43 protein-coding genes are annotated in these 57,671 nt (G+C 41.5%); 20 read left to right on the top strand and 23 right to left on the bottom strand.

The genetic code is table 11. From position 1 onward, the window contains the following. The first annotated feature begins 95 nt into the window (after positions 1-95). A complete protein-coding gene (locus AAC000_RS20975; RefSeq protein ID WP_339725602.1) occupies positions 96-845 on the top strand; it encodes an SDR family oxidoreductase in 750 nt (249 codons plus the stop codon). Positions 846-927: 82 nt separating this feature from the next. After that, positions 928-1,791: a bile acid:sodium symporter family protein gene (locus AAC000_RS20980; protein ID WP_339725604.1), complete on the top strand. Its 864-nt coding sequence runs from the start codon at positions 928-930 to the stop codon at positions 1,789-1,791. 30 nt (positions 1,792-1,821) lie between these two features. On the opposite strand, the gene AAC000_RS20985 is transcribed toward AAC000_RS20980, so the two are convergent. The 3 genes from AAC000_RS20985 to AAC000_RS20995 all read right to left on the bottom strand — a co-directional run bounded on the left by AAC000_RS20985 (position 1,822) and on the right by AAC000_RS20995 (position 3,798). Beyond that, positions 1,822-2,184, bottom strand: coding sequence for a nuclear transport factor 2 family protein (locus tag AAC000_RS20985; RefSeq protein ID WP_339725605.1), 363 nt, complete (start codon positions 2,182-2,184; stop codon positions 1,822-1,824). 47 nt (positions 2,185-2,231) lie between these two features. Next, positions 2,232-2,612 (bottom strand): VOC family protein, encoded by a 381-nt coding sequence (locus tag AAC000_RS20990; RefSeq protein ID WP_339725606.1) that lies wholly within the window; start codon positions 2,610-2,612, stop codon positions 2,232-2,234. Positions 2,613-2,787: 175 nt separating this feature from the next. Continuing rightward, positions 2,788-3,798, bottom strand: a complete 1,011-nt coding sequence (locus AAC000_RS20995; RefSeq protein ID WP_339725608.1) for an alpha/beta hydrolase — start codon at positions 3,796-3,798, stop codon at positions 2,788-2,790. A gap of 326 nt (positions 3,799-4,124) precedes the next feature. Here AAC000_RS20995 and AAC000_RS21000 point away from each other — a divergent pair, with 326 nt between their 5' ends. The 3 genes from AAC000_RS21000 to AAC000_RS21010 all read left to right on the top strand — a co-directional run bounded on the left by AAC000_RS21000 (position 4,125) and on the right by AAC000_RS21010 (position 6,922). Continuing rightward, positions 4,125-5,042, top strand: coding sequence for an endonuclease/exonuclease/phosphatase family protein (locus AAC000_RS21000; protein ID WP_339725609.1), 918 nt, complete (start codon positions 4,125-4,127; stop codon positions 5,040-5,042). A gap of 165 nt (positions 5,043-5,207) precedes the next feature. Beyond that, positions 5,208-6,101, top strand: coding sequence for an alpha/beta hydrolase (locus AAC000_RS21005; protein ID WP_339725610.1), 894 nt, complete (start codon positions 5,208-5,210; stop codon positions 6,099-6,101). 293 nt (positions 6,102-6,394) lie between these two features. Beyond that, positions 6,395-6,922, top strand: coding sequence for a hypothetical protein (locus AAC000_RS21010; protein ID WP_339725612.1), 528 nt, complete (start codon positions 6,395-6,397; stop codon positions 6,920-6,922). Positions 6,923-7,180: 258 nt separating this feature from the next. On the opposite strand, the gene AAC000_RS21015 is transcribed toward AAC000_RS21010, so the two are convergent. Further along, a complete protein-coding gene (locus AAC000_RS21015; protein WP_339725614.1) occupies positions 7,181-7,603 on the bottom strand; it encodes a hypothetical protein in 423 nt (140 codons plus the stop codon). A 284-nt stretch (positions 7,604-7,887) separates the two neighbouring features. Between AAC000_RS21015 and AAC000_RS21020 the strand changes: the two genes are divergently transcribed. Both AAC000_RS21020 and AAC000_RS21025 read left to right on the top strand, forming a co-directional pair. Beyond that, a complete protein-coding gene (locus AAC000_RS21020; protein WP_339725616.1) occupies positions 7,888-9,066 on the top strand; it encodes a benzoate/H(+) symporter BenE family transporter in 1,179 nt (392 codons plus the stop codon). A gap of 3 nt (positions 9,067-9,069) precedes the next feature. Further along, positions 9,070-9,717 carry a GntR family transcriptional regulator gene (locus tag AAC000_RS21025; RefSeq protein WP_339725617.1) on the top strand — a complete coding sequence of 216 codons (648 nt, stop codon included), beginning with the start codon at positions 9,070-9,072 and terminating at the stop codon, positions 9,715-9,717. 38 nt (positions 9,718-9,755) lie between these two features. Here the strand turns inward: AAC000_RS21025 and AAC000_RS21030 are convergent, their stop codons facing one another. Next, positions 9,756-10,616 carry a DMT family transporter gene (locus AAC000_RS21030; RefSeq protein ID WP_339725618.1) on the bottom strand — a complete coding sequence of 287 codons (861 nt, stop codon included), beginning with the start codon at positions 10,614-10,616 and terminating at the stop codon, positions 9,756-9,758. 125 nt (positions 10,617-10,741) lie between these two features. Then, on the bottom strand, positions 10,742-11,173 hold the full coding sequence (locus AAC000_RS21035; RefSeq protein ID WP_339725620.1) for a DUF4437 domain-containing protein: 432 nt from the start codon (positions 11,171-11,173) through the stop codon (positions 10,742-10,744). A 141-nt stretch (positions 11,174-11,314) separates the two neighbouring features. Here AAC000_RS21035 and AAC000_RS21040 point away from each other — a divergent pair, with 141 nt between their 5' ends. After that, positions 11,315-12,247 (top strand): AraC family transcriptional regulator, encoded by a 933-nt coding sequence (locus tag AAC000_RS21040; RefSeq protein ID WP_339725673.1) that lies wholly within the window; start codon positions 11,315-11,317, stop codon positions 12,245-12,247. Positions 12,248-12,256: 9 nt separating this feature from the next. Here the strand turns inward: AAC000_RS21040 and AAC000_RS21045 are convergent, their stop codons facing one another. Both AAC000_RS21045 and betT read right to left on the bottom strand, forming a co-directional pair. Next, positions 12,257-13,468 carry an aminotransferase class V-fold PLP-dependent enzyme gene (locus AAC000_RS21045; protein ID WP_339725621.1) on the bottom strand — a complete coding sequence of 404 codons (1,212 nt, stop codon included), beginning with the start codon at positions 13,466-13,468 and terminating at the stop codon, positions 12,257-12,259. Between the two features lie 120 nt (positions 13,469-13,588). Beyond that, positions 13,589-15,556: a choline BCCT transporter BetT gene (gene betT, locus AAC000_RS21050; protein WP_339725622.1), complete on the bottom strand. Its 1,968-nt coding sequence runs from the start codon at positions 15,554-15,556 to the stop codon at positions 13,589-13,591. Between the two features lie 273 nt (positions 15,557-15,829). Between betT and AAC000_RS21055 the strand changes: the two genes are divergently transcribed. From AAC000_RS21055 to AAC000_RS21085, 7 genes are all read left to right on the top strand, one after another. Continuing rightward, entirely contained in the window at positions 15,830-18,475 is a 2,646-nt protein-coding gene (locus tag AAC000_RS21055) for a TonB-dependent receptor (RefSeq protein ID WP_339725624.1), read from the top strand. Between the two features lie 135 nt (positions 18,476-18,610). Beyond that, positions 18,611-20,584 carry a sulfotransferase gene (locus AAC000_RS21060; protein WP_339725626.1) on the top strand — a complete coding sequence of 658 codons (1,974 nt, stop codon included), beginning with the start codon at positions 18,611-18,613 and terminating at the stop codon, positions 20,582-20,584. A gap of 110 nt (positions 20,585-20,694) precedes the next feature. After that, positions 20,695-20,886, top strand: coding sequence for a DUF3185 family protein (locus tag AAC000_RS21065; protein ID WP_339725628.1), 192 nt, complete (start codon positions 20,695-20,697; stop codon positions 20,884-20,886). 100 nt (positions 20,887-20,986) lie between these two features. Then, complete coding sequence (locus AAC000_RS21070) at positions 20,987-23,818, top strand: pitrilysin family protein (protein WP_339725630.1); 2,832 nt, start codon at positions 20,987-20,989, stop codon at positions 23,816-23,818. A 391-nt stretch (positions 23,819-24,209) separates the two neighbouring features. Continuing rightward, a complete protein-coding gene (locus AAC000_RS21075; protein WP_339725632.1) occupies positions 24,210-24,512 on the top strand; it encodes a hypothetical protein in 303 nt (100 codons plus the stop codon). A gap of 171 nt (positions 24,513-24,683) precedes the next feature. After that, complete coding sequence (locus AAC000_RS21080) at positions 24,684-26,678, top strand: methyl-accepting chemotaxis protein (RefSeq protein WP_339725634.1); 1,995 nt, start codon at positions 24,684-24,686, stop codon at positions 26,676-26,678. A 152-nt stretch (positions 26,679-26,830) separates the two neighbouring features. After that, a complete protein-coding gene (locus AAC000_RS21085) occupies positions 26,831-27,100 on the top strand; it encodes a hypothetical protein (protein ID WP_339725636.1) in 270 nt (89 codons plus the stop codon). 895 nt (positions 27,101-27,995) lie between these two features. Here the strand turns inward: AAC000_RS21085 and AAC000_RS21090 are convergent. The 3 genes from AAC000_RS21090 to lysC form a co-directional block, all read right to left on the bottom strand. Next, positions 27,996-29,897 carry a CocE/NonD family hydrolase gene (locus AAC000_RS21090; RefSeq protein ID WP_339725638.1) on the bottom strand — a complete coding sequence of 634 codons (1,902 nt, stop codon included), beginning with the start codon at positions 29,895-29,897 and terminating at the stop codon, positions 27,996-27,998. Between the two features lie 296 nt (positions 29,898-30,193). Continuing rightward, a complete protein-coding gene (locus AAC000_RS21095) occupies positions 30,194-31,897 on the bottom strand; it encodes a BNR-4 repeat-containing protein (protein WP_339725639.1) in 1,704 nt (567 codons plus the stop codon). 546 nt (positions 31,898-32,443) lie between these two features. After that, positions 32,444-33,805 (bottom strand): lysine-sensitive aspartokinase 3, encoded by a 1,362-nt coding sequence (gene lysC / locus AAC000_RS21100; protein WP_339725640.1) that lies wholly within the window; start codon positions 33,803-33,805, stop codon positions 32,444-32,446. A 221-nt stretch (positions 33,806-34,026) separates the two neighbouring features. Here lysC and AAC000_RS21105 point away from each other — a divergent pair, with 221 nt between their 5' ends. Beyond that, positions 34,027-35,559, top strand: a complete 1,533-nt coding sequence (locus AAC000_RS21105; protein WP_339725642.1) for an amidase — start codon at positions 34,027-34,029, stop codon at positions 35,557-35,559. Here the strand turns inward: AAC000_RS21105 and AAC000_RS21110 are convergent. From AAC000_RS21110 to AAC000_RS21130, 5 genes are all read right to left on the bottom strand, one after another. Beyond that, positions 35,554-36,009, bottom strand: coding sequence for a DUF192 domain-containing protein (locus AAC000_RS21110; RefSeq protein ID WP_339725644.1), 456 nt, complete (start codon positions 36,007-36,009; stop codon positions 35,554-35,556). The two genes, AAC000_RS21105 and AAC000_RS21110, sit on opposite strands and share 6 nt — an antisense overlap. Before the next feature lie 35 nt (positions 36,010-36,044). Beyond that, positions 36,045-36,278 (bottom strand): hypothetical protein, encoded by a 234-nt coding sequence (locus AAC000_RS21115; protein ID WP_339725645.1) that lies wholly within the window; start codon positions 36,276-36,278, stop codon positions 36,045-36,047. Positions 36,279-36,408: 130 nt separating this feature from the next. Then, positions 36,409-39,021 carry a bifunctional aconitate hydratase 2/2-methylisocitrate dehydratase gene (gene acnB / locus AAC000_RS21120; protein WP_339725647.1) on the bottom strand — a complete coding sequence of 871 codons (2,613 nt, stop codon included), beginning with the start codon at positions 39,019-39,021 and terminating at the stop codon, positions 36,409-36,411. Positions 39,022-39,279: 258 nt separating this feature from the next. Continuing rightward, entirely contained in the window at positions 39,280-42,087 is a 2,808-nt protein-coding gene (locus AAC000_RS21125) for a bifunctional aconitate hydratase 2/2-methylisocitrate dehydratase (RefSeq protein ID WP_339725649.1), read from the bottom strand. A gap of 368 nt (positions 42,088-42,455) precedes the next feature. Further along, positions 42,456-43,574, bottom strand: coding sequence for a PQQ-dependent sugar dehydrogenase (locus tag AAC000_RS21130; protein WP_339725651.1), 1,119 nt, complete (start codon positions 43,572-43,574; stop codon positions 42,456-42,458). A gap of 128 nt (positions 43,575-43,702) precedes the next feature. On the opposite strand from AAC000_RS21130, the gene AAC000_RS21135 reads away from it, so the two are divergent. After that, complete coding sequence (locus AAC000_RS21135; RefSeq protein ID WP_339725653.1) at positions 43,703-44,167, top strand: hypothetical protein; 465 nt, start codon at positions 43,703-43,705, stop codon at positions 44,165-44,167. A gap of 40 nt (positions 44,168-44,207) precedes the next feature. Here the strand turns inward: AAC000_RS21135 and AAC000_RS21140 are convergent, their stop codons facing one another. The 3 genes from AAC000_RS21140 to AAC000_RS21150 all read right to left on the bottom strand — a co-directional run bounded on the left by AAC000_RS21140 (position 44,208) and on the right by AAC000_RS21150 (position 48,447). Continuing rightward, positions 44,208-45,887 (bottom strand): DUF3466 family protein, encoded by a 1,680-nt coding sequence (locus AAC000_RS21140; protein WP_339725655.1) that lies wholly within the window; start codon positions 45,885-45,887, stop codon positions 44,208-44,210. A 186-nt stretch (positions 45,888-46,073) separates the two neighbouring features. Next, positions 46,074-47,585, bottom strand: coding sequence for a DUF4397 domain-containing protein (locus AAC000_RS21145; RefSeq protein WP_339725657.1), 1,512 nt, complete (start codon positions 47,583-47,585; stop codon positions 46,074-46,076). Positions 47,586-47,964: 379 nt separating this feature from the next. Beyond that, positions 47,965-48,447 carry a DUF2165 family protein gene (locus AAC000_RS21150; protein WP_339725659.1) on the bottom strand — a complete coding sequence of 161 codons (483 nt, stop codon included), beginning with the start codon at positions 48,445-48,447 and terminating at the stop codon, positions 47,965-47,967. A gap of 218 nt (positions 48,448-48,665) precedes the next feature. On the opposite strand from AAC000_RS21150, the gene AAC000_RS21155 reads away from it, so the two are divergent. Continuing rightward, complete coding sequence (locus AAC000_RS21155) at positions 48,666-49,058, top strand: phasin family protein (RefSeq protein ID WP_339725661.1); 393 nt, start codon at positions 48,666-48,668, stop codon at positions 49,056-49,058. A gap of 324 nt (positions 49,059-49,382) precedes the next feature. Further along, the gene (gene pckA, locus AAC000_RS21160) at positions 49,383-51,032 is read left to right on the top strand and encodes a phosphoenolpyruvate carboxykinase (ATP) (protein ID WP_339725663.1); all 1,650 of its coding nucleotides are present in this window, start codon (positions 49,383-49,385) and stop codon (positions 51,030-51,032) included. A 5-nt stretch (positions 51,033-51,037) separates the two neighbouring features. Here pckA and AAC000_RS21165 read toward each other — a convergent pair whose 3' ends face one another. From AAC000_RS21165 to AAC000_RS21180, 4 genes are all read right to left on the bottom strand, one after another. Continuing rightward, positions 51,038-51,526 (bottom strand): RNase H family protein, encoded by a 489-nt coding sequence (locus tag AAC000_RS21165; RefSeq protein WP_339725665.1) that lies wholly within the window; start codon positions 51,524-51,526, stop codon positions 51,038-51,040. 269 nt (positions 51,527-51,795) lie between these two features. After that, positions 51,796-52,545 carry an ABC transporter substrate-binding protein gene (locus AAC000_RS21170; RefSeq protein ID WP_339725666.1) on the bottom strand — a complete coding sequence of 250 codons (750 nt, stop codon included), beginning with the start codon at positions 52,543-52,545 and terminating at the stop codon, positions 51,796-51,798. A 217-nt stretch (positions 52,546-52,762) separates the two neighbouring features. After that, the gene (locus AAC000_RS21175; protein WP_339725667.1) at positions 52,763-53,794 is read right to left on the bottom strand and encodes a ChaN family lipoprotein; all 1,032 of its coding nucleotides are present in this window, start codon (positions 53,792-53,794) and stop codon (positions 52,763-52,765) included. Between the two features lie 113 nt (positions 53,795-53,907). After that, the gene (locus AAC000_RS21180; protein WP_339725668.1) at positions 53,908-56,205 is read right to left on the bottom strand and encodes a YgiQ family radical SAM protein; all 2,298 of its coding nucleotides are present in this window, start codon (positions 56,203-56,205) and stop codon (positions 53,908-53,910) included. A 1,095-nt stretch (positions 56,206-57,300) separates the two neighbouring features. Here AAC000_RS21180 and AAC000_RS21185 point away from each other — a divergent pair. Then, positions 57,301-57,507: a helix-turn-helix transcriptional regulator gene (locus tag AAC000_RS21185; RefSeq protein ID WP_339725669.1), complete on the top strand. Its 207-nt coding sequence runs from the start codon at positions 57,301-57,303 to the stop codon at positions 57,505-57,507. Positions 57,508-57,671: the final 164 nt, after the last annotated feature.

A 57,671-nucleotide genomic window follows, 5' to 3' on the forward strand; every position in this document is an offset into this window, starting at 1 on the left:
CTTTTGGCTTTTGGCTTTTGGCTTTTGGCTTTTGGCTTTTGGCTTTTGGCTTTTAAGAAGCTAGTTAATCAAACAATACTTAGAGAACGGACAATATGACCAGACAAAATATTTTAATTACCGGTGCCAGTTCTGGCTTAGGTAAAGGAATGGCCATCGAGTTTGCCAAAATGGGCAGAAACCTAGCTTTATGCGCCAGAAGAATGGAAAACCTAGAAGAACTTAAACAAGAATTATTGAGCATTAACCCTGATATCAAAGTGTTTATTCGCGCTTTAGATGTCAACGACCATGACCAAGTATTTACAGTGGTCAAAGCCTTTGCAGAAGACTTAGGTGGTCTAGATCGGGTAATAGTGAATGCCGGCATGGGCAAAGGCGCCTCGATAGGCACTGGGTATTTTCATGCCAATAAACAAACCGCTGTGACCAACTTTGTTTCCGCTTTAGCCCAGTGCGAAGCCGCCATGGAAATATTCCGTAGCCAAAACGCCGGCCATTTAGTGACTATATCTTCTGTTAGTGCCGTGCGTGGCGCCCGCAGAGCGATGACAGTGTATGCAGCCACTAAAGCTGCGTTAAGTTCACTTACAGAGGGTATTCGCATCGATGTGCTCAACACGCCGATTAAAGTCACCACTATCCATCCGGGATTTATTCGTACTGAGATCAACGCAAAAGTAAAAGCGGTACCCTTTATTGTGGACTTAGAAACAGGCTGCAAAGCTATAGTCAAAGATATCGAAAAAGAAGTCGCCAATAGTTTTGTACCCAAATGGCCTTGGGCATTGTTTAGGTACCTAGCCCGTATCGCACCATTAAGTCAGTTAGCCAAAATGAGTTAAGCAAAACGATAGCTACGAGTTGCGAGCTTCTAGCCACGAGCTAAAAGCTAAAAAATGTAGTGAAATAAGGAACAAAACCCAGATGACGGATTCGTTTTTAACTCAAATCATCATGCCGCTAGTGTTAGCTCTTATCATGTTTGGTATGGGTTTAAGTCTTACCAAACAAGACTTTCTAGAGCTAGGAAAAGAGCCTAAACCTGTGGCTGTAGGGTTATTTGGGCAGCTGCTTCTATTACCACTTCTGGCCTATGGCATCGCTATTTTCTTTGATTTATCAGAACATTTAGCGGTAGGCATTATGATACTTGCGGCATGCCCTGGTGGCACTAGCTCCAATATTCTCAGTCAATTGGCCAGAGCAAATCTAGCGCTGTCGGTCAGTTTAACGGCCGTCACTACCTTAGTATGTGTTGTCACTACCCCACTTATCATTCAGTTTGCTATCGAGCAATTTAACGATACTGCCACTACAGCGTTTTCTCTGTTAAGTACCACGTTAGGGCTTATTTTTATCACCTTAATTCCTGTACTAATAGGGATCATGGTCAGGCACAAATTTGCGACCTTAGCGATGCGCAGTGAAGCATTTTTTAGGCACCTTTCCAGCGCTTTTTTAGTACTAATGATAGTTGCTATCACCTACCAAGAACGAGAAAATTTGCTTGATTCTTTTGTATTGGTATCTGAAGCGGCTTTCTCACTGAATATTTTAGCAATCGCGACTGGAGTGTTGCTAGGGATAATATTTAAACTGGTTAAGCGTGACGCAGTGACACTAGGTATAGAGGTGGGGGTGCAAAATAGCTCTATGGCCATACTGATCGCCATCAGCTTTTTAGATCGCCCCGATTACGCCATTGCGGCTGGCGTGTATGGCCTAGCGATGTATTTAGGTGCGGGATTATTAATTATTGGTTCTAAACGATTTCCAAAGTGGAAGTAATGATTTTTAATTTAATTGCCTGGCAAACCTTTACCCAATAATATGACTGGAACAACCCGCAATGACTTTCCCTTGTGGGTTGAATTCAAAGGTTTCAATTACCATTGTTCGAGCAATGCTTTCATAAAACACACTCACCGATGTCACACTACAAAACACATTCAACAATTTAAACTCTAAGGGCGGCTCAGAACTCAGTGCCTTTTGCCAATAGGGGCGCACGTTTTCTTTACCCACTAAGGTCCCTGATTTAACTCCCATTCGTTGCACAATATAAGGTGAAGTCATCGAGAAGTTATCATCATACAAGGCGAACACTTTATCGATGTCACCTGAATTAAAAGCACTAATCCAATCAGATGCAAAATTGACAGCCCATTGTTGGTTTATCATTTAATATTTGCCCTCATTAGGATTAGTGCATGTTGTGATCGTTTAAATTATCCGACCCGTTTCATGGCACAGATTTTATTGCCAGCAGGATCACGAAGATAGGCTAAATATAACTTCATTGTTCCACCATCACGGACACCTGGAGGATCTTCACAAGCTGTACCACCGTTAGCTAAACCAGCCGCATGCCATGCAAGGCCTTGCTCTTCGTTTTCAATAGCAAACCCCAAAGTACTGCCATTACCGTGACTGGCAGGCTCACCATTAATTGGCACACTTAATCCAAACACTCCAGTTTTAGTGAAATAGAAACACCGACCTTTTGGATCAATGCTACCTTCTTCATAGCCCAAAGCACCTAAAATGGCATCGTAAAACTTCTTTGATGCTTGTATGTCATTAGCACCTAACATTACGTGACTAAACATTTAACGCTCCTTAATTTCAATTGATAATTCACTTACCAGCAGTGTACTCATTATTTCCAAAAAGAAGAATTATTCATTGTTATGAACTGTTGTAAGTTTTATGAAGTGAAGTGTGTATTTAGATTGGATAACTATGCATTTCTGCGAGTCATTATGGAATTGTGACTCAACCCTTTTAAATAGTATTTTTACACTCTGACATCTTCAGATTTTGTTTCGTCGCGACAAAATCCTCTATTTTTCTATTCACCACCTTAGCTTGATCCACACTGATAAAGTGACCACTGCCTTGAATGATTTCAGCTTGTATACAAGGTATAATTTTAATGGCGCGGTCGACACTATCCTGACCATTAAATAGGTCATTGTCGCCCGCCAGAAATAACACTGGCATGGTGAGTGTGGACAATTGCTCATCGTTGAAAGGTTGCATATCCATTAACAATGGTGAAGTGTCTGCGGTTGAGATGGTTCTAAAAAACTGATCAATATACATTTGCTGGATGCCGTCTACATTGCTAGACAGGGTGGCTAAATTATTACGTAAACCTTCACGTTGTGGATTAAACGCGTATATCAAGTTGGAAATAATATCTACGCTAGGATCTAGCCAAGTTAGAGTTTGTGCGGGACTTAACAGAATCAGTTTGTTAATTTTTTCCGGTTTGGCCAATGCTAGATTGGTGGCTATCCAGCCGCCTTGTGATGCACCCACAAGGTTTATTTTTTCAAGTTTAAGAGCGTCAAAAACTTCAAAATACCAAGATATAACAAATTCAAGTGAATCTGTATCATGATTTGGTTTTGATTTTCCCGGCCCTAAAATATCATCTATGGCATAAACCCTGTGGCTTGCGGATAACGCCTTAACATTGGGATACCACATGGTGGAGTCAGCGTTCATACCGTGCAGTAATACAAGTGTTTCACCATCGGCAGGCCCAGAAACAATAATATGGGTGGTGCCATTGGAAGTGGGCAGCTTTAATTCACGATAGGGTGTCTCCCATAAAGTGAGCACACGACTATAGAGTTCGTCTTGACTAAGACTTTCGGGCGCACGCTTTATTAGGTCATGGTATTCTGAACTTTTATCTGGCAGGCCATAAACTTTAGTAAGGTCGTCATTAAAGCGACCTCGCTCGCAAGCTGTCAGTAAAGATGCAACAACAATCAATAGTGACATGCAAATTCTCAAGACGGAGTACCTCTTTATTGGTTTTTTTATTGTGATAGCTAAGCGGGAGTTAGAGCATAAACACTATCTGTGACCTAAGCAATTAACAACAACGTTACTCAGTCGCCATTTATGAAACAAAACTGGCTATGCAAATAGCTTGTGGCAAATTTGAGAAGGGGGTTGTAGAGGCTGGTATCTCTCAGAGACTCATTACAGTATCCGTTCGGTTAATTTATCTATTTTATTAAGTCAGGTCTCTGATAATCTACTGGCTGTTATCAAAACACCTATATTACAATCCGCCGAATCTGTTCATTACAAGAGAATACTTCATGAGTAAATCCTATTACATGCTTTTGGTCACTTTGGTTTGCGCACTACTTGGGTGCCAAATTGCGGACCAAGACAAACAACTCGCGAGCCCAGACAGGCTTGAGATTAATGCCATGACCTTTAATATTCGTAATGGCCTTGCCCAAGACGGTGAAAATCATTGGGAAAAGCGCAGTCATCTAGTGACAGAGACTATTATTGCCAACAATCCAGATGTCATTGGCGTACAAGAAGCGTTTCGTTTCCAATTAGATGTGCTCAATAATGCGCTACCTCACTATGCAGAGGTAGGAGTGGGCCGCGCTGGCGGCATTAATGATGAATATTCAGCTATTGTTTACCGTACAGATCGCTTTATTCTTGATAAAAACGCCTTTGGTACCTTTTGGTTATCCGATACTCCGGATGTACCTTCTAAGCACTGGGGTAACGATATTCTGAGGATCTGCACATGGGCGAGGTTGATCGATAAAGCCACAGGGCAAGCATTTTATATTTACAACACCCATCTAGATCATCAATCACAATTATCAAGAGAAAAAAGTGTGCGATTGATCACTCAGGTCATTCAATCACGTTCCCATCAAGACCCTTTTATATTGATGGGAGATTTTAATGCTGGTGAAGACAATGAGGCCATTGAGTATCTTTTAGGTAAAACTAAAGATGCCGATTCATCACCACTGCCAATGTTAGACAGCTACCGAATTGTTCATCCGAACGCGGCGCGTGTTGGTACATTTAATGGTTTTGTGGGTGACCAAACGGGGGCGAAAATCGACTATATTTTTGTTGCACCTGATGTGGATATTAGTGACGCAGATATAGTCACAAATCACACCAATGGCCGTTATGCATCAGACCATTTTGCAGTGACTGCTCGCATACAATTTTTGTCGACTAAGTTCAATCCTTAATGAGCGAACTTAAGTGAAAAACACACAATCAATCAGCGATTTTGCTGCGACAAACCAACCCAAATTATTGACCTTCATTAAAATCCTGGAGAAAAGCGTATCAACACCACAAATAAATTAGCCGCTGCAGGCTCCAGTAGTTTTCAATTTACTGGCGTTGATACTGTGCAGTTACATTGTTATCAATGGCTGCCTGCTGGAGACATCAAGGCAGTGATTCAAATCGCCCATGGCATGGCCGAACATGGCGCTAGGTATGCGCGCTTAGCAGCTTGTTTAAACGCCCAAGGGTTAGCCGTCTATGCTAATGATCATCGGGGCCATGGAAAATCCATACAACACGGGCAGGCACTTGGACATATGGCTGACGAAGATGCCTGGAACAAGGCGGTTGATGATCTGGATAAGCTCAACACCGAGATCCGTAGTCGCCATCCTAATACACCTATTATTCTGCTTGGTCATTCTATGGGTTCCTTCCTAACGCAATCTTATCTAAGTAAATATGGCGAAAACATCGCCGCCGTGGCCTTATCAGCCAGTAATGGCCCACCGGGAGTCCTTGGTAAAATAGCGCAATTGATTATACGATTCGAAAAATTAAGGTTCGGCAAACAGGGGCACAGCGCGCTTATGTCAGCCATGACCTTTAAAGCGTTTAACAAGGCATTTAAACCAAACCGCACTGAGTTTGACTGGTTAAGCCGCGATAATGCTGAAGTGGATAACTATGTTGCGGATCCTCTGTGTGGATTTGAATGTTCGGTTGCCAGTTGGCAAGGTATGTTAGATGCATTAACCAGCATCGCCTCGGATCAAACGCTTGCTGTTATGGATAAAAGCAAAGCCATTTATGTCATTAGCGGCACTGACGATCCCGTTGGTGAAAAAAGTAAAGGGGTGAAGCGCTTACTCGCGGCCTACAAAAAACACAATTTCATAAATGTTACCCATAAATTTTACACCGAAGCGCGGCATGAACTTTTTAACGAGACCAATCGTGATGAGGTCACTAATGATTTTATCGCCTGGGTAGAAGCGACTTTATTACTCGAATAAATAAACAAAATAGGACTTCTATTTCTTCACTCGTTATAGTTGAAGCGCTTGCCCCTAATCATGTATTAGCCAACACTAAGGTTATCGCTATTTTATTTATAACCCTTTGATTATGCTGCCCTTAATATGGAATTTTGAGGCAACAACAAAGCTTAATAACCTCAAGTTGGATTAGGCTGTAGTTATGGAATTGCGGTTTTTCGCTAATATTTGCCTCTATTCTTGGTTTTTTTCGAAGATTTCGATTTCGAAGGCTAGAATAACAAGTATCTTTTCTCGATCAGGAAAATTTAATGCAAGCCCTGTTGAGCCTTTTACTAGGGTGTGTACTGACCTATGCGGTCCTGGAATTGGGTTATTCACCGCCCACCATTTTGGATTTACCCAATAAGGTAAAAGCCATCCCTGAACAATTAATTGCCTCAAGTTTTATTGAAGACCCTAAGGCAGACCTAAAACAAAAACAAACCGCTATTGCCATTATGATCAAAAATAGCAGTCAATATTTTATAGAAATTGATAATGCCTCAAATAACCAGTTTACCCATGCTGCTATAAATAAAATTACCGATCACAAGCTCCTATTGATCAAAAGCTACACCCTAGAATTTGCAAACTTGTTGGAGAAGAACACTTACCCTAGTTTAAGAAAACATTTAATTGAGCGTTATAAAACCACATCGGTGACCGAGCTAAAAATACAGATAATGAAACACAAGATTGCAGAGGATCCATTTGTGTATGCAGAATTGAAAAGGCGTTATCCTGGGAGAACTGACGAACAAATTGTTAGACGCCTTCTAAACTTGGCGGGGGAGTAATTACTCGTTGTAATTAAATTATCTAACAGGACATTGTAAGAGGATAAGACAAAAGACTTTACAGAGATGATTACAAGTCACTATGGGAATTCTTTGTCATAATTTCACCAGTATTGAATACTGGAAAAACAAAGAGCAAGAGCCAAGCCCTATGTAAAATTTATGCTCTATACAAAAAACATCACTGCCAACCAGCCAACATAATTGACGCCCGTAAACAAGATGGTTGATAGTTAGGTGTTAGCGCTGATGTGAAGGTTAAACCTTTGCTTGCAGCCATTTTTCATATGAAAAAGTAAAACCATTGTTAACTAACCACTGCTCAGCTTCTTCAAGACTTTGGGTATAAAACTGATGTTCTGCATTGTAACTAGATACATCGCCAATAATACTTTTTTGCATCTCAAAACGGCATAAAGTGACTTCATGTGTTTGGTTATTGGCCGCACACCAATCATATATTTCCTGAAAGCCTTCAAAAGCTTCAAAGGTTGGCATGATCCAATTGCGAATATCAACAACTGCTGCCCATGGTTGATGTTTAATAGCATCAACCAGTTCTTGGGTATCTTTTAGCACTTTTTTAACTGTACTTGTTGACCACACACTACTCATCTCTACGCACAATACATTACCAACTAAATGTAGTTGATATAGCTCCTGTTTTGTATTTGTGGACACGTTATTGAATTCCTAGTTTTCTTGAGACAGCCCATTAATAATATAAAGTTAAAAGACCAAACTGCCATAACAATATTAAAACAATGCCACATCAGCAATAACTTTGATAGCGTCTAAACACTTATCCTTGAAAAGCCGAGTCGTTTTCAACCTTAATGTTGGTCGTTAAGTTACAAGCCTTAACGTAATAAACCAAAGACAACTTTGTTGTCAGACTATTCAAACTTCAATTGTCACTAAATTCGTGCTAAATTTTGTATACATTTATAAATATGAATACAAAAATGAGATTTAACACTTTTACTTCTGACATTAGCTTCTCAGCCATCAGTGCCGGTTTTATAGCGGTTTTAGTGGGTTATGCTAGCGCTTGGGTGATAGTGTACCAAGCCGCTATTGCCGCTGGGGCGAGTCAAGAGATGATCGACTCTTGGATTTGGGCTTTGGGTCTCAGCATGGGCTTAGGTTGCTTAGGTTTATCACTATATTATCAACGCCCCATTATCATTGCTTGGTCTACGCCTGGGGCTGCCTTGTTGGCCACAACTCTCAGTGGCAATAGTATTGGCGAAGCCATAGGTATTTTTGTATTTGTTGCGGTCTTAACCTTGTTAACCGGGATATCTGGTTGGTTCGATGCGTTAACCAGACGTATCCCTTTGCCTTTAGCGTCGGCAATGTTGGCAGGCATATTAGTCCAGTTTGGCTTAAGTATTTTTACGTCCTTGCAAAGCGACCCGTTAATGGTGGGGATCATGTTAGTGACTTTTTTATTCGCCAAAAGATGGCTACCACGTTACTCAACAGTAGCGGTATTGATAGCAGGGTTTATATGCGCCTACTCCTTTAACCTAATCAACTTAGAGCAAGTTAAATGGTCCCTCGCTATACCCGTCTGGACCTGGCCAGAATTCAATTTGAGTTTATTAATAGGTGTAGGATTACCCCTATTTGTCGTCACCATGACATCACAAAATGTGCCGGGAATAGCAATTTTACGATCTGCTGGTCATAACCAAGCACCAGTGTCTCCGATACTAAGTTGGACAGGCGGATTAAACTTAGTGTTCGCGCCTTTTGGTGCCTTTACTCTAAACTTGGCGGCTATCACCGCAGCCATATGTGCCAGCGAAGAAGCCCATCCAGATCCAGACAAACGTTATATTGCTGGTGTATTCGCTGGGGTCTTTAATATATTGGCAGGTATTTGTGGTGCCGCTGTGGTGAGCTTATTTGCTGCTTTCCCTGCCGCCATGATTGCTGCATTAGCAGGCTTAGCCTTGTTAGGCATTATTAGCGCCAGTTTACAATCGACCTTCGAGCAACCCGATTATCGCGATGCCGCCTTGATTACTTTTTTAGTTACTGCCTCTGGGGTATCCTTTTTTAATATCGCGTCGGCATTTTGGGGCATTACTATTGGGCTTGGTACACTTGCCATTGGCCGCTATGGGAGAACCTAATAGATGACAGATAAACAACCCGCTGAAGCTCTTTATCAACAATTAAAACAAGATATTCGTGATAACAAGTTACCTATAGCATGCCCTTTAAAGCAAGAGCAACTTGCAGCTGACTATGGGGTCAGTCGTATTCCTATTCGGGATGTATTACAGCGCCTAAAAAATGAAGGGTGGCTAACACAATGTGGTAAGCGTGGTGTAATGGTGCACCCATTAAGCGCAACCGAAGCAGAAGATTTATACTTAATGCGAATGTATTTAGAGCCACTTATCCTGAGTCATGCTATACCAAAACTCAATCACCAAATTTTGGGAAAGGCCACCGACATTCTAGAACGACTCGACCAACCAAAGTTAAGCATAGCGCAACATGGCGAGTTAAATTGGCAATTCCATGCCTGCCTTTATGAAGCGGCAAAAAGACCTACCTTGTTCAACAATATTGCCAACCTACATCAACTTTGTTCACGCTACATTGGCTTTCATTCAGTTGAGTTAAATTATGAAAAAACCAGCCAACAACAACATTATCAATTATTAGAAGCCATAAAAGCCAAACAAGTCTCAGAAGCAAAATCTATTTTACAACAACATATTAAAGCCGCTGGACAAGTCATGGTGAAGTATCTCAAACACTCCAAAGAACTATGATCCATAGGGGCAGCAACATATTTAACTTTGCCTTATAATCACTGCCGAACTTGCTGATTTGGCCATAATGCCAGTGCCACTCCTAGCAAAATAACCATAGCAATTAAGCTAAATCGGATACTGGGGATTTCTGCCGCAAATATGCCACCGCCAACTGCTGCCAAAACGGGTACCGACAACTGTACAACCCCACCTTGTGTAGCGGTTAATCCTCGCAATGCAATATACCAGATAGCATAGCCTCCCCCTGAAGTCACAGCCCCTGACATAATTGCCAGCCAAACCCCATTACTGCTTAGTTGTGGTGTAGGTCCAACAAAAAACGTAACACTAAGAACCAGTAAAACCAGTGGCAAGGTACCGATAAAGTTATAAGCTGTACGTTTAATGGGATCGAGACTGGAGTGACGGCCTCGCAATGAATAAACGCCCCAACAAATACCAGACAAACACATAAGCGCTGCCTCTAAGGAAGGAGGCGCGGACGCGCCGGGTAACAGCAATGCAATAAATCCCACTAAAGCAACAGTGATGCCTAGCCATTGAATAGTTGAAGGCCTTTCCCCACTTATCACGCCATAACCTAACATCGTAAATTGAACTGCGCTAAAGAGTATTAAGGCCCCGAGTCCCGTAGGTAAAAATAAATACGCCAATGAAAACGCTAAGGCATAACCAAACAAACTAATAATCGAGATAAGATCCCAACTGATTGACTCTTTTTCTGACGTTTTAAAATACACAAGCAACCCCAAAAACATCGCGGCCGAAACCAGACGAATATGGGTAAAACTAAGGGCATCTATACTCCCATCTAACAGGCCTAAGCGAGTTAATACCGAGTTTGCTGCAAACGCAATCATTGCGATGATAGTTAAAATAAGTGTATTCAATGACATGAGGTAACCCTTGTTATCTGGCGTGTCTTTATTGCTATAGGGAAAAGAGTACTGATAAATGGCCCACTAATAGTTAACGCAGAGTTAAATATTAGCGGGCCATTTATTAAATTAATCAGTTAGCGTTAGTGCTCGGTCTCTAAAAAATCAAAACCTTCGTTAGAATACATTAAGAACTCACAGGGCGTAGCTGAAACACAGGCTGTCACATGCTTTTCGCCCGCTTTCACTGCCCAATAAGATCCCGGTATCATAACCGGAGGATCCGTTTCCCCTCTAAATGGGTTAGTCATTTCCCCTTTTAATACAACAGCTCGATAACTATGGGTGTGAGTATGTTCAGGTGTGGCAAAGTGTGCAGGAAAACTCCCGAAAGTACCATGTGGTCCTGTTTCTCGACTACCATACGCATCTGCAAACGAAACCGGCCCCATCATAGGTATGAAGGTTTTATCTTCTTCTTTAAGTACTTTGGACAAAGTATCATCTTTGGCATAAGCCCCTACTGCCCCCACAACAAGGGTGGCAACCAATATGGCTTTATAGATTAATTTCATTTTTTCTCCTAGGTTATTGCGACAATTCGCCTTGAAGTGCAATTTACTTGAGTGGTTATTTGAATGTAAGTATTGAAAGTCCATTAAAATAGACTCATAGTCCTAAACTATAAAATAACTACGTACTGGTGATTTATTAACATCTCAGATCCATTAAGCGATATTCTTGATTTGCTGGGTGTGCAAAGTTCGGTCTATTTTCAAAAAGACTTTTGCGCCCCTTGGGGAATGCGAGTTGAGAACACAGGTTTTGCGCAGTTTCATATTATTGTGCGCGGTATTGCCACTGTGAGTTACGAAGACAAATTACACCACCTGAGTACTGGGGATGTGATCCTTTTCCCTAAAGGTGCAGCGCATACTATATGTGATGCAACAGAAAGTTCGGTGAAGTCGGGACAAGAAGTGCTCTTAGCCCATGAACGCGGCGAAGAGTTATTTGCATCTTCAGGACGAGCGACGCGAATGATATGCGGACACTTTGATTATGATTTTGGCTATAAACATCCATTGATCCAAGAGTTACCGGATATAATCGTCATTCGTGCGGAACGTTTGCCTGATACCTATAATTTAATGGGTCTTCTCAACATTCTTATTGCCGAATCAATCCAACCTAGACCGGGCAGTAACGTACTTATACGGAAACTTTCCGATGCCTTATTAGTCTCTATTTTTAGGGCTTATTTCGAGTTAAATAAAGATCAGCTAGGCTTTCATAATGGTTTACGTGACGCCCGAATAGCCCGTGCGGTATCTTATATCCACCAGCAAGATTGGTCTGATTTGGGTCTCGAACGACTCGCAAGCTTGGCTGGCATGTCACGCTCTGCTTTGGCACATAGTTTCAAGAAAATGCTCGGGTATTCTCCAGGTGAATACGCCACGCGCTGGCGACTATTAAAAGCCGCAGCCATTTTACGGGATTCAGACACCCGTATAGAAACCTTAGCCATGGACAGTGATTATACTTCTTCTACCGCGTTTTCCAGGGCATTCAAAGCAATGTTTGACTTAACGCCTAGCCAATATCGCAATGCCTTTCAAAAAACAGTAGAAAACCAAAGAAATTAATCCTTAGCGCTACAGTTGGTCTACTAATTTATACTTATCCAAAGTACTTTCGAGTGCAGCCATGCCGGCTGGTAAATCAAGGTTTTGACCTAATAAATTAAAACTGGCACCAAAGGCATGTAAAGTGCGAAACAAGTTATGGGTGCGACATTGTTCCCCCATTTGTCCAATACGTACAATGTTGGCACCAAAAGAACCGGATATTTCGACTTTGTAACGTTTAGACATAGTGCTGAGTAATTGTTTACCGTCTATCCCATCAGGTACTTTTATGCCCACAACAGAATTTAGTCTAGCTTCAGGTTTAACGTGTAGCGTCAGCCCCATAGCTTCAATTCCTGCTTGCAAAGCCTGTGAACTGCACAAGTGACGTTCAAACCTTACATTTAACGTTTCAGTACAAACCAATCTTAAGGCTTCATGAATCGCTAATATCCCAGAAACAGGTGCGGTGTAATGATAAGACTTTTTATACCAGAATTGGTCGGCTAACTTAGCGTCTAAACACCAATGGCGTAGCTGATCAGAACGCGACTGAATATGTTCCCAAGCTTTACTTGAAAAACCAATTAACGACACACCGGGAATACAAGACAAACCTTTTTGTCCGCCTGTTATTACTGCATCAATACCCCATTCGTCCATATCAAATTTCATGGTACTTAAGGTACACACAGCATCAACAATCACTAGACAGTTATGGGCTTTTGCAGCGGCTGCGATAGCAGCCAACTCGTTGTTACACACAGTACTAGAGGTTTCACCTTGCACTATGGTTAATACTTGTGGTTTATGTTGTGCAATATACTCAGCCACTACAGCAGGATCTGCGCTTTGACCTTCTTCTACCATTAAACGTACAACATTTGCTTCAACACGCTCAGCCATTTCGGCTAATCGATTACTAAAAAAGCCATTGCAAACACTCAGCACTTTACTGCCTGGTATCACTAGATTCGCCACGGCCATTTCCATTGCCGCAGAGCCAGGACCTGCAACCCCTAAAATATGCCCAGTTTCGGTTTGAAACACATACCGTGACATTAACTTAACTTGTTCAATAATCTGCGCCATGGTATCGCCCAAATGATTGATAACGATACCGTTGGCAGCTGCCACTCTAGCAGGAATAGGAACAGGCCCCGCTCCCATCATCAACAATGGTTCTTCGGGTAAAATACTGTCTAACGACAAAATACCTTGGGGCGACTTGATACGCACGATTATTCCTTATTTTGGTTTAACTCATATGCCCTGAGTATACGGAAAACCAACAAGGATCCGACGTTTTTTCTGGCACAGAGTCTGCCAATATCTGCTAATAAATACCCAAAGCGAATATCAACGCAACAGATGCAAAAAATGTAGATGTTTATGGTATTGATCAATCACATCATTAATCACGGCTTGTTTCGACCACCCCATAATATCGTAATCTTGACCGCCTTCAGCCAAATGCACTTCTGCTCGATAATAGGTATGATCGTCGGCACTTTCTTGAGACTCTTCGTTATCCGGTGAAAAACTAGGCTGCAGGTATTTTTCGCACTTAATACCATAAGAAAAAGAATATTCACTGCCGTGCTGCACACTCAAGCTCAACATATTTTCTGCGCTAACAATCTCTGACTCAATCTGATTATTAGCCAATTCTTTACTGACACTCTCTAGGGCTCTTCGCACTGTGTCATCAATAAATTGAGTGACCGCGGTTTTGTTGGGAAATTGTATTATTGCCGAAAGCCGCTGTTCCCATCCGCTATCTGTTGTAGGTGGATGTGGGTGCAAGTTCATGGCCAAACTGGCTTTTTTGTGGGTTTCTATACGTAATGCCTTTATCAACCCTATCAACGATAGTAATAAAATGATGGCAAAAGGCAAAGCCGTGGCAATAGTCATAGTTTGTAACGCATTTAGTCCCCCAGCAGTCAGCAAGATTGCAGATACCAGCCCTACTCCAACGGCCCAATATATACGTTGCCAAACCGGTGTGTCGTTTTTACCATGAGAGCATAGCATATCGACCACCATTGCCCCTGAGTCGCATGACGTCACAAAAAACACCACTACCATCAAAGTTGCGATAAAACTTAACAGCTGTTGAAATGGAAAATTCTCTAAAAACACGAAGAGCGCCACTGGTGCATTGGTACTGACCATATCGCCTAGTTTATCCACACCCTGAGTATAAATAAGATCAATTGCTGAGTTACCAAATACTGTCATCCAGAATAAGGTAAAAGCGGTAGGGATCACTAACACCCCCATCACAAATTCTCGAATTGTGCGTCCGCGTGAAATACGCGCGATAAAAAGCCCCACAAAAGGAGCCCATGCTAACCACCAGCCCCAGTAAAAAATGGTCCAGCCGCCAATCCAATCGGTTTTGTCATAGGCAAATAAGTTAAAAGTATTTCGCACAATATCAGACAAATAGGCGCCAGTATTTTGCACATAGGCCGTGAGCAAAAACACAGTGGGGCCTAAAATTAAGATGAAGAGCAGTAAGGCAATAGCCAAAATCATATTCAACTCTGATAAGCGTCGTATACCTTTATCTAATCCAGTCGCAACCGACACAATAGCGACGGCGATAATGCCAATCATCAGATAAATTTGCACAGGTACAGACTCTTCTAGATCAAATAAATAATTCAATCCTGAGTTAATCTGTGCGGCGCCCAACCCCAACGATGTCGCAATCCCAAACACTGTACTAACCACAGCAAGAATATCCACAGTGTGCCCCGCCCATCCATAAATACGATCGCCAATCATGGGGTATAAAGCAGAACGTAAAGTAAGCGGCAAATTGAGCCTAAAACTGAAGTAGGCCAAGATTAATCCAACTACTGCATAGATTGCCCAGGCATGTAATCCCCAGTGAAAAAAGGTCATTTTCATGGCTTCACGCACAGCTTCGGTTGTGCCTTGGGTCGCCGTTGGAGGTGATAAAAAGTGCATGACAGGTTCGGCAACACCAAAAAACATTAACCCAATTCCCATCCCTGCTGCAAACAACATTGATAGCCAAGTAGGCAAAGAAAAATCAGGTTTACAGTGATCTGGACCTAGGCGTATTTCACCAAAACTAGAAAATCCGACATAGAGCACGGTAAGAAGAATGATAGCCACCGACACCACGTAAAACCAACTGCCATTTTCGATAATAGTGCTTTGGAGCTCAGTAAAAAACACATCGGCCATTTGTGGCGCAATCAACGCAAAGATAACTAAAGCTAAAATTGAAAGTGAAGAAAGATAAAAAACGGGACGATTGAGATGTTGATCTATTCGAGTTAGCGCCACTTAAGTAAGCCTGTAAATCTAATTATTAAGTCGCAATATAACCTATCCATTAGCTATTTTAAACTAGGCTTATAATTAGAATGCAATGCATTTATTCACTCCTGAATAAAGTCTTCGCTGGGAATCCCCTTAGAAAATGGCGCTAGAATCTGGTATAGTCGCAGTTGCCACGTCAATAAAAAATTTGTATTGAAACTAAATATTGTAAACATTGGAATAGGAGTCACTCTTATTCCTGGGCAATGTTTACAAAAGCCAAAAGGTTCTTATCACATGAACAGAACAAAAATAAGTTGCGCAATAGTCACAGCACTCGCTTTAAATCCAGCGATAGCACAAGAAAAAAAAGCAAAAGCACAAATAGAAACTATTCAAGTTACCGCTACGAAAAGAACTGAATCAATACAGGATGTACCTGTATCTGTTTCAGCATTAAACGGCGAAGCATTGGAAAATTTGGGTGTAGAAAGCTTTAACGATTATGTAGAGTTTCTTCCAAACGTTGTTTTCCAGGGCACTGGCCCCGGTCAAAATGAGATTTATATCCGAGGTGCAGCCACCACACAAACGAATATTTCTGTCTCTTCAGTACAGGCATTACAACCCTCAGTAGCGTTTTATCTCGACGAACAACCCGTTTCCATGCAAGGCAGAAACTTAGACGTTTACGCTGCCGATATGCAACGCATCGAAGTACTGCCTGGTCCACAAGGCACACTTTTCGGCGCAAGTTCACAATCAGGTACAGTGCGCATGATCAGTAAAAAACCTGATCACACCGGTTTTTCCGGTGGCATGGATGTGAATATAGGTAGTACAAAAGGCGGCGAAATGAGTAATTCCGTCGAAGCTTTTATGAACTTTACGCCTACCGATGAGTTAGCCATACGCGTAGTTGCTTACAATGACAAGCAAGGTGGATGGATTGACAATATCCTCAACAAGCCTGGTGAAGGTGGTTATATAGGCAGTGCCGTTGTAATTGATAGAATATCAGGTGGCGTGTTAAGCGACCCACAAAATACGCCTATAATTTCACCTGAAAATGGCACTTTAGTAGAAGATGATACTAACGATGCAGTTTATGCAGGTGTGAGAGTCGGTATGTCCTATTTAATCAATAATGATTGGTCATTGTTGCTGCAACACACCGCGCAGTCGCTAGAAACCGAAGGGGTATTTTCTTACGATCCTAACCTTGAAGGTGAAAGTTCTGTTAACCGTTTTATTCCTGAAGATAATGATGATGAATTCGGACTCACCACTTGGACTTTGAAAGGTCGTTTAGACAAGCTTGATATTGTTTACACAGGTGGTTATTTAGACCGTGAAATCAGCTCTACTATCGATTACACGGGTTATACCAACGGCGGTTTGTTCTCAGCCTATTATGTATGCCAATACGGTTCATCGGTTGCAGCAGAAGATGAGCGCTGCTTAGACCCCACTAAATATTATAAAGAACAAACAGATACGTCGCGTATTACGCACGAGTTGCGTTTTAATACAGATGTAGATAATGCTTGGCGCGTGACTGCTGGTATCTTCTATGACGATCAAGAACTGGGAACCGTAGGTCAATTCAATATTGCCAATACAGATAAGTTCCCTGATCTTGCTAGAACACTTCCAGGTAGTGAAGGTATTAATTCTGACGGCGGACCTTTCGAGTCTGGCATTAGTTTTGTTAACGATGTAACTCACACCATCGAACAAGTTGCAGTATTTGGTCAGATTGAATACGATCTTACAGATAAGCTAACCGCTACTTTGGGCGCACGCTGGTATCAAATTGATGACATTTTTAAAGGCTCAACAACCAGTACTGATGTGAGTCGTAGAATTCGCGCATTTGGTACTCAAGACCCTGCAGAATTAGACTTAGCAACAGGTGGTGATGGCCCAGGGGTACTTCAAGCAGCCATTGAAAGTGGCCAATTGGATGTAAGCTTATTAGACGATAGCGGTACGTTAACCGTTGACGATACTATTTTTAAAGCTTCGTTAGACTATAAATTGAACGACGACATACTGTTGTTTACCACCTATTCAGAAGGATTTAGACCGCCAGTTACCAACCGTCAAGGTGGTGACCTTGCGAGTAATCAAAGTGGTGCGTTTGAAGGTTTTAGGATCCCTGTTTATTCTACTACCGATAGTCTGGATAATTTTGAGTTAGGCATGAAAGGTGACTTTTTAGATGGAATTGTACGGATAAATGCGACTGCTTTTTATTCTGAAATTACCGACTTACAAACTTCACGTTATGACCCCACCAACATCAGCTTCTTAGTATTCACTGATAACGTGGGTGACGCAGAAATTAAAGGTGTAGATGCGGATATTACATGGCTAGCAACAGATAACTTAGTTATCAACGCGGCCTTTAGTGTACTCGATACCGAATTAACCCGTGTTAATGCTGAACTTGCTGGTATTGCTCCAGGTGTGGGTGCACAACTACCTTACTCTGCTGAGTTCTCGGGGAATATTCGCGCCCGCTATTATTTCGAACTTGATAATGGTTACGATGGTTATGTGAATGCATCGGTTAGCTATACAGGTGAACGTTTAGCTGGCATGTCTATGGATGCCTATGTAACTGAAGACGCAACACGATTGATATACGGTACAGGCTCTGGTTTACCGATTCAGAATGAAGCTGCCACTTATGATGGCACCTCATTTACAGACTCGAATGGCGATGTTTTCCAAGGCGGACGCTACATTCAAGAAAGTTATGCCATTGCCAATCTATCTGTTGGTATCACTAAAAATGACTGGAAAGCCGAGTTTTATATAGATAACCTCACTGACGAAAGTGCGGTACTTTATATAGATACACAGCAATTTACGCCCAAAGTGGTTACTAACCGTCCTCGTACAATAGGAATGAGACTGTCTTACGATTTCTATTAGGATAGTGCGTTAGGGTGAATTGCCCTACTAATAAAGGCAAGCTTTTAGCTTGCCTTTATTTTTTATCTAGTAAAAAATCCCCTAGGCAATTTATGCCAACATTACTCAAAAAATAAAATCATATGGAGATAACACGTGGTAACAAACGTCAGTACACATGACATCAAGATTGACGACATCAAACGTGCACTTCAATCAGGCAATACTGACAACGCCCTATCACTTTCACGGCAAGCACTAAATGAAATTGATGATGGGCAAGAAAAAGTAGAAGTATTGTATTTTTTAGCCGTTACTTTACGTACAAAAGGTTTAATAAAAGAAGCAGCAGACACTCTTAAACAACTCATAGCTACCGACCCAAATCACGCCCGTGCTCACCAAGAAAATGGCTATTTATTTTTAAGTGCAGGCAATAAACCTAATGCAGCAACCGCGTTTTCTAGAGCGACTCGGCTTAACCCCGCATTATTATCTAGCTGGCAGAAACTCGCCCCTCTATACGCTGAATTGAATCATAACGAAGGCGAAAAATTAGCGAATCAACGGATCAACTATCTCACGCAATTACCCGCGGAAATTCGTGGAGCTCGAGACCTCATGTATGAAGGGAAATTGGCTGTAGCTGACAAAGTATGTCGGCGTTTTTTGCAAACACACAAACATCATGATGAAGCCATGCTGCTTTTAGCTGAAATTGGCATCAAATTAAAACTCTATCATGAAGCCGAATTCTTATTGGATAGCTGCGTCGCAATATATCCTCACCACGAAGCTGCACGAGCAGAACTTGTGCAACTATTATCTAAATTGGGCAAGTTTGACCAAGCCAAATTACAAGCTGAATTTTTACTAGACGAACATCCCAATAATCACCAATATCTTGCGGCAAAAGCCAGCGCTATGGTGGGCTTGGGTGAAGTTGAGCAAGCTATTAGTCTTTACCAAAAGATCTTAGAAGATCGTAACGATTTACCAGGCATTCAATTACTTCTTGGCCATGCTTATAAAGCAAATGGGCAAATTGCCCTAGCAGTTGCAGCTTATCAACTCGCCTACAAAATACGCCCTGACTTCGGTGATGCCTATTGGAGTTTAGCCAACACTAAAACCTATAGATTTACCGATAACGAACTCGCCCAGATGCAGGCACAACTTGAAACGGTCGAAATTGACATAGACGATAAAGTTCATCTCGAATTTGCTTTGGCTAAAGCCTATGAAGATCGTCAACAATTCGACAGCGCATTTAACTATTATAAAAATGGCAATGCCTTAAAAAATCAAAATAATCATTACTCAAACGCTAAGTTAAGCGAACAAATGCAGGCACAAAAATCGGTCTTCACCGCAGATTATTTTAAAAGGCACCAAGATGTTGGCGATCACAGCCCAGATCCCATTTTTATAGTGGGCCTGCCTAGAGCAGGTTCTACCTTGTTAGAACAAATATTAGCCTCACATTCACAAGTGGATGGCACCATGGAGTTGCACAATGTACTAGGCTTGGCGGCAAGGTTAAGAGGCAGTAAAAGCGGCTACCCAAAGGTTGTGACTGAATTAGACAACGAATACTTTGCTCGTTTTGGACAACAATTTATTGCAGATACCCGATGTTACCGCCAAGGTGCCCCATTTTTCATAGACAAAATGCCCAATAACTTTATGCATATTGGTTTAATTAAGTCCATATTGCCCAAAGCCAAAATAATTGATGCTAGACGAGATCCTATCGCCTGTTGTTTCAGTGGTTACAAGCAGTTATTTGCCGAGGGACAAGAATTTTCTTACGACTTTGACAATCTCATCCATTATTACCAATCTTATCAGTCCTTAATGACACACTGGGATAACGTATTACCTGGCTTTGTATTAAAAGTGCAACATGAAGACGTAATTGATGATCTAGAGACCCAAGTCAGACGCCTATTAGATTTTTGTCAGTTACCCTTCGAAGCATCCTGTTTGCAGTTTTACAAAACGAAACGCACCATTAAAACCCCAAGTTCAGAACAGGTTCGTCAACCAATAAACGCTAGCGCGCGAGAGCAATGGAAACATTTTGAGGCTCACCTAAAGCCTTTGATTAAAGCTTTTGACAGCGTATAAAGTGACTTAGTAGCTCACCAGCAGATCTTATTCGATTAACTGAGCATTTTGTGGCAATCTAAATTGCAAACACTAATAGAGTGTTTAATGCTCAAACTCTAAGGATAAATATGAATAACAAACTTCTCGGCATTGTACTTATTGTTGTTGGTATGGCTTTAGCTTTGTGGGGTTACAACGTATTTGACTCCGCAGGCGCTCAGTTCAGTCGAGCACTCAATGGCGATACACCAATTGAAGCTTGGTTAGGTATGGTCGGTGGTGTAATTTGTATCGCAGTGGGTTTAGGAAAAATACGCTAACAATAACGCCATAGGCAGTGCCCCGAACTCACTTTTAGTCTTTCCTTAAATATGCAATTATCTAAACGGTGATTTGCCCCCAATTAAATAACGGTTCCAAATGAAAAAAGCAATCTCCTATCTAGTTCTTTTGGCTAGTACTTTCACTATAGTTAACAACATATCGGCTCAAGAAGACCACAATAAACCGAATTTTCAGGTCAATTATCAGAAGTTTGTTTTAGATAATGGTTTACAAGTGATCATGCATATTGACCACTCTGATCCCGTGGTGGCTGTCAACTTAACTGCACACGTAGGATCAGCCCGTGAAACGGAGGGGCGCACTGGTTTTGCGCACATGTTTGAACATTTACTGTTTCTAGAATCAGAGAACCTAGGAAAAGGTGGCTTAGATAAACTGTCTGCAAAGATTGGTGGTTCTGGGGCTAACGGTTCTACCTCAAGAGATAAAACCAATTATTTACAAACTGTGCCCAAAGATGCCTTAGAAAAGATGCTTTGGGCTGAAGCGGATAAACTGGGCTGGTTTATCAATACAGTCACAGAACCCGTTTTGGAAAAAGAAAAACAGGTTGTTAAAAACGAAAAACGCCAAAGCAGTGATAACGCCCCTTATGGTCACAACTGGCTTGTGATCGATCAAAACCTCTATCCCCAAGACCACCCTTATCATTGGCAAGTGATTGGGTCGCTGGCAGATCTGCAAGCTGCGACCTTAGATGACGTTAAACAGTTTTTTAAGCGTTGGTACGTACCAAATAACGTCACTTTGACCTTAGCCGGTGATTTTGATCCAGTACAAGCAAAAAAATGGGTTGAAAAATATTTTGCTGAAATTAAAGCAGGCGACAAAATCACCCCACTAAAAAAACGTGCCGCTAAGCTTAAACAAACTAAAAAGTTATACCATGAAGATAACTTTGCCAATCAGCCACAACTGACCAGAGTCTACCCCACTGTTGAGCAATTTCACCCTGACTCTTATGCCCTTAATGTATTGTTTGCCTATTTGTCAGAAGGTAAATCAGCGCCCCTTTATAAAGTATTAGTAGAAGGTAAAAAACTGGTACCAAGACCTGCTATCTACCATCAAACCAGTGAATTGTCAGGCCAAGGCTTTGTGTTTGCCAGAGCTTATGCAGACAAAGATTTAGATGAAGTTAATGCAGGCATAGATCAAGCCTTTGCGCTTTTTGAAAAGGACGGTATTTCAGAGCAAGATCTTAAACGTATTTTAGCCAGCCAAGAGACAGATTTTTACAACCAACTTTCTAGTGTATTGGGTAAGGGTGCACAACTGGCTTATTACAATATTTATACTGGCGATCCGGGTTACGCAAGCAAAGAAATCGAAGCCATCTTAAGCGTTACTCGCCAAGACGTAAAACGGGTTTACAACCAATACATTAAAAACAAGCATTATGTGCTCACCAGTTTTGTGCCTAAAGGCCAAGTGGCATTAGCAGTTGAAGGCTCACGCCAAGCAAACGTCACCGAAGAGCAAGTCGTACAAGGCGCCGAAAAACAAGTCGATCCTAAAGTCGCTGCTAGCTATGTAAAAACCCCTTCAAGCTTTGATCGCTCTAAAGAGCCAGATTATGGCGCACCAGCCGAGGCTGTGGTACCTAACATATGGCAAGCTCAGCTTGGTGCCATGCAAGTGTTAGGTATTGAAATAAATGAAGTGCCCTTAGTGGATATGGAAATTGTGTTAGACGGCGGCCAACTACTAGAGTCTGTTGATAAAGTGGGGGTTAGCAATATACTGGCGCAAATGCTCACCAGCGGCACCCTAGATAAAACCCCTGCAGAATTAGAAAATGCGATTAAGTTACTTGGTGCATCCATAAATGTCGAAGCAAACCAAGAAGATATACGAGTAAGAGTGAATACTCTGGCTAAAAATTTCGAACAAACCATGGCCTTAGTGAAAGAAATAATGCTAACGCCCCGTTGGGATAAACACGAATTTAGCTTGATTAAACAACAAACTATTGCGCAAATGCAGCAGCAACAAGCCAATCCTAGAGATATTGCAGAAGATCACTTTAAACAGCTTATCTACGGTAAAAAACATATTCGCGCTCACAATATCTTAGGTACCGCTGAATCAGTGGCGTCCATCAACCTAGATGATGTAAAAGCTTTTTATCAGCAAAATATGGCACTAAATCAGGCCCGTGTACATGTGGTGGGGGCAATAGATAAAAAGCCTGTGCTAGCCGCCTTGTCGCAGCTAAAAACGAAGCAGTCTGTCACTGTCGACTCCCCTAAATTAGCCTCGGTGACTAAGCCGCAACAAGCCAAGGTTTATTTCTTTGACGTGCCTAATGCCAAACAAACAGTGGTAAACATTGGCTACCCTGCCCTTGCAGCAACAGACCCAGATTATTATCCGGCGACTATTATGAATTACATTTTAGGCGGTGGTAGCTTTGCATCTCAGCTAACCCAAGAACTACGGGAAGGCAAAGGGTATACCTATGGAATTTATTCTAGCTTTTCAGGCAGCCAAGACCCGGGGCCATTTAGAATTTTTACCCAAGTGCGCACTAACGTAACCTTAGAGTCGGCCCAGTTGATCAAACAGATCCTTGAAGACTACGCTGATAAGTATTCACCAGAAGATTTAGCCAATAGCCAAAGCTTTTTAATTAAAAGCAATGCCAGAGCTTTTGAAACCGCAAGGGCAAAATTGGCCTTATTAGACAACATAAGCAAATACAACTGGCCAGTTGATTATGTGAAGCAGCGCGAACAAATAGTCAACAAGATCACAGTTGAAGAAGTCAAAAGCTTAGCTAAAAAATATCTAGATACTAATAAAATGATCTGGTTATTTGTCGGCGATGCCAAGACCCAATTACCGCGTATGGCCGAGTTAGGCTTTGGTGAGCCAATTTTATTAAATCCCTCTACAGATAAGTAAGCTGAAGCCCCACTTTTTAGCAGTTATCGAGTGATGAGGCGCGCGCTTCATCACTCCCATTACCCCCATTACCCTGTCTCCATTTAATGCCTCTCACCGAAAGCTTGACTTTTAGTTGGCCGACTTTCTACACTGACTTTTTAATAAAATTACCCCGGCAATAACCTATATATTAGTAATGAGTAACCTTCTGGTTATGTTTGCTGTTAGGTGGTTAATCGCTGATGAGTTAAACCAAACTGTGTTAACTATGGGTGTAATTCAATAAATTATTACTCATCGACTTTTTATTGTCAGCGCAAATCACCGCTAATTGTGACCCGAATTTGCAAAAGATTAGCGAACAAAGACTTAAAAATAACGCCGCAGTTTTTGCCGGTGAAATACCTAAATGGAGCTTTATCAAGACAACGGTGGCGTCACTTGGGATCGTGAAACCATGATTTCCAATACTCAAAAATTTGCCTGTGGAAAATTCACTAGTAATCTAATTAACCAGTCATTTAACGCATTTTCAATTAAGGACTATGGAGCGATTACCGAGGGTGTGCACCTTTTCTGTCAAAGTGAAACTCAACAATGTGAGGGTAAAGCAAAGTTCGTTATGGTCTGGCGTAACACAAATAATAACTGGAGCATTACTAGATTCCTAAGTTATGGGCACGGTGAAAATAACCAAATTACCAATAATTAAGTCAGATCCTTTTTATTCACTAAATGCTAAATTAATTTACATCCAGACCATAAAATGGCAGGCGCTAAAATTTTAGCGCCAGATTAAATCTAAAAAGTAGCCTTTACACTCGCTATTAAAGATCGTTATTCTAACTGCATAATAATAAAAAAAGAACAAGGTTAATTGTCTATGTGGTTTCAACGATCTTTACGTGCCCGCTTGTTATTGGGTGTGATTGGCAGTCTTGCCGTGTTGTTTGGTCTTTATGGTTTGTGGCAAGTAAATGAGGTAAAACGCGACACGCAAGCGCGAGTAGATCGGGATATCACCGCCTTAGTACAACTCGAAGCGGCCGGCATAAAAGGATTTTTTGAAGCCAAAGGGCAGATCATTCATAGCGTATTTGCGAATCCTTTGGTGCTTGACTGGTTTGCCGATTATGACGATCGTGGCAGTAAGATCAGTCAAAATTCAGATTATCAAGACCTTACCAGATACTTTAAATACTTCTCTGATCAAGACCCCGCCATTAAAAGTGTATTTTTTGGTTCAGCCAATACCTTTGAATATTTCGATTTAGAAGGACGTTATGATGGCGATCCTAATTATTACACTAACAAACGCCCGTGGTGGGCAGAAGCTATAGGCAAAGACCGTTTGTATGTGACTAATCCAGCGGTAGACGCTAATGATGGCTCTATTTCAGCAACAGTCAAAACAACCGTAAACCATAACGGTGAGTTTATTGGGATAGGTGGGATGGACATCCTGATTACCACCCTTGGAGAGCTGCTAGGTACCATAAAGTATCAAAATGTTGGCCATGCTTTTTTGGTCACAGATGAAGGCGTGTTGGTGTATTTTCCCGGTTTTAATGAAGCCTTTCCGCCAGGCAGTGATATTCAGCAGGTAGAGCGTCATTTTAAAAACAGTGAAGGTTTTGTTCAGTTAAAAACCGAATTAAGTAATCATGCCCAAGGAAATACCCAAGTCACCTGGAAAGGTGAGTCCTATCAGTTGATTTTCCAAGAAGTGGCCAGTGAATACCCTAGCATGAATTGGAAACTTGGCTTTATGCTACCTCAAAGCATTGCCGATACCCCCGTCACTCACGCAATGTGGATGACAGGTGTAACGCTTTTATTAATGCTTATCGCCATGGCCGTTGTAGTGGTCTTGATTTTTGCACCTGTCATGAAACCCATACATTTTATGCTTAGTGCCATGAAGGATATTTCTCATGGTGAAGGTGATCTAACCAAACGTATTGAAGTAAACCGTGAGGATGAAATTGGCCAATTGGCAGCTGAATTTAACGGTATTATGCAAAAAATTCAAACCTTAGTGCGCAATACGGTTGAGATTACCCAAGAAGTGTCTCAAGCAGCTAAAGACGTGTTTATTGCCACTGAAGACACCCGCAGCGTAGTAAACAAAGAAAGGCAGCAAGTCGAATCTGTGGCTAAAGCCAGTCAAGAAATGGCCGACACTAGCCAAGACGTGGCCAAAAGCACCACAGATGCCATGAACATGGCAGACGAAGCGAAAACCAGTATGGACCTAGGCAGCCAGGTTTTACATTCTGCGGTCATCAATATAGGCGAGTTATCTAAGCAAATAGATGACGCAGCCGAAGTTGTTATGAAGTTAGAGGGCGAAACGGACAAAATTGGCCAAGTATTAGACGTGATCAGCAATATTGCAGATCAAACTAACTTATTGGCCTTAAACGCCGCCATTGAGGCCGCACGAGCCGGTGAACAGGGCCGTGGTTTTGCAGTGGTAGCAGATGAAGTGCGCACGCTGGCCAGCCGTACGTCTGAATCGACCCAACATATTCTAGACATTATCACTACCTTACAAAGCACTGCCCGACAGGCAAATGACTCTATGCAGGCCAGCAACCTCAAAGCAGACGAAGGTGAGGCGCAAGTGCAAAAACTCGAAGTGGTACTAACCGATGCCACTAACCATATTCACGAAATACAAGGTCGCATGCACGGCATCGCTGCAGCCAATAGTCAGCAAGCGACTATAGCTTCAGAGGTAGCTCAAAACGTACTTATGGTCAACAAGTTAGCCGACGAGTCAGTAGCAGATATTAAACAGGTAGAGACCAGCATTACCCAGTTGCAAACACTGTCTGAATCACTAGCAGAGGTATTACGCCACTTTAAAATCTAATGAGTAGTAGAAATAAAAAGGGTTAGATCCTTTTTATTTGGAAAACAACGACATAATCACTATGTTTTCCCATCCATTGAAATAAAAGGTAAACCTAAGTGACCTATTTAAGGGTAATTCATCTTTTTTTGTGTAACCACCTAGGAGGCCGTATGTGTAGTTCGCCCAAGTCCACTGGTAATGTGCGCAGAAGACGAGTCAAAGGTGTGTTTGAATCTATGGATCCTACTACTCGCACCAGTTTTGTTGCTAAAGCAAACCCAGCGCAAGAAAGACGTAGTGAAGTAAAAAACTCTGTTGCTAATACTTATCGTAAGAATGCAGCTAAAATGCTCGCGAAGAAAAAACTAAGTGACAAGAAGCCTCCCCAGAAAGAAGGTTTATTTTTAAGTTTTTTGCATAGCTTAGGCTTTGCTGTATAAGCCAAAACTTATGCCGTTGATAATACCTGAAACTTTCTCAAACAGGTCTAGCCCTGAACTGTCAGGGCGATAAGCGGTTATAGATTTTGGCTATGACTTATGGCAAGTTCACTGAGATAGCGGTCGTTGCTCTAGGCTTTAATAGCAAAGCACGCTTCGCGCCATCATCCATGATGGTTTTTCACACAGAATCCCTTCTGTGCGACTTACTTTTTTTCTGCAGGCAAAAAAAGTAAGCAAAAAAGCCCGCTCGTAGGCTATGTTCTTCATCCAGTTATTAGGCAAATTTAGCAGGTCGTTTTCGACCGTTCCCGACGAGCGAAAACTCAATTTGCTCCCGGCAAATTGCCCTACTAAATTCACCTAATAACTGGCGAACATAAATACGAGGGGAAAGACAAAAGCATCGGCTATCGCCGACAAAGCTTTGGTGGCTCCGCTACTGGTTTCCGCCTCTAAAGTTTCAGCACAAAATGGCTTATTTTAGGGGCAAATGCATGTGGACGCCACGCGGGACGCCATTAGAGCGAAATCCGTAGAGAACGTTATTTCGCGACAACGCGGTTGGCGCCCATAAATTAAGCCATTTTTTGCGGTTAAGAACTTTAAGTAGCGGCGGCATTTTTTGGTTACTTATTTTTTGCTGTTGAAAAAAAGTAACTGGCTCGAAGGGATTCGAGACAAAAACATCAGGGATGATGGCGCGAAGCGTGCTTTTGATTTTAAGCCAAGAGCAACGACTGCTTCCTGCTATTCAGAGACAGCCATATTAACTATCTGCAATGTCGGCTAATGGCTGTTAGTTCAACAGTCGTCTCATCATATAACTTCCCCTAAAAACAAAAAACGCCCAGTTAGGCGTTAATTGTTGTTCTTTTATCAATAATCACTAAGTTTATTGGTCAATCACTTTAAAGCTTATTGAACTTGGGTATTCTTCACTGTGATACACCTTGTGTTGCGCCTTCACGTAATCTTCTTCTGTAGCGTTAAAGATATTGTCGACGTACTTTTGTGGGTTCATGTCCATAAAAGGGAACATGCTGCTTTGTACCTGAATTTGTAACTTATGCCCTCGTTTGATGGTATGTAAAACATCATACAATTCAAATTTAACCAAGGTAGGTTTATTAGGTTCAAAGGGCTCAGGCGTACTCATGCTGTTTCTGAAGCGTCCACGAATGATGCCCCAGCGCACTAATTCGTGACGGTTGCCGGTTTTTTTGTCAACTTTGTTGGAGGTTTCATCCATGCCAGGAAATACATCCACTAATTTCACTACAAAATCACCTGCACTTTGGTCAGTAGAGACCCATAAATTAATATCAATAGCGCCAGCTATGGTTTGGTCTTCGGTAGCCACGTCGCCATTAAAAACCAACACATCAGTGCGACGGGCAGTAAAGCGTTGATCTTCTGCCATGTAAGGGCGATCCCAACCACGGCTTACTTTATCTGAGTGAGGAACAGGTTTATTTGGATCGCTTATATAATCGCTTGAACCACCATTAGACTCTTTGCTCTCAAGCAGCTTTTCGTTCGCACCCATATAGAGCACCACATCTTTGCCTTGTTTGGGAGGCCAGGTATCGAACTCTCTCCAGCGATTAGCACCCGTTTCGAACATAGTCGCTTGAGCCAAAGATTCAGCTTTAGTGTCTTTGTCCTTCTTAGCGTCTTTTAGGTTTTGTTTAAAAAAGGGTAATAGAATACGTTCTTGGAACCATTCACTGGTATTAAAACCAAATTCTGCTTCACCCATCTTGCTACCGTCTTTGGCATTCCATTGACCGTGATACCAAGGTCCCATTATGAGGTGGACGTTATCCTTTTTATTCGCTTTTGACATGCTTTGATAGGTGGCCAAAGGTCCATAAAGATCTTCGGTGTCATACCAACCACCTACGACTAAGGTAGCCGGTTTTACATTATCAAGATGGGGTAACACATTACGCGCTTGCCAATATTCATCATAATTTGGATGCTCAGTTAATTCGTTCCAAAACGGTCGCTCACCTTTGAAATAGTTTTTATTAACGTTACTTAATGGACCTAAATTTCGGAAAAACTCATAACCATCTGGAGTGATTGAATCCATTCCTTTTGGCCAATAAGCAAACTGCCCTTCGCGCTGTTTGTCGAAAGTGTCGAAGAAAATAAAGGCCATTGGTGTAGAAAATGCGCCATTGCGATGAAAATCATCATAAAACCAGTTGGCAATAGGAGCTTGAGGTGAAATCGCTTTAAGCGCTTTATGGCTATTGATAGCCGCAACAGAAGTGTAATAACCCGGATAAGAGGTACCCCACATGCCTACTTTACCATTGTTATTCGGCACATTTTTTACTAGCCAGTCGATAGTATCGTAAGTGTCGGTGGCATCATCCGTGGCATTACCACCTCTGTCATGTGCGTCTTGTGGACGCATATTGACGTACTCACCTTCAGACATAAATTTGCCGCGCACATCTTGAAAAACAAAGATAAAGCCTTCTTTTTCGAAAATTTCACTTGGCCCCAATTTAGTTTTATATTTATCGACACCATAAGGTGCAACACGGTAGGGAGTGCGTTGCATCATCATTGGGTATTGAGTTGCTTTGTCGTAGGGAATATAAACCGAAGTGAACAATTTCACTCCATCACGCATAGGAATTTGGTATTCATATTTAGCGTAATGAGACCGAATATACTCGGCTCTTTTGTCTGTTTCTTTGGTGTCTGCAGCTTGCGCGAATGGAGTCAGCATAACGCAGCAAAATAAGACGATGAACCCTGATAAGGTTTTCTTATTCATTAAATTATCCTTAATGATTGAGTAGAGGTACTTTTGCCCAACTGTGAATACTACTATGGTGAGTGTTAGGATTTTAAGAGAAATGCGACGAAGTTCAGCATATTAACGCTCAGCTGTAAGTGAGTTATGTTAAAAGTTTTTGAGGGGGGGTAACGCACTAAAAGCATCTGTGATGCTTTTAGTGCGTCAGAATAAAGGGACAGCCTGAAAGCTTATTCAACTGTGCTTTATGTAAAAGCACTTAATGGGCCTTCGCTGTCACCATTTTATTACTTTGAGTGCTTAGGAGTGGTTGTCTACTCAAGCATAATTTTATCAATGGATATTTTAAAACCTGAGCTACTTGGATTTTGTCCAGTCACCGTAAATCGCAGTAATTTATCACCGGCAGTGGTTACATTAATAGTGCCTAATGTAGCTATTGGCCAGTTTACCCCAGCATCATATTGGTCAACCGCCACGGCAAAATCCGTCCCTTCATAACGCGTTTGTGCAATACCGCGAATACTATGAGTTTTGTAACTGTATTTCACTGTATAGGTACCTACTTCAACATTGGGCAAAGTCAATTCCACCCAGTCATTTACTCCATTATCTTGCAACATGAGATACTCGCCTTCACTGGCACTGCCATCAGAGATAACACTCACAGTAGCTGTATTTGTCCAATACAAATCCTCTGCTTCATAAGTCGTAGGAATGACAGGTACAGGAATATCGGTTAGATCGTTTTCGACAAATAAAGCATACAACTTGCCAGAACTGGCACTAATGGAGGTGGGGGCGGTCGCATAAACCACGTCTTCATCACTGTTCTTCACCTTAACATTTACCCGTTCAATAGCTTTGTCGCTAGACAAGGTGTAGGTATTCCAGTCGCCACCGCCTATTTTTTCAGCTACATGCAACTGTTTATCGTTACTGACAAAATAAGCTCTTACGCGATCACCAACAATAGTATGTCCTAAGGCAGCAATAGTATCTTGAATATTGTATAAATTGGTCTTATCTACCCAATTGGTGCCGTTCCAACGAATACGAAAAACTTCATAATCCCGGCCACCACTACTAGCATCATCAGTGCGAAAACGATACACCACACTGGGACGACCTGTACTTCCAAGAGCTAACTTGGCTGACTGAATTCCCTTGCCCACATCCGCTGAAGTGAACGACTCTCCGATCTCTAATCCCTGATAAAATATATTAGGCGTGGACAAGTTTACTGGTGCAGACACAGTGCTGCCATTGGCAGTTTTGAACAAGCCCGTATCGGGTTCATACTTTAAATAACTTCCGTAATGTCTATCTGCTCTAGGATGACCATAGGACCATTCCCAGATAATGTGCACATCACCATTATTATCGACTACTACATCATCAGGATAAACACGCGTGTTGGTTTGACTGGCAAAAGTCCCCAAACGAGTCCAAACATTTGTATTGTTGTTCCAATGAAATAGTTGCCCTTTGCCAATATCCGATCCATTGGTATCCCTTACAATTAAATAAATATCACCATTGGGTGCTGTAGTGGCTACCGGATAAGTGTAAATACCAGTGCTGTTTACAATGTCAGACCGTTTCAGTAAATCACTGACATCCGTTGCACTAGAAGAGCGAAAATATCGCCACCCATCATTATGATGATCGGCAAATACATGAATATCACCATCGCCATCAACCGCGATTGTAGGTTGATCATGGCCGTTGTCATCACTGTGTTCCCAAATGCTACCGTCGGCATTTTTTAAGAATCCGGACACCCAAGTCCCCGTTGATGAACGTTTGGCTACCTTTACCTTATGTTTACTACCTATTGACCCCACTGAATTATATGCGAAGTACGCTTCATCTCCATATAATGCCAAAGGAACCCACCAACCGGCCTGATTACTAGAATCAACGTCAGCCACTTCCTCAAGCACAACACCCGCACTCACGTAGTTAACAACAAAAAAAGGAATACAAAAACTAATTAAAGCTGATTTTAAACTCATTACATGCCCCTAAATGTATCTTTATGTGAAACAAGATTAAATTTAAACATTATTTTAACAATTCAGCAACATTAAATAGGGGAATTCGTCACCTTCGTAAACTATCTTTCAAACTGCAATACATTTGATGGAACCACTTAAATTTGATTGTTATTTCACATTAAAAATATGAACCCCCTTAAATTAAGATAAATTCAAAGACCCAAAGAATATCTAAAATAGATACAGAGTTAAGAGGAACACAAGTTGTACAGGCTCTTTCCACCGCCCAAATCATTTTATAAGTAGCTGGTGTTATCACAGAGTTAAAGAAAGACTGGAAAAATAAAAGTGAAGAAATCCAGTTTTAAGGGGGGAAGTTAATCACACGCCTTCAAAGCGACAAGTTACCATTATCTTTACTAAGCCCACTTGACCAGTCGGCTCATGTGTTAACTTCACTATTGAATATGTAAGGATTAGGGAAAAAGTTTTTGAGGGGGATTAACGCACTAAAAGCATCTGTGATGCTTTTAGTGCGTCAGAATAAAGGGACAGCCTGAAAGCTTATTCAAACAGTGCTTTATGTAAGGCACATACTACATCTTTGCTGTCACTATCATTGACCAACAGTGAAAGGTTATGGGGATTCGCTCCGTAACAAATCATGCGTAGGTTGTAATTAGCTACGGCCGCGAAGATTTTACTAGAAACCCCTGCGGCACTGTGCATATTGTTACCTACTATAGTCACCAGATCGTAGTTCTCTTCCACTAACACATCACAAAACTGACTGAGTTCTTCGATGGTTTCTTGATTCAATCGCTCAAGCACTGAGTTAGCGGGGTTATCAAGGGTAAAAGACACCGAAATTTCCGAGGTCGTAATTAGGTCGACACTGAGTTTGTGTTCGGCAATGATAGTAAACACTTTTTGCAAAAAACCTTGCGCATACATCATCTTAGGAGTTTTAACTGTCACCATTACCTGTTCTTTACGACGTGTAATAGCACGGTATGAAGGTTCAGTGACACAATCACGTACTATCCAAGTACCGCCCTTTTCAGGCTCTTTGCTTGAACCAACAAACACTTTGATATCTTGCCTAAGTGCAGGCTCCATAGTGGCAGGATGTAATACCTTAGCGCCAAAAGTAGCCATTTCTGCTGCTTCTTCAAAGCTCAACTCTGGTAACGGACGAGCTGCTTCGGTGATCCTAGGATCTGTCGTATAAACGCCGATCACATCTGTCCAGATTTCACAGGTTTCGGCATCTAATGCTTCTGCTAACAAAGCGGCGGTAAAATCAGAGCCACCTCGCCCTAAAGTTGTAGTATTGCCTTGTTGATCCGAGCCAACAAAACCTTGAGTCACTAAAACAGTGTCATGGAGTGACGGCAACATCAGCTGCTTAGCCGCTGTGGCGATTTGCTCTAGATTAGGGACAGCCTGACCAAACTCACTGTCAGTTTTAAGGACATTGCGCACATCAAAGTTGTCGGCGTTGACACTAAATTGATTTAAAACTGCACTGAACAGCAATGAAGACATTCTTTCACCATGAGACAACAAGGCGTCTTTTAAATCATCCCTGTGATTTAATTCCTCATGCAAGGCTAACTCTGCCAAAGAACTTTGTAACTGTTGTAATTTTGGTGCCACTTCATCAACGTTTTCAAGTGCCAGCAAAATAGCTTGTTGAATAGTGTCTATTTCAGATAACTTTTGTTTGATTTGTTCTTTAGACATCGCCTTATGGGCAATATCTACCAATAGGTTAGTGACACCCGCCGATGCGCTGACCACTACTACTCTGGTATTTGGGTTGTTTTGAATGATTTTTGCGCAGTTTTGCATGGCAGCAAAATTTGCCACACTGGTACCACCAAACTTAGCTACATTCAGATTATTAATCGCGGTGTTACTCACTGTTTTGCACTCGTTAAACTAGATCTTGTTGTTCATAAAAATAACAGTTTTTATTTATAATTAAAAAGTAAAAATTAGAGTATCTAGCAGCTTTTTTGGAATAGTATATTCGACTTAATCCGCTATTTTCCTGATTCCATTAAAAAGTCAGTTTGCAACCCTACCTATTTGAAAGGATTTTCGGCAAGATACCCCTTGGTTAAATTTACTGAGTTCTTACAATGCGTTGTTTTTTACCTTTACTGTTGGTTATCACCACATTGCTCGTCGCAGCACCTACTTATGCAGCCGACAAAGCTAACTTCTCTAATTTAACACTCGCCAAAGCCCAAGAGTTGTTGAAAAGTGGCGATACAAGGTTAACTGATTTAGTTGACTACTATCTCAGTCGCATTGATAAATACGACGCCAATGGCAACAAAATAAACTCAGTTGCAGAGCTTAACCCCGCCCTAAAGCAGCAAATTGCTTTAATACAAACTAAGCTAGATGACAAAAAACCTTTGGGCACTTTGTTTGGAGCGATTGTATTACTAAAAGACAATATCGATGCTAAAGGTATGGTCAATAGCGCTGGTTCTTGGCTTATGCGTGAACATAAACCTAAACAAGATGCTTTCGTAGTGTCCCGTTTAATTGCTGAAGATGCCTTGATTTTAGGTAAGGCGAACTTGTCGGAATGGGCCAACTTTCGCTCCTCAAAATCCTCCAGCGGTTGGAGCAGTTTGTATGGACAAACCCTGAATCCACATGATCCTACTCGTTCACCTTGCGGCTCAAGCGCAGGTTCGGGCGCAGCCATAGCGGCCGATTTTGCATTGTTAGCTGTGGGAACCGAAACCGATGGTTCAGTCACCTGCCCTGCCGCAGTAAACGGCATAGTGGGTATCAAACCGACTTTAGGTTTACTTAGCCGCAGCGGCATTATCCCTATTGCCCATTCCCAAGATACCGCAGGCCCCATGACTCGCACCGTAACCGATGCAGTGATTATGTTAGAAGCTATGATGGGTGAGGATCCTATGGATGATGCTGCATTAGCACCTATCAGTTTAAGTCAGCACTTAAAATTAGGGGGCCTTAAAGGTAAACGTATTGGAGTGATGCGCAATATGATGGGTTATCACCCAGAACTGGATCAGGTATTTAATCAACAACTGGCGGTGTTTGAAAAAGCCGGAGCCATAATAGTGGATAATGCGGATATTGAGACTAAGGGAAAATGGGGTGACGCCGAATACACTGTTTTATTAGCAGAGTTTAAAGCGGATCTAAATCAGTATTTAACCCAATCAAAGGCCCCCTTGAAAAGCCTTGAAGATGCCATTGCTAAAAACATCGAGTTTAGCCCTCGTACTATGCCGGTGTTTGCTCAAGAAATATTTATTGCAGCCCAAGCCGCACCTAATCTAAACGAAAAGGCCTATTTAGATGCACTCGCCAATAGCAAGCTACTCACAGGTGTACAGGGTATTGATGCCACCTTAGCCAAACATAATGTGGATTTTCTCATTGCCCCCACCACAGCTCCTGGTTGGAAAATAGACCATATCAACGGCGACAACTATATGGGATCAGCTGGCTCGGCCTCGGCTGTCAGCGGCTATCCCCATATCACTGTGCCTATGGGGAAAGTGCAACATATGCCGGTCAACATTAGCTTTGTGGGTGCCAAATTATCTGAAGTTGTACTTGTGCAAGCCGCTTATGAATTTGAACAACTCACCCAAGCTAGGGTGAGTCCTAAACTATAGATTAGAGTCTTTCTTTGGGATCACAACGGTATCCCCTACTTGGATACCGTTTTTCGCAAACCAACCTTGATTCATTTCCCAAGCATATAGCACTTTCTGAGATGCACTTGTGGTAGATAAGTCATGGGGTTGCATTGCTTTGATATCGGTAATTTTTCCATCGGCACGTATAAACGCCACGTCGAGTGGGATAAGGGTGTTTTTCATCCACATTCCGGCTTGTCTAGGTTGTTCAAAATTAAACAACATGCCGCAGCTTTTGCACATATTTTCTCTGTGCATTAAACCTTGAGCCCGCATTTCAAAGGTATTGGCATATTCCAACGGATACATTTGCTGCTTAACCTTGACCTGAATCTGTGAAAATACAATATCACCCGCGTTAGCAAAACTTAGGCTGGTAAAAAAGCTGCATAAAATAACTATGAGCGGAAATCGAAAAATAGTCATGATGGTGATTACTTAATGAAAGTGAGGTGAATAGATTACAGTTTTTTGCAGGAGCATCCCATATCTTTATTGCTGGTTTCCCATTCCTGAAAGTCTCCCTGTACACATCGTTGCTGCAAGGTTTTACATTCGAGTGCATTATATTTGACCTCCGTATCTGCACCATCGGCAACTGCACTGCCAACAAATTGCCTTACGTGACTTTTAGTACAGCCAGTGGATAAAGTAACTACCGCGACTGCCAATATAGTCTTTACAAAAAGTGCCATGATTCATCCTAATCAAAAATAGTTAATCATCTGAATAGAAAACGAGCAAAAAGTTCAGATGAGTGACCGCAAACATAAAAAAACCGGCACATCCAAAGGGCAATACCGGTTGTTATGTTGTAGGTAAACTCTAAGCAATATTAAGCGCAGGGATAATATTAGCTTTGGCTGCATCTGAGGCTTTTTTGAATGCATCCATGCGATCAAAGTTTAGGTACTTAAAGACTTCAGCAGACATAGACTCAATCTTACTCGCATAAGACATGTATTCTTCAGTAGAAGGGATTTTCCCCATAATTGCACCGACTGCCGCCAATTCAGCTGAACACAAATACACATTTGCGCCATCACCTAAACGGTTAGGGAAGTTACGAGTCGAGGTAGATAGCACTGTTGAGTTAGGCTCAACTCTCGCTTGGTTACCCATACACAGTGAACAACCAGACATCTCAAGACGTACCCCAGCTTTGGCATAAATATCGTAGTAACCTTCTTCGGTGAGCTGTGCTTGATCCATTTTGGTAGGCGGTGACATCCATAAACGAGTGGGTAAGCTGCCTTCAAACTGTTGCAACAGTTTACCTGCGGCGCGAAAATGACCGATATTTGTCATACAAGAACCAATAAAGACTTCGTCAATATTGTTGCCTGCGACGTCAGACAAGGTTTTGGCGTCATCTGGGTCATTCGGACAACATAATATGGGCTCTTTAATTTCTGCCAAGTCTATTTCAATTGTTTCTACATATTCTGCATCTGCATCTGCTTGCATTAACTCAGGTTTTGCCAACCATTCTTCCATCTTACGAGCACGACGCTCTAAAGTACGGGCATCACCGTAACCTTCGTTGATCATCCAACGTAACATAGTAATGTTAGAGTTAAGGTACTCAGCGATAGACTCGTCAGAAAGTTTGATAGTACAACCCGCAGCTGAACGCTCGGCAGATGCATCAGACAACTCAAACGCTTGCTCAACCGTTAAGTTGCTCAGACCTTCGATTTCTAAAATTCGACCCGAGAAGGCGTTCACTTTACCTTTTTTGGCAACGGTCAATAAACCTTGTTTAATACCGTATAGAGGGATGGCATGCACTAAGTCACGTAAGGTGATACCAGGCTGCATTTCACCTTTAAATCGCACCAATATGGATTCAGGCATATCCAGTGGCATCACGCCAGTAGCAGCAGCAAAAGCCACCAAACCCGACCCAGCAGGGAAAGAAATACCTAGCGGGAAACGAGTATGTGAATCACCACCTGTACCTACAGTATCAGGTAACAACATCCGGTTTAACCAAGAGTGAATGATCCCGTCACCAGCACGCAGCGATACACCACCACGATTCATAATAAAATCAGGCAGCGTATGTTGAGTTTCAATATCAATTGGCTTGGGATAAGCGGCTGTATGACAAAAGGATTGCATAGTTAAATCAGCAGTAAAACCTAAACACGCTAAGTCTTTTAGTTCATCACGAGTCATGGGACCTGTAGTATCTTGTGAGCCAACAGTGGTCATTTTAGGTTCACAATATGTACCAGGGCGTATACCGTCTACACCACAGGCACGGCCAACCATTTTTTGCGCTAAGGTATAACCTTTACCTGTATCTGCAGGTTGCTCAGGTTTGCGGAATAAATCAGAAGGACCGAGTCCTAATGACTCACGGGCTTTTTCAGTTAAGCCACGACCAATAATAAGATTGATGCGACCACCAGCACGCACTTCGTCTAACAATACATCAGACTTATATTGGTATTCGGCTAATACTTCAGCTGTTTCTGAATGGGTAATTTTTCCTTCTAGGGGGAAGATTTCAATCACATCACCCATATTCATCTTTTCAACGTCGGCTTCAAAAACCAAGGCTCCCGCATCTTCCATTGTGTTATAGAAAATCGGCGCCACTTTACTCCCAATACAAATACCGCCGCCACGTTTGTTAGGCACGCCGGGTAAATCTTCACCGAAGAACCACAAAACAGAGTTGGTTGCAGACTTACGGGATGAACCAGTACCAACAACGTCACCTACAAAAGCAACTGGATGCCCTTTGGCTTTCATGTCTTCGATTTGTTTTAACGGGCCCACTTCACCATGTTTTTCAGGCTCAAGACCATCACGGGTCATTTTAAAGGCAGCACGAGCATGTAAGGGGATATCGGGTCGTGACCAGGCATCAGGAGCAGGTGACAAGTCATCGGTATTAGTTTCACCTGTCACTTTAAAAACTGTCGCAGTGATTTTTTCTGGCATCTCTGGGCGCGAGGTAAACCACTCTGCCTCAGCCCAAGATTTTATTATGTCTTTAGCATAAGCATTACCGGCTTTGCCTTTTTCCTCCACATCGTGGAAAGCATCAAACATTAACAAGGTATGCTTGAGTTCTTCAGCAGCCAATTCGGCTAATTCTGGGGCATCGAGGGCCGCCACTAGAGTAATAATGTTATAACCACCGTGCATGTTGCCTAGTAATTGAATGGCAGCCTCTTTAGCAATTAGAGGTGATGAGGTTTCACCTTCAATGATTGCTGTGAGAAATCCTGCTTTTACGTAAGCGGCTTCATCTACTCCAGGGGGTACCCGTTCAGATAACAACTCTAACAATGTTTGTTCTTCACCAGCAGGAGGTGCTTTTAACAACTCTACTAGGCCAGCAACTTGCTCGGCATTAAGTGGCTTAGGTGGAATACTTTGGGCAGCACGTTCAGCAACATGTTTACGATAGGCTTCTAACACAATTTGATCCTCGCAGTTGACCCCGAAAAAATTGACAATATTTAGGGTATAGGAATGTAACCACACAAGTATAAGGGCAATTAGCAAAAAGTGGAATTGGCTCAGCCACGTGAGTCCTCCCAAGCTAAAACCTTATGGCTAGTTTGCTGTGGCGCTACTGGAATTTATATTTTTGTCAAACAGAATGAGGGGAGAAAACGGAGGTAAGTAAAACAAGCCTCTCGGCTTGTTTTACTTTAATTTATGAAGTGAACTCGCTTAGCTAGGATCGGCAATTCTTACTGCAACGGCCGGCGCTGATGTTAATTCATGAGTAGATGGAGCAAAATCAGTTAGGTTAATACCTTTAACCGCAGCGGTGTACTCATCCATTGAAGGAAAACGCCCCAACATTGTTGAAAGCACAACTAGAGGTGTAGATCCTAGTAGTGACTCACCTTTTTTCTCAGCAGAGTCTGCAACAACACGACCTTGGAACAAGCGAGTTGAGGTAGCAATAACAGTGTCACCCGGTTCAGCCTTTTCTTGGTTACCCATACATAAGTTACAGCCTGGGCGTTCTAAGTACATGATGTTTTCGTACTTAGTACGTGCAGAACCTTTAGGGTTAGCATCATCAAATTCAAAACCTGAGTACTTTTGCAAGATTTCCCAGTCACCTTCAGCTTTAAGCTCATCCACAATATTATAAGTAGGTGGTGCTACAACTAAGGGGGCTTTAAATTCAATTTTTCCGTTGTTCTTTTCAATGTTACGGAACATTTGTGCGATAATTTGCATATCACCTTTATGCACCATACAAGAACCAACAAACCCTAAATCAACCGGCTTATCTTTGTAGTAAGAGACTGGGCGAATGACGTCATGAGTATAACGCTTAGACACATCATCGTTATTCACATCTGGATCAGCAATCATTGGCTCGTTAATTAGATCTAAATCAACCACCACTTCTGCATAATACTTGGCATTGTTATCTGGTGTTAACGCTGGCGTAGTACCTGACTTGATACCTTCAATACGCTTGTTAGCAATATCGATAAGTCCTTGCAACGTTTTCGCGTCATTTTCCATACCTTTATCGATCATGATTTGGATACGGCTCTTAGCAATTTCTAACGATCCGATTAATGTGTCATCTTCAGAGATACAGATAGACGCTTTGGCTTTCATCTCTGCAGACCAATCAGTAAAAGTAAATGCTTGGTCAGCTAATAAGGTGCCAATATGCACTTCAATTACGCGGCCTTGGAAAACGTTTTCGCCACCAAATTGTTTAAGCATTTGCGCTTGAGTAGAATGCACCACATCACGGAAGTCCATGTAGCTTTTCATTTTACCTTTAAAAGTCACTTTTACGGACTCAGGAATGGGCATGGCCGCTTCACCTGTAGCCAGTGCTAACGCCACTGTGCCTGAGTCAGCGCCAAATGCGACACCTTTAGACATACGCGTATGCGAGTCACCACCAATAATGATAGCGCGGTCATCCACTGTAATATCATTCAATACTTTATGAATAACATCAGTCATGGCGGGGTAAACACCTTTAGGATCACGAGCTGTGATAAGGCCAAAAGCGTTCATAAAACTCATTAGTTTAGGAATGTTCGCTTTGGCTTTGCTATCCCACACAGAAGCTGTGTGGCAACCTGATTGGTAAGCACCATCAACTAAGGGTGAAATAGTAGATGCAGCCATAGCTTCAAGCTCTTGGCATGTCATAGGACCTGTGGTGTCTTGAGAGCCAACAATATTCACTTTAACACGCACATCTGAGCCTGCATGTAAGGCATCTTTAGAAGTCACGCCTACCGCATTTCTATTAAAGATTTTTTCAACTGCAGTTAAACCTTGTCCTGGGATTGAGGTTTCTTTAGACAGTGCATAAACCGCTGGTGCGTCTACACCTAGCGTTTGCGCTGCAAAGGTTTGCAGTTTTTTACCAAATACCACAGCGTAAGAGCCACCGGCTTTCATAAATTCTACTTTTTGCGGAGTAAAAGCAGAAGAAATATCAGCTAACTCTTTAGCGCCGTTGAATAATTTTTTTGCTTTGGTATCAATAGTTAACACTGTCCCAGTTGCCACTGAGTAGGCTTCTTCTAGAACGGCATCGCCATTTTCGTCAACCACTGTCTTACCATTAGCATCGACTTTTTTGACCCAGTTTTTAAGATCAAGACCAATACCGCCAGTCACATCAACAGTAGTTAAGAATATCGGAGAAATACCGTTAGTACCGGCTACCACTGGGGCAATGTTGATAAAAGGAACGTAGGGGCTTGCTTGCTTTCCGGCCCACAGTGCTACGTTGTTCACACCAGACATACGAGATGAACCTACACCCATAGTGCCTTTTTCAGCAATTAACATCACTTTAGCGTTAGGATGTTTAACTTGCAGAGCTTGAATTTCTTTTTGCGCTTCTGGCGAGATCATGCATTGGCCGTGTAATTCACGGTCGGCACGAGAATGCGCTTGATGACCTGGTGATAATAAATCAGTAGAAATATCACCTTCGCCAGCAATATAAGTCACCACTTCAATTTTTTCAGCCACATCAGGTAACTTGGTGAAAAACTCTGCTTGAGCGTAACTTTCTAACAAGTCTTTAGCCACGGCATTACCGGCTTTAAATGCAGCTTCAAGGCGAGCGGTATCAGCGTCATATAAAAACACTTGGGTTTTTAATACGTCTGAAGCTTTAGTCGCTAACGCAGCATCGTCACCCAATGCAAGGTCAAGCAACACTTCAATTGAAGGGCCACCTTTCATGTGTGATAACAATTCAAAAGCAAAGTCCACTGAAATCTCTGAAACCACCGCTTGACCAAGAATGATTTCTTTTAAGAATTTAGCTTTTTCACCAGCAGCACTGGTTGTGCCAGGCAAAGTGTTATAGATGAAGAAATTAAGCGAAACGTCTCTGTGTTCATGAGCTGAGTCTTTAATTTGCTCGATGATTTCGGCTAATAATTCAGCACTATCAATTGGCTTAGGCGCCAATCCAAGATCTTTCTTACGACTTTCAATTTCTTCAAGATATTCTAAAAACAAACTCATATACACCTCTTTGGGGCTATAACATACTAATTAGCAGGTAAAAATTTCTCGACAGCTTATTGGATTTTCTATCCGTTAAGCATCATTTGGTAAAATAGGTACTATTTACATAAACGCTCTAGGTGGAATACTTTCAGCCCCTCGTTTTGCAATGTGTTTTCGATATGCGTCTAACACAATTAAATCCTCTCTCTTGCCCCCGAAACTTATCTCTAGGATTCGGGACACAGAAATGAAAACCGTACAAGTATAAGGGTTATTAACAAAAAGTGGAATTGTGAACTAGGCTTGATTACCTATAATCAGTATTCATTTAAGTTATAAGTTACTGAAATTTACAGTTTTTTAACAAAAAGTGCATAATTAAGCTATTCAGGCACAACCCGCAGCACTTTTCCCTGAGCGCTATCGGTCAATATATAGATTGAACCATCAGGATGAACACGTACATCACGAATTCTTTGCCCAAGCTCTTTAAACAGAGAAACCTGGCCTAACACTTCCATATCATGCATTTGTACCCAACGTACTTCTTTAAATTTGAGCACACTGACTAAAAAGTCACCGTTTAATGTTTTAAATATTTCGCCACTATGTACCGCCATACCTGATGGAGCGATTGATGGCGTCCAGTCTATTAAGGGTTGCTGCATATTGGGATATTCGGTGAACGGACTAATACGCCCACCAATATAATCCTTACCATATGTAATCACTGGCCAACCATAATTTACCCCAGCTTGGATAACGTTTAATTCATCGCCACCGTCTGGCCCATGTTCGTTAGAAAAAATCACCTTTCGGACTGGATCAAACAAAATTCCCTGTGGGTTTCTGTGACCATAACTGAAAATATAGTTAGTCAACGAATTAGCATTTTCACTGAAATACGGATTATTTAGCGGTGCGCTTCCATCATCGTTGATGCGGATAATCTTACCCATCAAACTATCGAGACGCTGGGCATCTTCGCGATAATCAAAACCATCACCACTTGTTATAAGCAAAGTGTTATCAGCTAAAAAAGCCATACGACCTGCAAAATGCACCGGTGTGGATTTAAATGGCGAAACAGTAAAAACAACCTGTTGCTGTGTTAGTTTGTTGCCAACAAGTTTTGCCCGCATCACCTGCAAGGCGTTATTATCAGTGTCCCCAGTAGCATATGAAAGATAAAGCCATCCATTAGCGGCAAAATTTGGATGCAAAATCACCTCTAATAATCCACCTTGCCCTTTCACATAAATAGTCGTTGGCAAACCGCTAATCGCCTCAGAAACACTACCATCTTTTATCCGCAATAATTTACCCGTACGCTCAGTGACCAATACACTTCCATCAGGTAAAAATGCTAGTGACCAAGGAAAGTTTAAATCTTTGGCAACCTCTTGTATTTGATATTTAGGAAAGGGCGCCTGTGCCGCTAAACTATCAAAATTGCTGCTTAAGAGTAAAATCAGCGCAAAAATAAAACTCCGATATTGCATAGATATGTCGTCTCTAAATTAGAATAAGATCCGCAAACCGAACCATAGTTTATTGATATTAACATCCAGTTCGCTCATTATCGCCCCAATTATCTCTCCTTCATCAACAAATAAATAAGCAACATATTATGAAATTAAAATATTACCTTAGGCTTTGTACTCATTTTCTTGTTGCAGTGATTTTTGCGTTTGTTTTAGCGAGCTTAATGCATAGCCAATTTGTCATGGCTGAATTAACCAAGGTAGGTGTAGAAATTTTATTTAATGACCGGCTCAGTATGAGCCTTGATGACCTATTAGGTTTGTATCCAACCTATGGGGTAATCATAGCGGTGAGTTTTTTGATTGCTTTTATGGTTGCAAGTCAATTAATCAAACGCTTCAAATTATCCCCAGCTATTATGTATTGTTTGGCTGGAGGCATGGGCCTGTCAGTGGCACTTTTCGCCATGCATCCTATTTTAGATATTAGCCTTTTAGCCAGTACCCGCAGTACCTTTGGATTTGTATGTCAAAGCTTAGCAGGTGCAATGGGTGGCTGGATTTTTAATCATTTGCGAACAGCCTTATTGAGCGACCAAACTGCTCTCTAAACTTGCTGAGCCAAATTGTTAATCACTTGCCGTAGAAACATTAGTTTCCTTGGCAAGCCTGTCGTCTTAATCTAACTAAACACAATAAAAACAATCCGACGTTAATCGCTACAGGCATACTGGCGCCTTGGCGCACCAACTCTTCTTCATAAACATCACAGTTATCAATAGACCCACCAGAAATAGGCAGTAATTTTACAGCTACTACTGTGTCTACTAAAGTTTGTCCGCCGAGTTCATCCAAGATAATTTCACCACGAATATTTTTCTGGGGTTTAGATATCAAAGCCGTTGCGACTATTTCATTGCTATCGTTAATACCATTTGCCTGCACAATGTCGTATTCGGAATTACATTCAATTAGCGAATTAAGACCTTGAAATATATCGTTTTTATAATCGTATATAAAACCTTCTGTGCGGCGATCTGTTAAGGTTGCCTCTGACTCTCCATAACCCACCACAAAATTTTCGTTATTAATTGAGTTGGCTACACTAGAAGAACCGGTAAAAAAATCATCCGGGTACAGCGTGAGATCCGCTTCAATATCATGTATAAAAAACTTAGTACGGGTTGTGCCATTAATACTTTTTGTGACATGCCCCACCACAATATTGTCATTGTTGATGTCGTAGGCGGTACTTGTATAGACTTCATCATCCTGATTAATGGTCGTTACCTGGTCACCGATATAAATTGCGGCAACAGTAGTCAAAGAGTCTGTTTCTAGATAATAATCAGGGGATTCCCCTACTGCTATACCATAGTCGTTTATGGCCACTGCTGTGCTTTTGTATGTCGTGCTAGAAGTCGCATCTAATTCGATAAGCATGCCCAAAGCATAAGTATCGATTAGATCACCTCGCTCATCTAATTGCCAAATCAAACCTCTTTGCTGCGCCACCGAAGACACATTGTTAGCCAAACTAATGCTAAGTGATCGTAAACAAGATTCTTCTGGCACGTCCCCTCTTGCTGTAGGGTCACTACAGTCTTCAACGCCAACTGTATAGGTGTCAGAAACAAACTCGGTTGTACCATAACCCACTACTTGGTTGCTGGAATTGATATCGTAAGCATCGCTTATACCACCAGCTGTGATATCTGGTGGTGGCAGTTCAGTTATATCGCCATCCACTTGGGCAAAACCTCGTGCATAAAAATCGTTTAACACATATGTCAGTTCGTAAAAGTCTTCACTAAGATAAGACATGGTGTAAAAGCCGTCTTGACTCTTGCCCACAGCATAGCCGAAATCGTTGATCGACCTAACTTGTGTGGTTGCACTGTTCCTGTAGTCATCGGTATTAGGGTCTAATGTATCGAACCCGTGCATCAGGTCAGTGTACGTTTCAGTTGCTATATAACTATTTAAACTGGCAATTTGTTGAAATTGTTGGTCTTCTGAATAGGCCGTAACATAAGAATATAACCAGCTATAATCTAGATCACTCAAATCCCCGCCGCGAACGCCATCAAGATTATCTAAACCCGCTATTACCACAGCCGATTCAAAATTGATTAAAGTGGTATCAATAGGCGGGCTATATTGCAGCTCCATATTCACAACGGTTTCCCCCACATTATTGATTGCCACGGGAAAGGTGCTGTTGCCGAGTTCTGCCACTGGCAATTCAACTACTGTATATTGCGCAGCATTCACGAGTGGTAGAGCGAAAAGTGAAACAGTAAAACTACCGGTAATGATTGCTTTTTTCATTGGAAATCCTGCTGAGTACTATTTTTACTTATGTATCACCGCCAGATAGTGGCCTGATATAAAACGTCTTGGTTACCCACTGCGACGCCCAACTCTTAAAAGCTGTATAAGTCATAAATAGTAAAATAGAATGACCGCAGTGAATGGCATGACATGCACAAACACTACGGCAACGATTAGATAGGTTTAATCGACACTTTTCTGATTAACCAATAACATCTGATACCCTGATGAGGCATTCTCATCTTGCTCAAAAATCAAGTATTGCTCTTGGCTAATTTCACTTAAAACCATTTGCATACTGTCCAAAACAATATCTGTTCCGTCTATGGTTGCGACTGCGTAAATATCGTAGGTATTATTGAGTAGTGTTAAAGAACCCGAGTTTTCTTGTAAAACCGATAACAAATTATCCGCAGTAGAAATAATCTCATCGTTAAGCACAAAGTAAAAAGTCACTCGGCTAAAATCTTCTGAATTGGCCAAATTAACCACCTTCACGCCGTGGCTGTATATACTCGAGCTGCTACTTTTAGTCAGAGTCAATGACTTTATGACAATCTCATAGTCATCCACTATACCATCGCTATTTTCGTCTATATCACCGTCTTCATCTTCGTCTATCGCGTCTTTTCGACCATATAAAAAGATAGTATTGTCGGCGTTTTCTTTGAGGCTGAGCAAAGCGTCTTTGATGTATAACTCGTCGGTATCTGAATTAAGCACATCGAAGGCATAGTCCCCATTAGAGGTGTTAGTCGACACACTAAACTCACCTTTAGTTAACCCATCTATCGTGACTTTAGTAACACCGCCAATTCTAACGTCGATGTCTATATTTCCTTGATAATCAGGTAAATAATCATTACTCGAGATAGCGTTATAAAAACTAAACTCAGCTTCTGAATCAACATCTTGCAATTCTGTTATGCCATTAATTCCGATACTGTCTATTGTGAAATCCGAAGAACCCACCCCCGTATTATCACGCAACACTATGATGTACTGGCTGACCACCGAATAGGACTGATCAACCGAGGTATAAATGACATCAGTGCTGCCCGGTAAGGTGATATAGAAAATATACTGGTCTTGCTCTAGTTTTATATTATCTGACAGACTTTGATAGTTTGCGGTGGCTAAAAATTCAGCTTCATTAAAGGTTTCATTGTCTTTAGATACATATAGATCGACGTTTTGAATATCAGAGTGAATATTCAGTAAACGAATATTAAATAGGTCATCGTCATCGTCATCATCATCGTCAACAACGTCGATATCAAAGCGAAGTACTTCGGGCTCACGTACATCACCAGTAAGTGCAATAAAACTAATGGTATCGGACTTGATCTTAACGCTATCCTCGTAGATGATTTCTAAATCACTTCTATCGCTACTTTCTTCGTCCTGCCAAGCGAGCTCAATAAAATAGGTATCGGTATCTAAAGCGTTATTACCACTTACTTCAGTATAATCTACCGAGCTATAAGTGACTTCTATTTCGTCGTCATCATCATCATCAAGATTTTCGTCAACTGTTAAGAAAATTCCCGGAGCATTGGGGGACGCATTATAAAACTTTACGTAACCCGTCCCGCTATCATCATCACTTGAACACCCAGATAACACAAACATTGATAAGCTAATCCATAACATTAATGATTGGTAAAAGGGGTGACCCACTTTGCTAAACTTCATTGTATCTCCAGTTACTATTATTTAATTACCGCGGTCGATAATTAAATGGCCAATTGAATAATTACTGATGGGACAGAAAGGCAAAATATTAGTTCGCGGCTAACGCTCACTTACACATTGTTTGCACATTTGCAGTGAAGAACCGCCGGGAACTTGGTTAGAAAACCCCAACTGATAGATATTAATGATGAAACTGACTCACAGACAAAAAGACCTGTACAGGCCAAAACCCTAACCGACCCTAACTATTTTAAGGACATTGCTGAAGCACTTAGATTTAAGCGCCTCAACATAGATAAGGAAGTTCAACTATAAAAAAATTAATGTGGAGCTCGCCATGCTATTTTAATCTCCACATTTGATTACATGGCTAAAAGACTCAATCTTTCGACGCCACAAACAACGCAATTAACCCAATCATGCCACCATATCTGAACGCCGATTGCAGCACAGGGCCAAGCATAGATTCAGATCGCCACAATTCAAACCAACTTTCTGCAATAACAATAAAGCCAGCAAACAACATAATTAGCGCCACCCCACATCCAGCTAGGGCGATATTTTTCGCCCTATAATAAACTTCGTTATCAGACACCTTAGCCCGCCACATTTGAATTCCACCTATGCTACACAAGGCAGCGACGACTATTTTAGACAGCACAATAAAAAGAGCCCCTGCCCAAATGACAATGGGATTGGATGTAGCCTGCCAGCTGTCAGAACCTCCATCAATTGTGATCATCGAAGTAACAGCCCCCACAGCACCTATGGTTCCGTTCCAATCGACTACATTATGAATCACGCCAAAAACGCCCCAAAAGGCTACGGATAACATCATTATTGATTTGACTTTTTTAAGCATCGAACTCTCCTTTTCGGTTTATTTAGAACAATGAATAGTAGTGCCCTATCCAACATTTTGCTAAGTCATCCAAAACGTTAAATTGACGACTCAAAAATGAGAATAACAAATAATTTTGAAAACATTGATTAATTAGTATGCGATTTCTAATTTTCATCCGTAAAGTAAGGTCCATTGAAGCAATACAGTTAATTTTAAATAACTACGGAGTAAATATTATGAACAACATCGACATGATTAAAGAAAAAGCCGCCACTGCTGAAGATATGGCGCGTAAAGTTTGGTTAGCTGGTCTTGGTGCATATGGTAAAGGCTATGAAGAAGTTAAAGGCCGTTTTGAAGCGCTTTCAACTGATTCAAACAAGTTATTTAACGAACTTGTTGTTAAAGGTGAAAAACTTGAAACTGAAGGCAAAGGTAAAGTTGCAGAAGTGAAAACTAAAGTAGCAGAAAAAACTGAAATCGAATCTCGTATCGAAACAGTGCGTACCAAGCTTGGTTTTAACAACACTGACACTGATCTTAAAATTGAAGAGTTAAGTGCAAAAATTGATGCTTTAACTGAGGCTGTTGCTAAATTAGCGGCCAAACCTGCAGTGAAAAAAGCTTAGTCTTACTTTTAATTGTGAATAAATAGAAGAGAGCCTCAGGGTTCTCTTTTTTTTTGCTCCCCTTAACTGACAAACCAAAATGACTAGTTGCCCTAATCAAAAAAGGGAGCGTAATTATTTAAAATACATGAGCGCTGCGTAAACTCTTATTCACGGCATTTATAATCAAGATAATGTCGTTATTGAGATTTATTATTTTTTTTTGTGTATAAAAACTGTGACGTTAACGCCACAGATTAACAAGTCCGGTACCACTAGCGCTATACGTTTTATTTAACTCACTTAGCTGCAAGCACTCCTCAATAACGAGTATTGGATTTAAATATGACAAACAATGAACAGCAGTCCCCCATAGCGAATCGCACACGACTCGATAAAGTGCGTGCGCATTTAGACACCCTTGGCCTCAAAAACATTGCGAATATTGTGCACAACCCAAGTTATGACGCACTGTTTTCAGCCGAAACGAATGATGCCTTAAGTGGCTTCGAAAAAGGCACAGTCACAGATTCTGGCGCAGTCAATGTCGACACTGGCATATATACCGGCCGTTCCCCAAAAGACAAATTTATTGTTAAAGATGAATTAACCAAAGACACAGTTTGGTGGAGGACAGCGGACAATAATAACGACAACAAACCTATTTCCATTGAAACCTGGGAAGCCTTAAAAAGTATTAGTCAGCAACAACTTTCAGATAGCGATCTATTTGTCGTAGATGCTATTTGTGGCGCTAACGCAAATACAGCACTAAAGGTGAGGTTTGTTATGCAAGTCGCTTGGCAAGCGCACTTCGTAAAAAACATGTTTATTCGCCCCACTGAAGAGCAACTGGATAATTTTGAGCCTGATTTTGTGGTGATGAATGCATCCAAAGCCAAAGATCCTGAATTCAGAAAACATCAAACAAACTCCGAAACCTTTGTTGCATTTAACCTTACAGAAAAAATTCAGTTAATAGGTGGCACTTGGTATGGCGGCGAAATGAAGAAAGGCATGTTTTCAATGATGAACTACTTTCTTCCTCTGCAAGGCATAGCATCAATGCATTGCTCTGCCAATGTCTGTAAAGACAATAATACCGCTATATTTTTTGGATTGTCAGGTACGGGGAAAACGACCTTATCTGCCGATCCTAATCGCGCATTAATAGGAGATGATGAACACGGTTGGGACGACGATGGGGTGTTTAATTTTGAAGGTGGTTGTTATGCCAAAACAATCGATTTAGACCCCGACAAAGAGCCCGAAATCTATCACGCTATTAAACGTAATGCCTTGTTAGAAAATGTGGTAATAAAAGGTAATGTGCCTGATTATTCTGATAACCAAAAAACAGAAAATACTCGAGTGTCTTACCCCATCGAACATATTGAAAACCGAGTGTTAGGGGTTTGCAAAGCCGGCCATGCCAAAAAAGTGATTTTTTTGACTGCGGATGCCTTTGGCGTATTTCCCCCGGTTTCACGTTTAACCAGTGAGCAAGCTAAGTATCATTATTTATCAGGTTTCACTGCTAAATTAGCGGGCACTGAACGTGGTGTGACTCACCCTACCCCCACATTTTCTTCTTGTTTTGGACAAGCTTTTCTAAGCTTGCACCCTACTCAATATGCACATGTACTCGAACAAAGAATGACTACTGCAGGCGCCAGTGCATATTTGGTGAATACAGGTTGGAACGGCACAGGTAAACGTATTAGCTTAGCGGCAACTCGCGCGATTATTAATGCCATACTAGATGGCGAAGTTGAAGAGTCTGAATGTGAAATACTCCCTTATTTCAACCTCGCTTTTCCAACTACACTATCGGGCGTAGACAGCGATATTCTTGATCCCCGTAAAACCTACGCTAACCCGGCAGAATGGGATGAAGAAGCAAAAAAATTAGCACAACTCTTTATCGACAACTTTTCTAAATTTACGGATAACCAAGAAGGCAAGGCCCTAACGTTAGCGGGTCCGCATTTATGACAGTGTTAAAACTCTGCTCGTAAAGCCCGTCTAGCGGCTTTATCAACCAAAGTGAACAGCTGGTCTATGTTATTTTTTGTACTGGATAACTGATGGCCGGCTACCTTCACCAATTTACAGTCTACCCTAGAGGTGAGTCGGTAAAACGCTTGGTACAATTCATAATTTTTCAGTCGCTTATTTTTGCTCGATAAATATTCATTCTGTTCTAGATAAGCCCGCCGACCTGGCAAGCCGATAATATTTTGGGAGTCGGTATAGACGGTCAGTGTTATGTCGCTTTTATCAACCGCAGCAATGATTTCATCCAACGACCACAACAAAGCTTGTAATTCTAGTTTAGTCGAACTGGTTTGTTCAAAACGTTTGATTTTTACCGTCTCTTTAAGGGTATCAATAGACAAGTGCAGATCAGATACGACAAGGTAAGCAGCATATCCCACCTTTAATTGCGTATTAACACTGCCGTCAGTAAAAACCTGTAAGTGAAGCATTGATTTTACGCTCAGAAGTTGAGTGGTATTTTTGTTTTTATAACATATAAATCCCGCCCTCAGGCTATACAATTCGATTTCCACATAAATTAAGCTACGGAAAGTTGCTTTTCACGACACTAAAGTGACTGACCAAAAATCAAACACCTTAGGTGCCACTATTATTGTGCTTATCCTGGCAAGTATATGTAGTAATAGACTGCAATCGCTCCAGTTAAACCAAGATAGAAACGATAATAAAGGAGCTAAAAAGTTTTAAAGGCAAGTGTTTAGAAAATCAATTTGTTTGCTGCAAGCACAGAGTCTACCGCCTGCTGAAACTTTTCAACCAGTTGCTGATCAATATCCGAACTGAGGGCAAAATAATAACGTTTGGGGGCAAAACGGTAAACGACTTCAAAATTAGCAGGGTCAATACCAGAAGAAACTAAGGTTTCACGCCAGCCATCCTCGCCAAATATCCATAAATCAATCCGCCCAGCATTTAACATCATTCCCAAGTTTGTTGAATGGGAAAGCAAAGCAATTTTTTGCAGTGGAACACCTTCTTCAATGAGTATATCTTCGCCAACATCGCCCCTTACGGCTCCCGTAATAAAAGCTTTCATGTCTTCAGGTTTGCTGATCCTTAATTGACGTGCTTTTAACGCAATCAATACATCACTTTCAGAGGCTATAGGACCGACCCATTGAAAACCACTCTCTCGCTCAGGTGTTCTTATTGTACTGAACAAAACAGTGTTGGGCCCCTGCTGAGCATTTTTAAACCCCCTTGCCCAAGGTTGCACCAATATATTCTCGAGTTTAATAGGGCTACCTACATGGTTCGAGGCCGCCAACAGTAATTCAACCGCAGGCCCTTGTAATTTTCCATCCCGAATATAATTAAATGAAGCACTACTTTCAGTAATAAAAGTAAGCTCATTGAACTCCACCGCGCATACCGAAAAACTACTGGTCCAAATCCAAAAAGCCACTAATAAGTCTAAAGTTAATAACCTTTGAAATAATGGCGTCATATAACTCCGAGGGAAAGCATGTATTGTACTTTTGACATTTTACCTTAAAGCCCAATCATTGTTGAATGTAATGACTGATTTTGAAATTTGTATCGCTTCAAAGCGAATTGATACTAAATTAAATAATTTTTAGAGCCGTGACTCAAAAAAAACCTCACCTAAACTCGGTTTAAAGGCCGCCGTTCCCCCTCCCCCCAAAAAAACTCAGGGTCGATATTTAGGGGATATCACAGGTTTCTGTCATACGTTTTGCAATTAACTTACGAATTGATGCATTACGTTTATCTTTATCATAAAAACGCTCAGGCATTTCACGGAGCAAATAAATGTACTCACCTTGTTTATAGTGAGCTGCGGTGGCGATAGGTTGCATATTATCTTCTACCATCACAGGACTTAGTACTTTAATCGTTAAAGTCGGATGCATGGTTTCTAACACGGCTACCGTACCTAAGTGGCTATCGCTATGAAACGCGCCATTCAAATGCACAACTTTAGCCCCAGGTCGTTTTGCCATGGCGCTTGCAATTGACTCCGCCATAGTGGTGTCACGTAATAATTGCGCGGCATAAGTTTTCATTTGGCTTTCTTGTTGTTGTTCTGGCGTTTGCCCGTGACTGCGACCAGACGACTGGATGAAAGACAAAAATTTGTCTTTGTAACTTGCATTTTCTAAGTCTAATTCTTTAGCAGACCAATCAGCTTGTTCGGTAGGAAACCGAGCGATTATTTCCGCGCCCTTTTTACCAACACAACGCACATGCATAGCAGGTGAATTGGATGCAATCACTGGAATATTATGTTCACGTGCAAACTCAACAATGGCGCGATACGAGCCTTTATAGTGAGGCCAGGCTTCACCCTCTTCGATTAAGGTCGATTCTCCATATTCTCCCGCAAGGTACTTATCTAACACCTGTTGTTTATCACGGGTAAATTGTTCCATCGATAAAATCAGATTAGGGTTTTGCTTAAATAAGGCTTCTAATAATTGCAACTGTAAAAGGTGTGAACCTTGGTGAGAATGAAACTCTCCGATAAATACCACATCAGTATCTTGTAATTCTGCTGCTAATTGTTGAACTGATACTGGCACTTTACTGGCCGAATTCACTACTTGAAAACTATACATGGAGGTTAAAGGAGCGGGATTTACCTTCTCTACAGACGATTTAGAGCTTTGCTCTGTGCTACTACAGTTAGTCAAACTCAATACTAAGGTGATCGAAATAATTAATTTTATCAACATATAACTTCCTAGTTCCTAATATCAGGACTCACTATAAATGTCTAAAGCTTAATGACAAAGGCCATGAGTTTAATCATGGCCTTTGCATAAACACTCTCTATAAAATCAACAGTTTAGCGAGATTTACGCTGTTTACTGTTTGATTTTCCGCCTTTGTTTTGTTCAGCCTTAGCGGCTTGATTATGAGGTTGATTGTCACTAAAGCGAGTGAGGCCTTTTTGCGCTCGTGATGCTTTGCCAGACTTACCTTTGGCGAAGGCTTTATTGCCTGAGCGTTTAGCGAACTCTTTTTGATCGCGGCCTTTTAACTCATTACGGCTTTCTGCTGGCACTAAACACTTAGGACTATTACCAATCAAGTGGGCCTTGCCCATTTCTTTGAGTGTTTTACGTAATAATGGCCAGTTTGCTGGATCGTGATAACGCAAAAATGCACGGTGCAGACGACGGTGAATTTCTCCTTTAGGCACTTCCACTTCTTCACTTTTGTGATTCACTTTATGTATCGGGTTTTTTCCCGTGTGATACATAGTAGTAGCGTTGGCCATAGGTGACGGGTAAAAGTTTTGTACTTGATCTAACTTAAAGTTACGTTCTTTAAGCCACAATGCCAAATTCAACATATCGGTATCTTCAGTACCCGGATGCGCCGAGATAAAATACGGAATAAGATACTGGTCTTTGCCCGCTTCTTTGGTGTACTTGTCGAATAACTCTTTGAATTTATCGTAAGTGCCCATGCCCGGCTTCATCATTTTATCGAGGGGGGCTTTTTCGGTATGTTCTGGGGCAATTTTTAGATAACCACCTACATGATGGGTCACTAACTCTCTTACGTAATTCGGATCTTCAATCGCTAAGTCATAACGCACACCTGATGCAATCAGGACTTTTTTCACGCCTTCCACATCACGTGCTTTGCGATACAGCTCTACAGTTGGGGTTTGATCTGTATCTAAGTGTCCACAGATTTCTGGCCATACGCACGATAATCGACGACAGGCTTGTTCGGCTTTGGGGCTTTTACAACGCAACTTATACATATTCGCCGTTGGGCCACCAAGATCTGAGATAACCCCAGTAAAACCCGGTACCTTGTCGCGAATTTCTTCTATCTCGCGAATAATCGATTCTTCAGAACGGCTTTGTATTACCCGCCCCTCATGTTCGGTAATCGAACAGAAAGTACAACCACCAAAACAACCGCGCATGATATTCACCGAGGTTTTGATCATGTCGTATGCAGGAATTTTAGCTTTGCCGTAGCTTGGATGTGGCACTCGTGCATAAGGTAAATCAAACACCGCATCCATTTCTTCGGTTTCTAATGGATAAGCCGGTGGGTTGATCCAAATAATACGATCACCATGGCGCTGCACCAGTGCCCGAGCACAACCTGGGTTGGTTTCTTTATGTAAAATACGTGAGGTATGAGCGTAGTGGGTTTTTTCAGCGCGAACTACGTCATAAGCCGGTAACATCACATAGGTTTTATCCCAAGGTTTGACTCTTTGGGTTTTAGAAGTAAAAGGCTGAACCACAATTGGCTGGGCTTTTTGTTCTTCGATGGCCGCTTTTTTTTCTGCTTCTGATGAAACCGCACATTTATCTTCAATGGTCTCGTAAGGACTAACAATGGGATCAATTTTACCAATGCTGTCTAAATGAGTGGAATCTACTCCTTGCCAGCCGGGTAAAGGCTCTTTACGGATCACCGCTGTGCCGCGAATATCTTGCATTTGCTCGATAGTTTCGCCCGCCGCAAAACGGTGCGCCATTTCTAGCAAGGGTCGTTCGGCGTTACCAAACATCAACATATCGGCTTTTGAATCAAACAACACACTACGGCGTACTTTGTCTGACCAATAATCGTAATGGGCGATACGTCTTAGACTGGCTTCAATACCGCCAATCACTACAGGTTTTTTGTAGGCTTCTTTACAACGCTGGGTATAAACCGTGACAGCACGGTCGGGACGTTTTCCGCCTTCGTTGTGTGGAGTATAGGCATCATCATGACGTAATTTACGCTCGGCGGTATAACGATTGATCATCGAGTCCATATTGCCTGCGGTCACACCAAAAAATAAGTTAGGTTCGCCGAGTTGCATAAACGCATCTTTGCTATGCCAATCAGGTTGAGAAATAATCCCTACTCTAAATCCCTGCGCTTCTAATGTCCGGCCAATTACCGCCATACCAAAACTAGGGTGATCCACATAGGCATCACCGGTAACCAGAATAATGTCGCAACTATCCCAACCTAATTTATCCATCTCCTTACGAGACATAGGTAAAAACGGCGCAGGACCAAAACATTCCGCCCAATATTTAGGGAAGGAAAACAAACCGCGTTCCGCTTTCATACGGGCAACAGGTTTGGATCGAGAGGCAGGTTGAATAGTTGGCATTAATGGTCTCAAAAAATATCTAAAAAGCTGTTCAAAAAATCGGCTGGATTATAACAGAATACTTTAGGGGCTGTTGATCTTTAATATGTCATTGAGAAAGCATTTAGTTGCATACCGGAACGTTTGCCGCGCGGCAGCTGTCTTGAAGTTTAGCCATTCAAAGTAAAAGGTTAACAAACTAGCTAAAAAGATATATTTATCACTTCAGGTCAATAGACCTAAATTAAACCTGAGGGGCGGTAATGAGCGAATAGCGGTCATTCAGTCTCTACAAATTGAATACAATTTTAACTAGATTTATTGTCACTAGTCGGGTACTTGTTCTTCAGCAGGAAATGACGTGTTGCGTATATTAGCAATTATAATTTGTATAAATTAATACGTTACCCATACCTTCATAGATTATTTTTAATAACTGAATGCAATTCAATACCAACTTACTGTAATTCGATAATTAATATTGAATAATTGACGATGGAGGTATATGATGCCTCTAGTTAATGAATAAATGGATTTACCTATGCTGCCACATCAAACGCAAGCTTTCTCAAGAATCTCCAGAGTTTCAAAGGTCATTTTGCCTGTAGTTTTTGTAAACAAGATTCTTATCATTTTAATTTCGGTTCTATTTTTAGGGTTCGTACTATTCTCACCATCTGTAGATTCGCAGAATGCGACTCTTATCAGTCAATTTTTTACGACTGGCAATATCTCACTCACTTTAGGAATGATAAAAACTGGCTTGCCATTATCTGACAAATTGGTGATTTTCTTGAGTTGGATTCTGTTTCTAGTTTATGTACTAATATCACTCAATTTTCTCACTCAACTACTAAAAAATTTAGTTTATAAACAAGTTTTTAACCGCGTAAATAGCAAGTTAGTCCAAAAACTCGCTATGATGTATACCATATACTTATTAATAATTGTTGGGCATAAACTTTTTGTTTTGTATTTAAATTGGCGATCTGTAGACATCTCCCTAAATTTTAGTTCTATCTATATATTTGGCTTGATTTGGCTCTGTGCTTGGATAATGCAAATTGGTGAAGCTCTCTATTCTGAAAATGAAATGACAATTTGAGGAGTAGTATATTGTCCATTATAGTTAATTTAGATGTCGTACTTGCTCAGCGAAAAATGCGTTCAATCGAGCTTGCTGAAATTATAGGTATAACTCCCCAAAACTTATCCGTTTTAAAATCGGGTAGAGCAAAAGCAATAAAGTTAGAAACTTTAGATAAGATTTGCAATGCCTTAAAATGCGAGCCGGGTGATATCTTAGAGTTTAGAGAAGACTGATAAATAAGCAGTACCCAATGTCCCCTAAGGCGCTGAATCCTGCCTAAAACACCTCTATTCCTTCCTTCTCTAAACAGAACGATTTTTGCACAATCTGAATGACCGCAAATGGCACTTTTGAGCTAGTCAGTTCTAGCTAATTACCCCAATAACTACTCACTTTT

The sequence above is a fragment of the uncultured Paraglaciecola sp. genome, from assembly GCF_963977085.1.
GTDB lineage: Bacteria > Pseudomonadota > Gammaproteobacteria > Enterobacterales > Alteromonadaceae > Paraglaciecola.

What these genes read in the sequence shown, in the direction of transcription:
- AAC000_RS20975 (WP_339725602.1), top strand. Translation starts at nt 96, where the DNA reads ATGACCAGACAAAATATTTTAATTACCGGTGCCAGTTCTGGCTTAGGT.
- AAC000_RS21170 (WP_339725666.1), bottom strand. Translation starts at nt 52,545, where the DNA reads ATGACGCCATTATTTCAAAGGTTATTAACTTTAGACTTATTAGTGGCT.
- AAC000_RS21180 (WP_339725668.1), bottom strand. Translation starts at nt 56,205, where the DNA reads ATGCCAACTATTCAACCTGCCTCTCGATCCAAACCTGTTGCCCGTATG.
- AAC000_RS21130 (WP_339725651.1), bottom strand. Translation starts at nt 43,574, where the DNA reads ATGCAATATCGGAGTTTTATTTTTGCGCTGATTTTACTCTTAAGCAGC.
- AAC000_RS21025 (WP_339725617.1), top strand. Translation starts at nt 9,070, where the DNA reads ATGACAGATAAACAACCCGCTGAAGCTCTTTATCAACAATTAAAACAA.
- AAC000_RS21135 (WP_339725653.1), top strand. Translation starts at nt 43,703, where the DNA reads ATGAAATTAAAATATTACCTTAGGCTTTGTACTCATTTTCTTGTTGCA.
- AAC000_RS21020 (WP_339725616.1), top strand. Translation starts at nt 7,888, where the DNA reads ATGAGATTTAACACTTTTACTTCTGACATTAGCTTCTCAGCCATCAGT.
- AAC000_RS21125 (WP_339725649.1), bottom strand. Translation starts at nt 42,087, where the DNA reads ATGAGTTTGTTTTTAGAATATCTTGAAGAAATTGAAAGTCGTAAGAAA.
- AAC000_RS21030 (WP_339725618.1), bottom strand. Translation starts at nt 10,616, where the DNA reads ATGTCATTGAATACACTTATTTTAACTATCATCGCAATGATTGCGTTT.
- AAC000_RS21110 (WP_339725644.1), bottom strand. Translation starts at nt 36,009, where the DNA reads ATGACTATTTTTCGATTTCCGCTCATAGTTATTTTATGCAGCTTTTTT.
- AAC000_RS20985 (WP_339725605.1), bottom strand. Translation starts at nt 2,184, where the DNA reads ATGATAAACCAACAATGGGCTGTCAATTTTGCATCTGATTGGATTAGT.
- AAC000_RS20995 (WP_339725608.1), bottom strand. Translation starts at nt 3,798, where the DNA reads ATGTCACTATTGATTGTTGTTGCATCTTTACTGACAGCTTGCGAGCGA.
- AAC000_RS21000 (WP_339725609.1), top strand. Translation starts at nt 4,125, where the DNA reads ATGAGTAAATCCTATTACATGCTTTTGGTCACTTTGGTTTGCGCACTA.
- AAC000_RS21070 (WP_339725630.1), top strand. Translation starts at nt 20,987, where the DNA reads ATGAAAAAAGCAATCTCCTATCTAGTTCTTTTGGCTAGTACTTTCACT.
- AAC000_RS20990 (WP_339725606.1), bottom strand. Translation starts at nt 2,612, where the DNA reads ATGTTTAGTCACGTAATGTTAGGTGCTAATGACATACAAGCATCAAAG.
- AAC000_RS21155 (WP_339725661.1), top strand. Translation starts at nt 48,666, where the DNA reads ATGAACAACATCGACATGATTAAAGAAAAAGCCGCCACTGCTGAAGAT.
- pckA (WP_339725663.1), top strand. Translation starts at nt 49,383, where the DNA reads ATGACAAACAATGAACAGCAGTCCCCCATAGCGAATCGCACACGACTC.
- AAC000_RS21145 (WP_339725657.1), bottom strand. Translation starts at nt 47,585, where the DNA reads ATGAAGTTTAGCAAAGTGGGTCACCCCTTTTACCAATCATTAATGTTA.
- AAC000_RS21095 (WP_339725639.1), bottom strand. Translation starts at nt 31,897, where the DNA reads ATGAGTTTAAAATCAGCTTTAATTAGTTTTTGTATTCCTTTTTTTGTT.
- AAC000_RS21165 (WP_339725665.1), bottom strand. Translation starts at nt 51,526, where the DNA reads ATGCTTCACTTACAGGTTTTTACTGACGGCAGTGTTAATACGCAATTA.
- AAC000_RS21055 (WP_339725624.1), top strand. Translation starts at nt 15,830, where the DNA reads ATGAACAGAACAAAAATAAGTTGCGCAATAGTCACAGCACTCGCTTTA.
- AAC000_RS21085 (WP_339725636.1), top strand. Translation starts at nt 26,831, where the DNA reads ATGTGTAGTTCGCCCAAGTCCACTGGTAATGTGCGCAGAAGACGAGTC.
- AAC000_RS21080 (WP_339725634.1), top strand. Translation starts at nt 24,684, where the DNA reads ATGTGGTTTCAACGATCTTTACGTGCCCGCTTGTTATTGGGTGTGATT.
- AAC000_RS21010 (WP_339725612.1), top strand. Translation starts at nt 6,395, where the DNA reads ATGCAAGCCCTGTTGAGCCTTTTACTAGGGTGTGTACTGACCTATGCG.
- AAC000_RS20980 (WP_339725604.1), top strand. Translation starts at nt 928, where the DNA reads ATGACGGATTCGTTTTTAACTCAAATCATCATGCCGCTAGTGTTAGCT.
- AAC000_RS21090 (WP_339725638.1), bottom strand. Translation starts at nt 29,897, where the DNA reads ATGAATAAGAAAACCTTATCAGGGTTCATCGTCTTATTTTGCTGCGTT.
- AAC000_RS21115 (WP_339725645.1), bottom strand. Translation starts at nt 36,278, where the DNA reads ATGGCACTTTTTGTAAAGACTATATTGGCAGTCGCGGTAGTTACTTTA.
- AAC000_RS21105 (WP_339725642.1), top strand. Translation starts at nt 34,027, where the DNA reads ATGCGTTGTTTTTTACCTTTACTGTTGGTTATCACCACATTGCTCGTC.
- AAC000_RS21150 (WP_339725659.1), bottom strand. Translation starts at nt 48,447, where the DNA reads ATGCTTAAAAAAGTCAAATCAATAATGATGTTATCCGTAGCCTTTTGG.
- AAC000_RS21035 (WP_339725620.1), bottom strand. Translation starts at nt 11,173, where the DNA reads ATGAAATTAATCTATAAAGCCATATTGGTTGCCACCCTTGTTGTGGGG.
- AAC000_RS21075 (WP_339725632.1), top strand. Translation starts at nt 24,210, where the DNA reads ATGGAGCTTTATCAAGACAACGGTGGCGTCACTTGGGATCGTGAAACC.
- AAC000_RS21065 (WP_339725628.1), top strand. Translation starts at nt 20,695, where the DNA reads ATGAATAACAAACTTCTCGGCATTGTACTTATTGTTGTTGGTATGGCT.
- AAC000_RS21140 (WP_339725655.1), bottom strand. Translation starts at nt 45,887, where the DNA reads ATGAAAAAAGCAATCATTACCGGTAGTTTTACTGTTTCACTTTTCGCT.
- AAC000_RS21175 (WP_339725667.1), bottom strand. Translation starts at nt 53,794, where the DNA reads ATGTTGATAAAATTAATTATTTCGATCACCTTAGTATTGAGTTTGACT.